General features: G+C 73.3%; 47 protein-coding genes and 2 pseudogenes (2 of these 49 running past the window's edge). 25 read left to right on the top strand and 24 right to left on the bottom strand.

Going from position 1 to position 56618, the window contains the following annotated elements; all coding sequences use genetic code 11:
* The 3 genes from ABEB00_RS21980 to ABEB00_RS21970 all read left to right on the top strand — a co-directional run.
* Positions 1-365: the 3' portion of an STAS domain-containing protein gene (locus ABEB00_RS21980; protein WP_345621707.1), read on the top strand. The gene continues 4 nt to the left of window position 1, outside the view; the window shows 365 of its 369 coding nt (coding positions 5-369); the start codon falls outside the window, past its left edge; its stop codon occupies positions 363-365.
* Between the two features lie 39 nt (positions 366-404).
* Complete coding sequence (locus tag ABEB00_RS21975; protein WP_345621706.1) at positions 405-1130, top strand: ANTAR domain-containing protein; 726 nt, start codon at positions 405-407, stop codon at positions 1128-1130.
* 119 nt (positions 1131-1249) lie between these two features.
* Complete coding sequence (locus ABEB00_RS21970; RefSeq protein ID WP_345621705.1) at positions 1250-1966, top strand: GAF and ANTAR domain-containing protein; 717 nt, start codon at positions 1250-1252, stop codon at positions 1964-1966.
* A 22-nt stretch (positions 1967-1988) separates the two neighbouring features.
* Here ABEB00_RS21970 and ABEB00_RS21965 read toward each other — a convergent pair whose 3' ends face one another.
* A complete protein-coding gene (locus ABEB00_RS21965; RefSeq protein ID WP_345621703.1) occupies positions 1989-2267 on the bottom strand; it encodes a hypothetical protein in 279 nt (92 codons plus the stop codon).
* A gap of 119 nt (positions 2268-2386) precedes the next feature.
* Between ABEB00_RS21965 and ABEB00_RS21960 the strand changes: the two genes are divergently transcribed.
* Positions 2387-2920 carry a glutathione peroxidase gene (locus ABEB00_RS21960; RefSeq protein ID WP_345621702.1) on the top strand — a complete coding sequence of 178 codons (534 nt, stop codon included), beginning with the start codon at positions 2387-2389 and terminating at the stop codon, positions 2918-2920.
* A 144-nt stretch (positions 2921-3064) separates the two neighbouring features.
* On the opposite strand, the gene ABEB00_RS21955 is transcribed toward ABEB00_RS21960, so the two are convergent.
* From ABEB00_RS21955 to ABEB00_RS21945, 3 genes are all read right to left on the bottom strand, one after another.
* On the bottom strand, positions 3065-3256 hold the full coding sequence (locus ABEB00_RS21955) for a DUF397 domain-containing protein (RefSeq protein ID WP_345621701.1): 192 nt from the start codon (positions 3254-3256) through the stop codon (positions 3065-3067).
* Positions 3257-3422: 166 nt separating this feature from the next.
* A complete protein-coding gene (locus ABEB00_RS21950; protein WP_345621700.1) occupies positions 3423-4280 on the bottom strand; it encodes a helix-turn-helix domain-containing protein in 858 nt (285 codons plus the stop codon).
* Between the two features lie 360 nt (positions 4281-4640).
* Positions 4641-5393, bottom strand: a complete 753-nt coding sequence (locus tag ABEB00_RS21945) for a GOLPH3/VPS74 family protein (RefSeq protein WP_345621699.1) — start codon at positions 5391-5393, stop codon at positions 4641-4643.
* A gap of 237 nt (positions 5394-5630) precedes the next feature.
* Here ABEB00_RS21945 and ABEB00_RS21940 point away from each other — a divergent pair, with 237 nt between their 5' ends.
* The 3 genes from ABEB00_RS21940 to ABEB00_RS21930 all read left to right on the top strand — a co-directional run bounded on the left by ABEB00_RS21940 (position 5631) and on the right by ABEB00_RS21930 (position 12027).
* The gene (locus tag ABEB00_RS21940; protein WP_345621698.1) at positions 5631-8114 is read left to right on the top strand and encodes a D-alanyl-D-alanine carboxypeptidase; all 2484 of its coding nucleotides are present in this window, start codon (positions 5631-5633) and stop codon (positions 8112-8114) included.
* 182 nt (positions 8115-8296) lie between these two features.
* A complete protein-coding gene (locus tag ABEB00_RS21935) occupies positions 8297-10204 on the top strand; it encodes an MFS transporter (RefSeq protein ID WP_345621697.1) in 1908 nt (635 codons plus the stop codon).
* Positions 10205-10449: 245 nt separating this feature from the next.
* Entirely contained in the window at positions 10450-12027 is a 1578-nt protein-coding gene (locus tag ABEB00_RS21930) for a sodium:solute symporter family protein (protein WP_345621696.1), read from the top strand.
* Between the two features lie 49 nt (positions 12028-12076).
* On the opposite strand, the gene ABEB00_RS21925 is transcribed toward ABEB00_RS21930, so the two are convergent.
* Entirely contained in the window at positions 12077-13192 is a 1116-nt protein-coding gene (locus ABEB00_RS21925) for an ADP-ribosylglycohydrolase family protein (RefSeq protein WP_345621693.1), read from the bottom strand.
* A gap of 162 nt (positions 13193-13354) precedes the next feature.
* Positions 13355-14079 (bottom strand): annotated as a pseudogene (locus ABEB00_RS21920) (helix-turn-helix domain-containing protein).
* Here ABEB00_RS21920 and ABEB00_RS21915 point away from each other — a divergent pair.
* Positions 14032-14823 carry a Scr1 family TA system antitoxin-like transcriptional regulator gene (locus tag ABEB00_RS21915; RefSeq protein WP_345621692.1) on the top strand — a complete coding sequence of 264 codons (792 nt, stop codon included), beginning with the start codon at positions 14032-14034 and terminating at the stop codon, positions 14821-14823. The pseudogene ABEB00_RS21920 and the gene ABEB00_RS21915 overlap by 48 nt on opposite strands.
* Positions 14824-14831: 8 nt before the next feature.
* Positions 14832-15923, top strand: a complete 1092-nt coding sequence (locus tag ABEB00_RS21910) for a tyrosine-protein phosphatase (RefSeq protein WP_345621691.1) — start codon at positions 14832-14834, stop codon at positions 15921-15923.
* 25 nt (positions 15924-15948) lie between these two features.
* Here ABEB00_RS21910 and ABEB00_RS21905 read toward each other — a convergent pair whose 3' ends face one another.
* Positions 15949-16509, bottom strand: a complete 561-nt coding sequence (locus tag ABEB00_RS21905) for a hypothetical protein (protein WP_345621690.1) — start codon at positions 16507-16509, stop codon at positions 15949-15951.
* A gap of 80 nt (positions 16510-16589) precedes the next feature.
* The gene (locus tag ABEB00_RS21900; protein WP_345621689.1) at positions 16590-19184 is read right to left on the bottom strand and encodes a bifunctional FO biosynthesis protein CofGH; all 2595 of its coding nucleotides are present in this window, start codon (positions 19182-19184) and stop codon (positions 16590-16592) included.
* A 231-nt stretch (positions 19185-19415) separates the two neighbouring features.
* Here ABEB00_RS21900 and ABEB00_RS21895 point away from each other — a divergent pair, with 231 nt between their 5' ends.
* Complete coding sequence (locus ABEB00_RS21895) at positions 19416-20951, top strand: CehA/McbA family metallohydrolase (RefSeq protein WP_345621688.1); 1536 nt, start codon at positions 19416-19418, stop codon at positions 20949-20951.
* A 97-nt stretch (positions 20952-21048) separates the two neighbouring features.
* Here the strand turns inward: ABEB00_RS21895 and ABEB00_RS21890 are convergent, their stop codons facing one another.
* Positions 21049-21861, bottom strand: a complete 813-nt coding sequence (locus ABEB00_RS21890) for an endonuclease/exonuclease/phosphatase family protein (protein WP_345621687.1) — start codon at positions 21859-21861, stop codon at positions 21049-21051.
* Between the two features lie 306 nt (positions 21862-22167).
* On the opposite strand from ABEB00_RS21890, the gene afsR reads away from it, so the two are divergent.
* The 3 genes from afsR to ABEB00_RS21875 all read left to right on the top strand — a co-directional run bounded on the left by afsR (position 22168) and on the right by ABEB00_RS21875 (position 26559).
* On the top strand, positions 22168-25128 hold the full coding sequence (afsR, locus tag ABEB00_RS21885) for an SARP-family global regulator AfsR (protein WP_345621686.1): 2961 nt from the start codon (positions 22168-22170) through the stop codon (positions 25126-25128).
* Positions 25129-25594: 466 nt separating this feature from the next.
* Positions 25595-25786: a regulatory protein AfsS gene (gene afsS / locus ABEB00_RS21880; protein WP_345621685.1), complete on the top strand. Its 192-nt coding sequence runs from the start codon at positions 25595-25597 to the stop codon at positions 25784-25786.
* 320 nt (positions 25787-26106) lie between these two features.
* Positions 26107-26559 carry a phospholipase gene (locus tag ABEB00_RS21875; RefSeq protein WP_345621684.1) on the top strand — a complete coding sequence of 151 codons (453 nt, stop codon included), beginning with the start codon at positions 26107-26109 and terminating at the stop codon, positions 26557-26559.
* Between the two features lie 50 nt (positions 26560-26609).
* On the opposite strand, the gene ABEB00_RS21870 is transcribed toward ABEB00_RS21875, so the two are convergent.
* The 3 genes from ABEB00_RS21870 to kbpA form a co-directional block, all read right to left on the bottom strand.
* A complete protein-coding gene (locus ABEB00_RS21870) occupies positions 26610-27143 on the bottom strand; it encodes a hypothetical protein (protein ID WP_345621683.1) in 534 nt (177 codons plus the stop codon).
* Positions 27144-27258: 115 nt separating this feature from the next.
* Positions 27259-29622 (bottom strand): protein serine/threonine kinase AfsK, encoded by a 2364-nt coding sequence (gene afsK / locus ABEB00_RS21865; RefSeq protein ID WP_345621682.1) that lies wholly within the window; start codon positions 29620-29622, stop codon positions 27259-27261.
* A gap of 214 nt (positions 29623-29836) precedes the next feature.
* On the bottom strand, positions 29837-30646 hold the full coding sequence (kbpA, locus tag ABEB00_RS21860; RefSeq protein ID WP_345621681.1) for an AfsK-binding protein KbpA: 810 nt from the start codon (positions 30644-30646) through the stop codon (positions 29837-29839).
* Between the two features lie 134 nt (positions 30647-30780).
* Between kbpA and ABEB00_RS21855 the strand changes: the two genes are divergently transcribed.
* The 3 genes from ABEB00_RS21855 (at position 30781) to ABEB00_RS21845 (ending at position 32831) form a co-directional block, all read left to right on the top strand.
* Entirely contained in the window at positions 30781-31416 is a 636-nt protein-coding gene (locus ABEB00_RS21855) for a TetR family transcriptional regulator (protein ID WP_345621719.1), read from the top strand.
* Between the two features lie 235 nt (positions 31417-31651).
* Positions 31652-32077: a pyridoxamine 5'-phosphate oxidase family protein gene (locus ABEB00_RS21850; protein WP_345621679.1), complete on the top strand. Its 426-nt coding sequence runs from the start codon at positions 31652-31654 to the stop codon at positions 32075-32077.
* 70 nt (positions 32078-32147) lie between these two features.
* Positions 32148-32831 carry a pyridoxine/pyridoxamine 5'-phosphate oxidase gene (locus tag ABEB00_RS21845; RefSeq protein ID WP_345621677.1) on the top strand — a complete coding sequence of 228 codons (684 nt, stop codon included), beginning with the start codon at positions 32148-32150 and terminating at the stop codon, positions 32829-32831.
* Positions 32832-32835: 4 nt separating this feature from the next.
* Here ABEB00_RS21845 and ABEB00_RS21840 read toward each other — a convergent pair.
* Positions 32836-32970: pseudogene (locus ABEB00_RS21840) on the bottom strand (GNAT family N-acetyltransferase); the annotation flags it as partial.
* 127 nt (positions 32971-33097) lie between these two features.
* Between ABEB00_RS21840 and ABEB00_RS21835 the strand changes: the two are divergent.
* On the top strand, positions 33098-34285 hold the full coding sequence (locus ABEB00_RS21835) for a flavin-containing monooxygenase (RefSeq protein ID WP_345621676.1): 1188 nt from the start codon (positions 33098-33100) through the stop codon (positions 34283-34285).
* A gap of 99 nt (positions 34286-34384) precedes the next feature.
* Here ABEB00_RS21835 and ABEB00_RS21830 read toward each other — a convergent pair whose 3' ends face one another.
* Positions 34385-35824, bottom strand: coding sequence for an MFS transporter (locus ABEB00_RS21830; protein WP_345621675.1), 1440 nt, complete (start codon positions 35822-35824; stop codon positions 34385-34387).
* A 71-nt stretch (positions 35825-35895) separates the two neighbouring features.
* On the opposite strand from ABEB00_RS21830, the gene ABEB00_RS21825 reads away from it, so the two are divergent.
* Positions 35896-36891 carry a GlxA family transcriptional regulator gene (locus ABEB00_RS21825; RefSeq protein WP_345621674.1) on the top strand — a complete coding sequence of 332 codons (996 nt, stop codon included), beginning with the start codon at positions 35896-35898 and terminating at the stop codon, positions 36889-36891.
* A 491-nt stretch (positions 36892-37382) separates the two neighbouring features.
* On the opposite strand, the gene ABEB00_RS21820 is transcribed toward ABEB00_RS21825, so the two are convergent.
* The 3 genes from ABEB00_RS21820 to ABEB00_RS21810 form a co-directional block, all read right to left on the bottom strand.
* Complete coding sequence (locus ABEB00_RS21820; RefSeq protein WP_345621673.1) at positions 37383-37856, bottom strand: ATP-binding protein; 474 nt, start codon at positions 37854-37856, stop codon at positions 37383-37385.
* Positions 37857-38718: 862 nt separating this feature from the next.
* Positions 38719-39231, bottom strand: coding sequence for an EF-hand domain-containing protein (locus ABEB00_RS21815; RefSeq protein WP_345621672.1), 513 nt, complete (start codon positions 39229-39231; stop codon positions 38719-38721).
* Between the two features lie 112 nt (positions 39232-39343).
* Complete coding sequence (locus ABEB00_RS21810; RefSeq protein ID WP_345621717.1) at positions 39344-39724, bottom strand: STAS domain-containing protein; 381 nt, start codon at positions 39722-39724, stop codon at positions 39344-39346.
* Positions 39725-40065: 341 nt separating this feature from the next.
* Here ABEB00_RS21810 and ABEB00_RS21805 point away from each other — a divergent pair, with 341 nt between their 5' ends.
* The gene (locus ABEB00_RS21805) at positions 40066-40638 is read left to right on the top strand and encodes a sigma-70 family RNA polymerase sigma factor (protein ID WP_345621671.1); all 573 of its coding nucleotides are present in this window, start codon (positions 40066-40068) and stop codon (positions 40636-40638) included.
* Positions 40639-40658: 20 nt separating this feature from the next.
* Positions 40659-42284 (top strand): maleylpyruvate isomerase N-terminal domain-containing protein, encoded by a 1626-nt coding sequence (locus ABEB00_RS21800; protein ID WP_425586546.1) that lies wholly within the window; start codon positions 40659-40661, stop codon positions 42282-42284.
* Between the two features lie 124 nt (positions 42285-42408).
* Here ABEB00_RS21800 and purU read toward each other — a convergent pair whose 3' ends face one another.
* Both purU and ABEB00_RS21790 read right to left on the bottom strand, forming a co-directional pair.
* Positions 42409-43290, bottom strand: coding sequence for a formyltetrahydrofolate deformylase (gene purU / locus ABEB00_RS21795; protein ID WP_345621669.1), 882 nt, complete (start codon positions 43288-43290; stop codon positions 42409-42411).
* Between the two features lie 47 nt (positions 43291-43337).
* Positions 43338-43838 (bottom strand): SCO4402 family protein, encoded by a 501-nt coding sequence (locus ABEB00_RS21790; protein WP_345621667.1) that lies wholly within the window; start codon positions 43836-43838, stop codon positions 43338-43340.
* Between the two features lie 117 nt (positions 43839-43955).
* Here ABEB00_RS21790 and ABEB00_RS21785 point away from each other — a divergent pair, with 117 nt between their 5' ends.
* Positions 43956-45263, top strand: coding sequence for an ABC transporter substrate-binding protein (locus ABEB00_RS21785; RefSeq protein ID WP_345621666.1), 1308 nt, complete (start codon positions 43956-43958; stop codon positions 45261-45263).
* Positions 45264-45340: 77 nt separating this feature from the next.
* Here ABEB00_RS21785 and ABEB00_RS21780 read toward each other — a convergent pair whose 3' ends face one another.
* Positions 45341-47122, bottom strand: coding sequence for a hypothetical protein (locus ABEB00_RS21780; RefSeq protein ID WP_345621665.1), 1782 nt, complete (start codon positions 47120-47122; stop codon positions 45341-45343).
* Positions 47123-47288: 166 nt separating this feature from the next.
* Positions 47289-48674: an NsdA family TPR-like regulatory protein gene (locus ABEB00_RS21775; protein ID WP_345621663.1), complete on the bottom strand. Its 1386-nt coding sequence runs from the start codon at positions 48672-48674 to the stop codon at positions 47289-47291.
* Between the two features lie 300 nt (positions 48675-48974).
* Here ABEB00_RS21775 and ABEB00_RS21770 point away from each other — a divergent pair, with 300 nt between their 5' ends.
* The 3 genes from ABEB00_RS21770 to ABEB00_RS21760 all read left to right on the top strand — a co-directional run bounded on the left by ABEB00_RS21770 (position 48975) and on the right by ABEB00_RS21760 (position 52153).
* A complete protein-coding gene (locus tag ABEB00_RS21770) occupies positions 48975-49631 on the top strand; it encodes a bifunctional DNA primase/polymerase (protein ID WP_345621715.1) in 657 nt (218 codons plus the stop codon).
* 147 nt (positions 49632-49778) lie between these two features.
* Positions 49779-50549, top strand: a complete 771-nt coding sequence (locus ABEB00_RS21765; protein WP_345621662.1) for an ABC transporter ATP-binding protein — start codon at positions 49779-49781, stop codon at positions 50547-50549.
* Positions 50546-52153, top strand: coding sequence for a transporter (locus ABEB00_RS21760; RefSeq protein ID WP_345621661.1), 1608 nt, complete (start codon positions 50546-50548; stop codon positions 52151-52153). Before ABEB00_RS21765 ends, ABEB00_RS21760 begins: the two co-directional genes overlap by 4 nt.
* Before the next feature lie 123 nt (positions 52154-52276).
* Here the strand turns inward: ABEB00_RS21760 and ABEB00_RS21755 are convergent, their stop codons facing one another.
* Positions 52277-53173, bottom strand: coding sequence for an alpha/beta fold hydrolase (locus tag ABEB00_RS21755; protein ID WP_345621660.1), 897 nt, complete (start codon positions 53171-53173; stop codon positions 52277-52279).
* 633 nt (positions 53174-53806) lie between these two features.
* Positions 53807-54499, bottom strand: a complete 693-nt coding sequence (locus ABEB00_RS21750) for an iron-dependent transcriptional repressor DtxR (RefSeq protein WP_345621659.1) — start codon at positions 54497-54499, stop codon at positions 53807-53809.
* Between the two features lie 225 nt (positions 54500-54724).
* Between ABEB00_RS21750 and ABEB00_RS21745 the strand changes: the two genes are divergently transcribed.
* Positions 54725-55480, top strand: a complete 756-nt coding sequence (locus ABEB00_RS21745; protein WP_345621658.1) for an SIS domain-containing protein — start codon at positions 54725-54727, stop codon at positions 55478-55480.
* Positions 55481-55508: 28 nt separating this feature from the next.
* Here ABEB00_RS21745 and ABEB00_RS21740 read toward each other — a convergent pair whose 3' ends face one another.
* Positions 55509-56618, bottom strand: partial view of a PAS domain-containing protein gene (locus ABEB00_RS21740; RefSeq protein WP_345621657.1) — the 3' portion only. The gene runs 318 nt beyond the window's last position; 1110 of the gene's 1428 nt are visible here — the last part of the coding sequence; its start codon lies beyond the right edge, outside the window; the stop codon is at positions 55509-55511.

Here is a 56618-nt window from a genome sequence, read left to right as displayed (position 1 = left end):
TCCTGCCACAGCTCTCCGTCCACCGCCACGACCGCGGGTCACGGGCGCTGATCACCCTCGTCGGTGAGATCGACCTCGACTCCGTGTCGTCGCTGCGCACGTCCCTGGAACGGTGCCTGCGGGACGGCATCCGCACCCTCGACGTCGATCTCGCCGCGGTCGCCTTCTGCGACGTCAGCGGACTCGACGCGTTCCTCCACGCCGCCCGGCGCGCCACCGTGGCCGGTGGCGCCCTGCGACTGCACCATCCGCCGACGGGCCTGGTCCGGATGCTCGACATCACCGGGTGCGGACCCCTGCTCCTCGGTCCTCCGTCCGGTCGACCGGCTCCGTCGGCCCCCGCCTACTCGGGCGAGGTGCGGTGAAGGCCGGTCCGGAGCGGCGCCCGGGGAGCGGTGGCCCGGATGCGATCTGACAGCCGGTCGGAGCGGGTGCGGATGCTGGTGGCCGAACAGGCGTCCCGGCACGGCGGCCGGGTCGGGGTGACGGACGTGTGCACCGCCGCCGTGGCCGCGCTGCCGGTCGGCGGGGCCGGGCTGTCGGTGATGTCCCGGACCGCGGTGAGCCACCCGCTGTGCAGCACCGACGACGTCAGCGAGCGGCTGGAGGAGCTCCAGCTCACCCTGGGCGAGGGGCCCTGCGTGGACGCCCACGCGCGGGGCTGCGTCGTCCTGACCGCCGATCTGCGCGCCCGCGAGCTGCAGGACCGCTGGATGGTGTTCGCCGAGGCGGCACTGGAGGCCGGGGCGCGCGCGGTCTTCTCGCTCCCGCTGCGGATCGGGGCGATCAGCCCGGGGGTACTGGATCTGTACGCCCAGGTCCCGGTCCGGTTGGACGCGGAGGAACTGGCGGACGCCCTGGCCTTCGCCGACCTCGCGACGCTGGTGCTGCTCGACGCGCGCATCGGCGAGGCGGGCGGGCCGCCCGGCGACTCCGGCGAGGACCTGGGCGCTTACCGGGCGGAGATCGACCAGGCCACCGGCATTCTGACGGTCCAGCTCGACGTCGGCATCGACGAAGCCTTCGTCCGCCTGCGTGCGTACGCCTACGCGCACGGCCGCCGGCTCGCGGAGACCGCCGCCGACGTGGTGGCCCATCGGCTCCGGCTCCCACCGGACGAGGAGACCTGACGCCCCGGCCGCGCGTCCCGCCCCGCGTCCGGCCCCGCGCCGGCTCTCCGCCGATATGTGCGCCGTACTTCCCGGCCGTTCGGCACGGGACTAGTCTCATCTCAACCGAGGGTGCCGTGATGGATCAGCAGTTCCTGGCCAAGACCTTCGTCGAGCTGGCCGACAACCTGGTCGCCGACTTCGACCTCATCGACTTCCTGCGGCTGCTCACCGACCGCTGCGTCGGCATGCTCGACGCGAGCGCCACCGGAGTGCTCCTCGCCGACCTGGACGGCCGACTCCGCGTGATGGCCGCCTCCGACGAACAGGTGCGCCTGCTGGAGCTCTTCCAGCTCCAGAACGACGAGGGCCCCTGCCTGGAATGCTTCCGCACCGGCGTGCCGGTGATCGTGCACGACCTCGGGACGGTGACCGAACGCTGGCCGCGCTTCGCGGTGGCGGCCCGGCGGGCGGGGTTCGAGTCGGTCCAGGCGCTGCCCATGCGGCTGCGGGACGAGGTGGTCGGCGCGCTGAACCTCTTCTGCACCGCTCCCGGCGGATTCGACCCGGCGCTCACGCCCGTCGCCCAGGCCCTGGCCGACGTCGCCACCATCAGCCTGCTGCAACAGCGCGGCGCCCGGCGCAGCACGGTGCTGAACGAGCAGTTGCAGACGGCGCTGAACAGCCGGGTACTGATCGAACAGGCCAAGGGGAAGCTCGCGGAGCGCGAAGGCATCGACATGGAGCGGGCGTTCAGCGCGCTGCGCGGTTACGCCCGCTCCCACAACCGGCGTCTGTCCGAGGTGGCCCGCGCCTTCATCGACGACTCCGAGCCGCTCGCCGGACTGGGGTCCTGACCCCGCCGGGCGGCCGGAGCGGTCACTTCCGGCCGCCGTGGTCCCGACGGTCCTCGCGCCGCCGGCGCGCCCGGTGGTTACGGCTGTAGCGGCGGTCCCAGCGTTCCGTGCGATCCCGGCGCTGCTGGTAGTCCCGGTACCCCGCGGCGTCGGAACGGCCGCCGCGGCCGATGAAGCCCCCGTGGGTGCGACGGTGGCGGGTGACGCCGTAGAGCATCGCGGCCGCGGCCAGCCACCAGAGCGGTTCGAGGAAGCCAAGGCCGAGGAAGACCACGGCGAGGACGATGAGCAGCACGATCACGGAGAGCCTCCCGGCAGAACACAGCATCGATGCCAGGGGCTGGGGCTCACCGCCAGCGTAGCCCTGTCCGGCGGCTGCGGATACCGTGCCAGGTCACGCCCAGCCCTTAGCATCCGGGCATGGCATCTGACAGCAACAGCATCGGTAATGGCGTCGGTGACGGCGGCGCGTCTCCCCTCGGTGTGGAGATCGGCGCCCTGCGGGGCGGTTCGGCGGAGCTTTCGCGGTATGCGGGGCAGGTCGTGCTCGTGGTGAACGTCGCGTCCAAGTGCGGGCTGACCCCGCAGTACGCGGGGCTGGAGAAGCTGCACGAGCGGTACGCGGAGCGGGGCTTCACCGTGCTCGGTGTGCCGTGCAACCAGTTCATGGGGCAGGAGCCGGGCGGCGCGGACGAGATCGCCGAGTTCTGCTCGGCGACGTACGGCGTGACCTTCCCGATGACCGAGAAGGTGGAGGTGAACGGGGAGGGCCGGCATCCGCTGTACGCGCGGCTGACCGGGTTCGCCGACGCCGAGGGGCACAGCGGGGACATCCGGTGGAACTTCGAGAAGTTCCTGATCGGGCGGGACGGGGAGGTCGTGGCCCGGTTCGGACCGCGGACCGAGCCGGACGCGGCCGAGGTCGTGACGGCGGTCGAGGAGCAGTTGGCCTGAGCCTGAGTACGGGTATTGCCCGGGCACCAGCCGGGCCCTCTCGGCTAGGACGGCGATCTGGTCGAGAGGGCCCGGCGGGTGGTGCCTGTGCGGTGCGTGGTGTCGGGTGTCGGTGGTGGTGTCGGGTCTCGGTGGTGGTGGCGGTTACGACTTGACCGAGGTCACGAAGGCCGCCCACGCGCCGGTGGGGAAGGCCAGCTCGGGGCCCTGACGGACCTTGGAGTCACGGACGAGCAATGCCGTCGTGGCCGGGGACTTGACCTCGACGCACGCGCCGTTCCCCCCGGAATACGAGGACTTCGTCCATCCGTCCGTAGCGCCCTGAAGAATTGCCATGTTCACTCCGGTAGCAAGTTGATCGCGCCAAAGTCTTGTGATCGTTGGCGTGATCGACGCTACTCGCTGCCTTCCTCATTCGGAGCAGCCATTCACCCGACCGGATGGCATATTCCAATTGCGCCTTCCGGTCAATGTCCGTAAGGGCTATTATCCCGCGCCCCGATCAGCGGGCGTACTCCTTGGCCACGTCCTCGATGAGCTGCCGCGACTGCTCCACGTTCAGCGCCTGCGCCCGCAGGTGCTCGTACATCACCGTGTACTTCTGCACATCGTGTGCCTTCTCCAGGTACAGGTCGCTGGTCACGCCCTCGATGTACACCACGCTGGAATCGCCGGCGTCGGCGAACTCCAGGATCGAGTACTGGCCGTTGATGCCCGGGTGCGCCCCGACGTCGAACGGCAGCACCTGCACGGTGATGTGCGGCAACTGCGACATCTCGGCGACGTGCTCCAACTGCTCCCGCATCACCTGCCTGCTGCCGACGAGGCGGCGCAGCGCGGCCTCGTCCAGGACCACCCACAGCCGCAGCGGGTTGGTCTCGGCGGCGATCCGCTCCTGTCGCCGTATCCGCACCTGCACACGTTTCTCGATGTCGGCGACGGACGTCTCCGGCAGCGCGCCCGGGATGAGGGCCTCCGCGTACCCCCGCGTCTGCAACAGGCCGGTGATGATCTGGGGTTCGTAGGTCCGCAGCGACTCCGCGTCGGTCTCCAGGCCGATGTAGACGCTGTACGGGATGTCCCCGAACGCGTGCCACCAGCCCTGCTGCCGGGAGTCCTTGGCCATCTGCATCAGCGAATCGACGATCCGCTGGTCCTCCACCTCGTAGACCCCGCACAGGTCGCGGACGTCACGCTGGCTGATGGAGCGCCGGCCGTTCTCCAAACGGCTGATCTTCGACTGCGAGACCAGCAGCCGCTCCGCCACCTCCTCGGCCGTCATGCCTTTGAGCTCGCGGAGCCGGCGCAGCTCCTGGCCCAGCCGACGCCGCCTGACAGTGGGATTGACACTCGACGCCACGGAACGTGCACCTCCGGCTGCGTGACTCATCCTGGCCACTTTGCGTATCTGCTGTTGAGCAGACTGCCACCAAGGTGGTTTCTACCGCTGGCAAATGGTCGATACGCGCCGCGTACACGCCAGTTCGAGATCGGCACCCGGACGCGGCCGCGCGGGTGGCATGCGGACGCGCGGGGCGGCGGGACCGGGTCGTCGTCCGGACGTCCGGTTCTGTCGCCCCGCGCGTCCGGCGGCTCCCGTACCGGGTCTTGGGGACTGTCGGTGCGGCGGCTCGGTGCGGTCATGCGGGTCGTACGGGCGCTGCGAGGGTGCTACGAGTGCTGCGGGTGGTGCTGGTGGTGCGGTGGGTGTCGCCGTGGGTCAGTGGGCCACGGCGCGCGCCATGGGACCGTGGTGCGGTTGCACGTGGACGCCACGGGCGGGTTCCGGCGCGGCCCTGCCGCCGACGGCCGGGCCGCCGGGTGGGGCGGGACTGCGGCGCGGCTGCGCCCCCGCGCCGTTCTGGACGTCCATCACGGCGTGCGCCACGAGTCCGCCCATGGGGTCGTGCCTGATCAGGTCCCGGAGCCGGGAGCGGGAGGACCGCCCCTCGTTCCCCGGGTAGAGGTGCTTGCCGAGACCGACCGCGTGCGCCAGTGCGGCGAGCGCCGCGGTCCGCGGGTCCGGCGGTACGCCGGTGCGGATCGCGGAGTCCAGCCGGGACCTGATCTCCCGGCTGATCGCCGTGTCCGTCGCCTGGTAGCGAGTCGTCGGCAACACCCCGCACATCTGGCCGGCCACGGCATGCACCATGCCGCACCGCTCCAGATGCGAGAGGTAGGTCTGACGGAGCCCCAGCCGGGGTCCGCCGATCCAGTTCACCGCGCGTACGGGGGCGCCGCGCCTTCGCAGCAACTCCAACGCGCAGTCCAAGGTCGGATCTCCAGTCGGCCGTGGTGCCACCACGGCGATACGATCCCCGTCTGGGGCTATCCGTCCGGCCAGCGCCAGCTCCACGAGCTGTGCTCCGGCCAGACCCAGGTCGAGCGACTGCGGCTGTGCGGTGGTACCCGTCGTCGGGTCCAACGCCAGCAGCAGAAGCTCCTCCGGAAGTGTTCTGCGGCTCCTGCCCATCCATGCCTCCCCGCGTGGATGACAGACAGGGTGACCCCTCTCACATTGGTCTGTCGAGGGTGCGTGACCGCTTCGTGAGGGAACCGGCAGGTATGTCGTTCTCGTCTACCGCGTGGGGCCGGCGCGTACACAGGACACTGGTACATGGTTCGGACAACGCTACGGAGCGGTGTCCCGGGCGTCGGTCCACGGTTCGGTACGCGTACGCAGGACGTGCGGCGCGAGGAGGAGGCATCGGTGGCGGGCGAGTCCCCCGACAGGTCGAAGCAGCGCGAGTCGTCGACAGAACGGACGTCGGGGAGCGCCGGCCCGGTTCCCGAGGCGCGGACGGAGCCGGACGGGGCGCGTGATCCGCGACTGGCGGTCGCGCGGGAGTCCGGGCCCGAGGTGCGGCGCTCCGCGTCGGGCGGCGCCGCCGTCGACACCGCGACCCGCGTGCGGGCTGTCTCCGACGGGGGTACGGAGCCGGCGGCGGCCGGGGACGGGGACGGCTCCGGTACGCCGAGGGACGGCCGGCTCCAGGAGGCCGTGGCCGCGTGGGTGCGGCCGGGGCCCGCCGACGGGGACGTGGGCGCCGAGGGGGACGCCGGGGGCGCCAAGAGCCCCCAGAAGCCCGGGAAGGCCGTGACAGGCGCCCAGGAGGCCCGGGAGGGCCGGGATGCCCAGGGGGGCACGGAGAAGGACGTGGTGGCCTCCGGCGGGAACGGGGACGGCGCGGAGGGCGACGGCGAGGGCGAGGGCGCTGACTCCGAGGCCGCCGCCGGGAGTGCCGCCGACGATGTCGAGCCCAACGGTGACTCCGAGGCCGACGCCGAGGCCGACGTGAAGCCCGACGTCGAGGCCGAGGCCGAGGCCGGGTCCGAGTCCGGCGCCGCCGCCACGACCGACGCCGAGCCGAAGCCCGACGCGAAGCCCGAAGCCGAAGCCGAGCCCGAGCCCGAAGCCGAGCCCGAGTCCGCATCCGAGCCCGGCCCCGACGTTCCCGCCAAGACCGCCAAGCCCGCCACGACCGCCGAGCCCGAGGACGCGCCCCCCACCGACGAACCCGCCGACGACGCCACCTCCGACACCGACATCACCACCGGCGCCACCCCCACCGATCAGCCCACCGCCGTCTTCAAGGCGCCGCGGCCCGCCGCGCCCCCGGTCGACCAGCCGACGACCATGCTCAAGCTGGGCGACGTCCCCGCGAAAGCCGAGAAGACCGGCACGGCCGACGAAGCAGACGCAGCAGACGAGGCCGGCGAAGAAACCGAAGACGTCAAAGACGTCAAGGGCGAAGCCCCCGCCGAGCGCACCAGCAAATTCGTCGCGCTCAAGCCGCTGGACGAGCCGGCGACACGCAAGGCGCCGCCGGCCGCCGACGACACCGCCGCGCTGCCCGCGTCGGCGGCGGCGCCGGCCCACCCCGAGCGCACCTCGCAGCAGCCGCTGCCGCCCAAGCCGCCGCTGGATCTGCTCGCGGAGCTGACCAACACCCCGCCGCCGCCGGAGACCGCGCTGCGCACGGCCGTACGGCGGGTCAAGATCTGGACGCCGTTGGTCCTGCTGATGCTCGTCGTCCTCGGCGTCGTACAGACCGTGCGTCCGCTGCCCGCGCCCACCCTCGACCTCACCGCCGAGGAGAGCTTCACCTTCGACGGCGCCAAGGCCGGCATCGCGTGGCCGGCCGAGGGGCAGGCCGCCCTGGACGTGCAGGGCATCGGTTCGTTCGGCTCCTCCGGTGAGCAGCGGCCCGTGCCGATCGCCAGCGTCGCCAAGGTCATGACGACGTACCTGATCCTCAAGGACCACCCGCTGAAGAGCGGCGCCGAGGGTCCGAAGATCAATATCGACCAGACCGCCGAGGACCAGTCGGACGCGGGCGACGAGTCGACCGTCGAGGTCTTCAAGGGCGACTCGATCACGCAGCGCGAGGCCCTGGAGGGCGTTCTGATCGCGTCCGCGAACAACGTGGCGCGACTCCTCGCCCGCTGGGACGCGGGGTCGGAGAAGGCGTTCGTGGCGAAGATGAACGACGCCGCGAAGGACCTCGGCATGGCCGACACGACGTACACCGACCCCTCGGGGCTGAACAACACGACCGTCTCCACGGCCGTGGACCAGGTGAAGCTGGCCAAGGCGGCGATGAAGCAGCCGGCGTTCCGCGAGGTCGCCGCGATGATGTCGTACGTCGACTACAAGGGCGCCAAGCACAACAACTGGAACCAGCTCGTCGGCTACAACGACGTCGTCGGCATCAAGACCGGCACCACCACCTCCGCCCTCGGCAACCTCGTCTTCGCGGCGAAGAAGGAGGTCGACGGCGAGACGCGGACCATCGTGGGGGCCGTGGTGCGCCAGCCGGCCGGCGGCTCGGACAACACGATCCTCCAGGGCGCGCTCTCGGCCGGCGACAAGCTGGTCCGGGCCGCGCAGGACGCGCTGAAGTCCGCGACGATCCTGAAGAAGGGCGATGTCGTCGGGTACGTGGACGACGGTCTCGGCGGCCGTACGCCGGTCGTCGCGACGCAGAACGTGAAGGCGGTGGGCTGGGCGGGACTGACCGTGAAGCTGACGTTCACGGCGGACGAGGTGCCGCACACCGCGAAGGCCGGCACCAAGGTGGGCGCGCTCACCGTGGGTGACGGCGGCACCAGCGGTGCCGTCAAGGTCCCCGTCGCCCTCCAGCGGGATCTCGTGGAACCCGGCTTCACGGACAAGCTGACCCGTCTCGGCTGACACCGGGCGGTACGGCGTCCTCGCGCACCCCGTCGGCGGGCCCCCACCCGGGAGCCCGGCGGCGGGGTGCGTGCTAGCGTCACGAAACGGGCAAGCCGACCGATGGCGCGGACGCGGGCGTGAACCGCGCGGGAACCGGGCACGGCCGAGAGTTGAAGACGGGACACGGGGAGTGCCTTCAGGTGGCCACTGCGGAGCCGACACACGCCGACGACGCCGATCCCGGGCCGGAGCACGGCCCTCGAATACCGGCGTCCAGGACCGCCCCGGACGGACCGCACGACCGCACTCCTGAACCCGAACCCGAGCCCGATCCCGAGCCCGATCCCGATCCTCGGCCTCGGCCTCGGGCCGAATCCGGGCCCACCGGACCCCTCCAGAAGGTCCGCGCGCTCCTCCTGCGCCACCCCGCCCTCTTCGTCACCGCCGTCTCCGGTGTGCTGCACGTCGTCTGGTTCTTCACGTTCGCGAACAGCGGCGGGGATCTGGCGGCCCAGGACGCGTGGGCCGAGTTCGTCGGACGGCACCCGGACTCCGCGTACAACCTCGCCTGGTACGGCGGGATGCACCCGGTGTCGTACAGCGTGGTGTCGCCGTACCTGATGTCGGTGCTCGGGGTGCGGACCACGATGATGATCGCGGGGACCGTCTCCGCCGGGCTGCTGACCATGGTCCTGATCCGCGGCCGGGCGGTCCGCAACCCGCTGTGGGCGGCGCTGGCGGGTGTCTACGCGCTGCTGTGCAACGCGGCGTCGGGCCGGGTGACGTTCGGCCTCGGCACGCTGTTCGGGCTGGGCGCGGTGGCCGTGGTGTTCTGCTGGCCGTACCGGTGGCGGTACAAGCGGTGGGCGAAGGCGCTGTGCGCGGCGCCGCTGGCCGCGCTGGCGACGATGGCCTCGCCGGTGGCGGGTCTCTTCGTGGGCCTGGTGGCGGTGGCGCTGTTCCTGCAGAAGCGGCGGCCGGGCGCCTGGGCGCTGGGCATCGCGCCGGCCGTGGTGGTGGCGCTGTCGGCGTGGCTGTTCCCGTTCTCCGGAACCCAGCCGATGTCCTTCGGTTCGGCGAGCCTGCCGCTGCTGTACGCGGTGCTCGTCTTCTGGTTCGTGCCGCGCACCTGGACGACGGTGCGGATCACCGCCGCGGTGTACGGGCTCTCCGTGCTGCTGGTCTGGCTGATCAGCTCGCAGATCGGCTCCAACGTCACCCGGCTGTCGATGCTCTTCGCCGGGGTGGCGCTGGTGGCCGCGCTGCCGTTCACCGTCCCGCGGACGCGCAGGTGGTACGCGCTGGTCTTCTGCGTGGTCGGGTTCACCGTGTGGATCGGCTACAAGTCGGTCGACGACGTCGTGCACACCACGCCGGCCGCCTCCTGGGCGCGGGAGCTGGCACCGCTGGTCAACGAGTTGCAGGAGGTCGGCGCGGAGCGCGGCCGGGTGGAGGTCGTGCCGGCCCGCTCGCACCGCGAGGCGTCCGCGCTCGCCCCGTACGTGAACCTCGCGCGCGGCTGGAACCGCCAGGCCGACATGGAGCGCAATCCCCTCTTCTACGACGACACGCTCAACTCGGCCAATTACCACGAGTGGCTGGAGCGGTGGGCGGTGCACTTCGTGGTGGTGCCGAAGGACGACCCGGACGGTGACGGCGGCGAGCGGGAGCGGGAACTGGTCCAGCGGGGGCTGCCGTATCTGAAGCAGATCTGGGGCGACGCCAACTGGCAGCTCTTCCGGGTGAGCGATCCGGCGCCGTTGGCCGGGCCGCACGCCGAGGTGCAGCGGGCCGAGCAGGGCGAGTGGACGATCCAGGTGAAGGAGGCGGGCCGGATCCTGGTCCGCATCCCGTACTCGCCGTGGCTGAGCATCGTCGACGCCGAGGGCAGGAGCCTGCGGGCGCCGCAGGAGACGGAGGCGTCGAAGAACGCGGCGGACGGCGAGGAGAAGACGTACGAGAACGTCGACGGCTGCCTGATGGAGACCGAGGAGGACGCCGACGGCGACAAGTGGACGGTGCTGCTCGCGCCGGAGAAGGGCACCTACCGGCTGGCGGCGCCCTACCAGCTTCCGCGCGGCACCCCGTGCCCGGAGGAGTGGCGCTGAGCCGCCGATCGGCACCCCGCCGGGGCACCGCCCGGCACCTCACCAACTGTTCATGTCCGTGAACTCAGGTCATCGAGGCGAACATCTTTACTTCCTCTTGACCTTCCGCTTCCTTGTCGTGCCCGCGTCGCCCCACCCACGATGAGCGGGCACTTCGCGGCCTTCCTCGCCCCTACCCCGCTCAGGCGAAGTGCCAACAGGATGAGCGGAGTTCACAAGGCGGACCCTGGAAGGGGGGCACGCACATGAACAGTCTCGACTGGGCCGTGCTCATCGGCTACTTCGCGGTGATGGTCGCCATCGGCGTCTGGTCGCACAAGCGCGTGGAGAGCGTCAGCGACTTCTTCACGGCCGGCGGCAAGATGCCATGGTGGCTCTCCGGTATCTCGCACCACATGTCGGGCTACAGCGCGGTGATGTTCACCGGCTACGCGGGCATCGCCTACACGTACGGCGTCACGTCCTTCGTGACCTGGTCCTTCCCCATCGCGCTCGGCATCGCCATCGGGTCGAAGCTGTTCGCGCCCCGCATCAACCGGCTGCGCTCACGGCTGCACGTCGCCTCTCCGCTGGAGTACCTGAAGAACCGGTACAACCTGCCCACCCAGCAGGCGCTGGCCTGGTCCGGCATGCTGCTGAAGATCGTGGACGTCGGCGCGAAGTGGGCGGCCATCGCCACCCTGCTGTCGGTGTTCACCGGGATCTCCCTCAACGAGGGCATCCTCATCACCGGCGTGATCACCGGCATCTACTGCACGATCGGCGGCCTCTGGGCGGACGCGCTGACCGAACTGGGCCAGTTCATCATCCAGTTGCTGGCCGGCGTGGCGATGTTCATCGCGGTGGTCGCGGAGCTGGGCGACCACGGCGGCTTCTTCGGCGTCTGGGACGAGCCGGCCCTCCAGGGCCACGGGAAGCCGCTGGTGGGGCCGTACGGCACGGTGTTCCTGCTCGCGTTCCTCTTCATCAAGCTGTTCGAGTACAACGGCGGCATGCTCAACCAGGCGCAGCGCTACATGGCGACGCGCAACGCCCGCGAGGCGGAGCGCTCCGCGCGGCTGTCGGCGGTGCTGTGGCTGGTCTGGCCGCTGGTGCTGTTCTTCCCGATGTGGATGTCGCCGCTGCTGGTCGAGTCGCAGAAGCCGGACGGCTCCGACTCCTACGCCCTGATGACCGAACAGCTCCTGCCGCACGGCCTGTTGGGCCTGGTCATCGTCGGCTTCTTCTCGCACACGATGGCCATGTGCTCCTCCGACGCCAACGCGATCGCGGCGGTGTTCACGCGGGACGTGGCGCCGGTGCTGTCCTCGCGGGCGCGAGGGTGGGGCGACCGGTCCGGACTGGTGGCGGCCCGGGTGACGACGGTCGTCTTCCTCGGCCTGTCCATGGCGGTGGCCACCCAGGTCAACTCGCCCGCCTTCAAGGACATCATCACCGTCGTGATCAAGTGGGTGGCCGGTCTCATGGGTCCGATCGCCATCCCGATGATGCTCGGCCTGCTGCGGCCCTTCCGCCGCTCGGGCCCGACGGCGGCGCTCACCAGTTGGGGGCTGGGCCTGCTGGCCTTCTGGCTGGTCAACTACCCGATCAACTGGGCCGTCGAGGGCGGCGTACCGCTCCAGTACCAGGTGTCGATCCCGCTCGCGGTCTCCCTCATCCTCTACATCCTGATCGGCTTCCTGAAGCCGGAGGACACACCGGAGCGGCTCGCGATCATCGAACGGGTCAACACCGACGGCGACGACTCCGCGGCGGCGGCCGTTCCGGCGCCGGCCGGCGGGGCGGGCGACGCGCTGGGCAACCGGTCACCGGTGAAGGACTGACCGGCCTCCGGCTCGGGGTTCAGGTTCACGCCCGCGGGCAGCGCCGGGGTCACGCCCTCGGGTAGCGCGCCAGCCAGCCCGGGGAGGAACCGGCCGGCCCGTGCAGGGCGGGACCCTGGGTCATCTCCATCGCGAAGTCGTCGGCCAGCTCCAGGATCGTGGGACGGCCCTCCAGTTCGGCCAGCCAGGCCGGCGGGAGGGCCGTTTCGCCGTGCAGGGCGCCGAGCAGTCCGCCGGTGAGGGCTCCCATGGCGGCCGAGGCCCCGTCGTGGTTGACCGCGAGCCGCAGCCCCTGCCGTACGTCCTCGCCGACCAGGGCGCAGTAGACGGAGGCCGCCACCAGCGCCTCCGCCGTGCCCGCGCCGATCAGCTCGGCCACCCGCGCGGGCGTGGGCAGCCCCTGCCGCACCGCGCCCAGGGCGTGCTGCAACGCGTCGGAGACCGGGTCGTGTCCGGGCCGGGCGGCGAGCAGCGCCAGCGCCTTCTGCACGCCGCCGTCGAGGCTGTCGCCGCGGGCCAGCGCGTGCACGATCACGGCGTACGCGCCCGCCGCGAGGCAGCCGGCCGGGTGGCCGTGGGTCTGCGTCGCGCACTCCATGGCGAGCTGTACGACGAGCTGCGGTTCCCAGCCGACCAGCAGCCCGAACGGCGCGGAGCGGGCGGCGGCCTCGGGCCCGCGGGCGCCGGGGTTCTTCGGGGCGTCCGGCGTCCCCATCGACTCGTCCCCCAGCCCGAGCAGCAGCACGCGGGGCGCGTCGCGCCGGGCGTACAGCCACTCCTCGCGGGCCAGCCAGCCGTCGTCCTTGCGGCGCTCGTCGGGACCCCAGTCACGCTGGGTCGCCAGCCAGCGGCGGTAGGCGCGGTGCAGGTCGGTCGGCGGGTGCCAGGCGCCGGTGTCGCGGCGCACCTGGGCCCGGATCAGCCCGTCCACGGAGAACAGGGTGAGCTGGGTGAGGTGAGTGACGGCACCGCGCCTGCCGTGGGCGGCGGCCAGATCGGCCACGCCGTCCGGTCCGTGCGCCGCCCGGATCTCCGCCAGCCCGAGCCCGTCCACGGGGGCGCCGAGCGCGTCCCCGACCGCGGCCCCGAGCAGCGTCCCGCGCACCCGGCTCCGGAAGTCCTGCTGCTCGGCTCGGCCCCAGAGGGCACCGGAAGTCCCGCCCACCCAGTCCTCCCGGGTCCCCGTCCGTACGTACGACCTACGGCACTGTAATCGAACGGGGACGGTCAGTTCAGGGCGGAGAGTGTGAGGGTGTGTTCACGATCGCCGGTGGGATCGGTACGGGCATCGGGATCAGCGGCTCGTCCTCCGCGCCGCTCGGCACGGCTACGCCGCCCGTGGGGTGGTGGGGCGGCAGTCGCGGCAGCGGCCCGGGGTCGGGGCGCGGAACGCGCGGTCGCAGCCGTCGCAGGTGTGGAGGGGGTACGGGCGGTGGACGGGGGGTGCCGCGGGTGGTGGGGGCGGGAGGCTCGGGGGGAGGTCTTCGGTGAGGCGGTGGTGGAGGAAGGCGGCCGGGTGGCGGATCGGGTCCGCGGGCAGGCCGTTCGTCAGGACGCGTTCCAGCGTCGTGGCGGGGACGCCTCGTTCCAGCCATACCTGTACCGCCGGGGTGAGGCGGCGTACGTCCCGGGCCGTGAGCAGCAGGCGCGGCTCGTCGACGCCGAGGCGGATGAGCAGGCGGGCCGCCTTCGGGTGGTCGGGCCGCGGCTTCTCCGGTTCTGGGTCCGGGTCATGACTCGACCCGATCGAAGACGCTCCTTGGTGCGCCTGAGGTACCCGTGCTCCTCCAGCTCGCGCAGCGCCGCCGCGATCCGGATCTCGCCCTCGGGGAACTTCTTGGCCAGTGCCTTGATGCCGATCGGTGTGCCGGCGGGCAGCGACTGGATGTGGAGCGCCAGGCCGATCGCCGTCAGCGACAGGTCCCGGTGCTGGGCGAGGTGGTTGCCGACCACGGTGAAGTTCTCGGTGTGCGGCACGTTGACGTGCTCGACGCCTCCGGTGAAATGACCGGACGGACGGGGCTCGGGGGCGCTAGGGTTCAACGTAGTCATGGGGAAGCTGTTCTCTTCCTTGATGATCAGGCCCTCGCAGTGGGATGGCAGTCCCGGCGGGGGCCGATTCGTGTCTGCCGGTTGTCGTCGCAGACGCTGCACTACGAACACCCTGTCGCGCCAGTCAGGTACGGTCCGCGTACGCGGCGCCCCCAGTCGTCCAACTGGCGTTCCGCGAGCAGTCGGGCGAGGTGCGCGCCTCGCCGGGTCGCGGACAACTGGGACGCGGTCGGCACGGACAAGGCCCCTCGGGGCGGGCGGCGAACTGTCGGCGACGAAGGTGGCGATCGACCGGTACGTGGCCGCCCGAATGCCCGGAAGTCCGTCTTCGGCCGGACGCCCCGGCCGCTCCTCACCTTTGTCCAGGAAGAGGTGACTCTCCGCGGCCCGCTCGGGGACAGAATGACACTGCGGAGACAGCTCGAACACCCGGCGCAGGAGGGCATGTTGCCGTACGTAGAGGTCCAGGTGATGCCGACCGACCGGGATGGTCACGCGGGTACGGCCGGTTCCATGCGGCTACCGCGCTTGCGGGACGGCAAGATCGTCGGCCACTCGGAAGGGCAGTTGCACAGCCGCCTCATCAATGACATCGAGAAAAGTGCTGGTGCGACTCACACCGCCCGGCCCCACCTCACCGTCACGGACACCTCGTGGGCCGCGTTCACCCGCACAGTCGCTTCGCCCGGTCGACCGGCACAGTTCATGATCCGTTGGTGTCCCGCCCGTCAGGGCACCGAATGATTTCGGCCATGAAGAACATGAAGAACAAGACGCGTGTCAGTGCGGTGTGCGCCCTCTCGGCCGCCGCGCTGCTCACCGGGGTCACCGCCCCGATCGCCTCCGCCGCGCCCTCGCACCACACCGGCGGCGGGCAGTCCGCGCGGGCGATACCGTTCACCGCCGCCGAGGTGACGGCGCAGGACGACGGTTCGTACAAGGTCACCTGGAAGGCGCCCGGCGTGCGCAAGGTCGCCGTCCGGGCGGGCGGGCGTACCGTCGCCACCGGTGGGTCGGCCGGCTCGGTCACCGTCAGGGGACTGCGCGCCGCCGACCGCCAGTGGTTCGACCTGGTGCCCGAGCGCGGCGGCGAGCTGCGCCTGGCCGACCGGCTGATCCAGCTCGACGGCACGGTCAACTTCCGGGACGCCGGCGGCTACCGCACCGCGGCCGGCCAGTGGGTCAAGATGGGCGTCGTCTACCGCTCGGACGCCTGGGACAAGCTCACCGACGCCGACCTGGCGAAGCTGAGGCGGCTGGGCATCGAGGTCGACTACGACCTGCGCATGACCTCCGAGCGGACCGCCGCGCCGGACCGGCTGCCCCGCGGGGTCGCCTACGTCTCGGCGAACGTCAGCGGTGACGCGGGCGGCGGCGGCTGGTCGATGCCGACGACCGCCGAGGGCGCCGTGCAGATGATGATCGACGGCGAGAAGTCGATGGTCAGCAGCGACACCGGCAAGGCCGCCTACACCAAGGTGTTCAACGGCATCGCGGACGACGCCGACGGCTCGGTGTACCACTGCACGGCCGGCAAGGACCGTACCGGCTGGGCGAGCGCCACCCTGCTCACCGCCCTCGGCGTGCCGCGCGCGACGGTCATGAAGGACTACCTCGCCTCCAACGACTACCGCGCCGAGGCCAACGCCGCCGCCCTGGCCGCGATGCCGGCCGCGCAGGCCGCGGTCTACAAGCCGATGCTGGACGTGCGCGCGGAGTACCTGAACTCCGGCTTCGCCGAGGTGGCGGACGCGTACGGCTCCTTCGGCACGTACACGAAGAAGGCGCTCGGCCTGGACGCCAAGGAACTGCGCCACCTGAAGGCCGAACTCCTCGTCGGCTGAGGCTCTGCCGGGCCGGCCGTGAGCGCTACTCGATCACGGTGACCTGCGTGCCCGCCGTCGCGAACTTCCACACGGCCGCGCCGTCCGCCTTGTGCAGCCGGATACCGCCGGTCGTCGCACCCGCGGCGGGCGGCGGGGGCGAGGAGCCGTCGACGGCGTTGGAGAAGCCGACGTTGACGCCGTCCGCGAGGGCGAAGTAGACGATGTTCTCGACCTCGACGCCGTCCGAGCCGGTCGTGGCCTCGGTGCGGCTGCCGATCGTGTAGCTGCCGGGGTCCGGGCTCGCCGTGCCCGGCCACACCGTGAAGGTGCGCCGGCCGGCGTCGCTGGCGTCGACCAGCCAGACCCGCTTCTGGCCGAGGGAGTACACGATCCGCCGTCCGGTGCCGGAACCGTCCGGCACCCGGGCGGGTGGGGGCGTCGAGGGGCTGGGGGACGCGGTCGCCGAGGCCGAGGGGGTCGGCGAGACCGCCGCGGCGGTGGGCTTCGGACCCTGGTCGGCCTGCATGGCCAGCACGGTCACCGCCGCTGTCGCGCCCGCGGTCAGACCGCTGACCCAGGCCCACGAAGGAAGTCGGGCAGGCACGGGCACGCATCTCCTCAGCTACGAAAGACCTCCGATCATCGTACTGCCAGCGTCCCGGTTCCCGGTCCGCGACGGCGTCTTCAGTCCAGTACCGGTAGCAGCTCCGGCAGGTGGCCGTCCGACGCCGCCGCCGCCCGACGCCGTTCCTCCGGGACCTCGCCGTACAGGGTGGTGCGGGGCCTGGCGGGGCGGCCGGCCGCGTCCGCGACCGCGATCAGGTCCTTGACCGACTTGTACGAGCCGTAGGACGAGCCCGCCATGCGGGAGATCGTCTCCTCCATGAGGGTGCCGCCGAGGTCGTTGGCGCCGGAGCGGAGCATCTCCGCCGCACCCTCGGTACCCAGTTTCACCCAGCTTGTCTGGATGTTCGGAATCCAGGGGTGCAGCAGGAGGCGGGCCATCGCCGTCACCGCGCGGTTGTCGCGCATCGTCGGGCCGGGGCGGGCGATGCCGGCCAGGTAGACGGGCGCGTTGGTGTGGATGAAGGGCAGCGTGACGAACTCCGTGAAGCCGCCCGTGCGCTGCTGGATGCCGGCCAGCGTGCGCAGGTGGCCGAGCCAGTGGCGGGGCTGGTCGACGTGGCCGTACATCATCGTGGAGGAGGAGCGGATGCCCAGTTCGTGGGCGGTCTCGATGACCTCGATCCAGGTCGCCGCGGGCAGCTTGCCCTTGGTGAGGATCCAGCGGACCTCGTCGTCGAGGATCTCGGCGGCGGTGCCGGGGACGGAGTCCAGGCCCGCTTCCTTCGCCGCGCTCAGCCACTCGCGGATCGACATGCCCGTGCGGGTCGCGCCGTTGACGACCTCCATCGGCGAGAAGGCGTGCACGTGCATGCCGGGGACGCGCTCCTTGACCGCCTTCGCGATGTCGAAGTACGCCGTCCCGGGCAGGTCCGGGTGGATGCCGCCCTGCATGCAGACCTCGACCGCGCCGACCTCCCACGCCTGCTGGGCGCGGTCGGCGACCTGGTCCAGGGAGAGGGTGTAGGCGTCGGCGTCGGTGCGGCGCTGCGCGAAGGCGCAGAAGCGGCAGCCGGTGTAGCAGACGTTGGTGAAGTTGATGTTCCGGGTGACGATGTACGTGACGTCGTCGCCGACGGCCGCCGCGCGCACGTCGTCCGCGACGCGGGCCAGGGCGTCGAGGGCCGGGCCGTCCGCGTGCAGGAGGGCGAGCGCCTCGTCGTCGGTCAGCTTCGTGGGATCGTCGGCGGCGGTCGCCAGCGCCTGCCGTACGTCGGTGTCGATGCGCTGCGGGACCATGCCGGGGGCCGCCGCCTCGCGCAGGGCGTCCCAGTCGCCGTAGACCTCGTCGAAGTCGTCGCGGCGGTCGGCGGTGCGGCCGTCGGTGTCGATGGTGCGGTGCAGGTCGGTGCGGCCGGACGCCTCGAAGACCTCCTCCGGCTCCTGCCACGGCCGGCCCTCGACCACCGCGTCGGGGACGGCGAGGCCGGTGGCCGGGTCGGCGAGGGCGCGGACGTGCGGGAGCAGGCGCGGGTCCAGCCAGGGTTCGCCGCGCCGGACGAACTCGGGGTAGACGCAGAGACGTTCCCGCAGCGCGAATCCGGCCGCGCGGGACCGCTCGGCCAGTTCCTCGATCCGCGGCCAGGGGCGCTCGGGGTTGACGTGGTCGATGGTGAGCGGGGAGACCCCGCCCCAGTCGTCGATGCCGGCGCCGATCAGCCGCTCGTACTCGGCGTCGACCAGGTTGGGCGGGGCCTGGAGACAGGCGGACGGGCCCATGACGATCCGGGCGACGGCGACCGCGGCGACCAGGTCGTCCAGTTCGGCGTCGGGCATGCCGCGCATCGCGGTGTCCGGCTTGGCGCGGAAGTTCTGGATGATCAGTTCCTGGACGCCGTGGTAGGCGCGGGCGACCTTGCGCAGCGCGAACAGCGACTCGGCGCGCTCCTCGTACGTCTCCCCGATGCCGAGCAGGATGCCGGAGGTGAAGGGGACCGAGGAGCGGCCGGCGTCCTCCAGGACGCGCAGCCGGACGGCCGGTTCCTTGTCCGGGGAGCCGTGGTGCGGGCCGCCCGGCTCGGACCACAGGCGGGTCGCGGTCGTCTCCAGCATCATGCCCATCGACGGGGCCACCGGCTTCAGGCGCTGGAAGTCCGTCCACGACAGCACCCCCGGGTTGAGGTGCGGCAGGAGGCCGGTCTCCTCCAGGATGCGGACGGAGATCGCGCGGACGTAGGCGATCGTGTCGTCGTAACCGTGCGCGTCGAGCCACTCGCGCGCCTCGGGCCAGCGCTCCTCGGGCTTGTCGCCGAGGGTGATCAGGGCTTCCTTGCAGCCGAGGGCGGCACCCTTGCGGGCGATGTCGAGGACCTCGTCCGGGGACATGAACATGCCGTGGCCCTCGCGGCGCAGCCTGCCGGGGACGGTGACGAAGGTGCAGTAGTGGCACTTGTCCCGGCAGAGCCGGGTCAGCGGGATGAAGACGCTCTTGGAGTAGGTGATGACCCCCGGCCGGCCGGCCGCCTGCAGACCCGCGTCCCGGACCCGGGCGGCGGAGGCGGCCAGGTCCTCCAGGTGCGCGCCCCGCGCCTGGAGCAGCACGGCCGCCTCGGTGACGTCGAGGGCGACGCCGTCCCTGGCCCGTTTGAGGGCGCGACGCAGGGAGTTCTCGGTGGGGCCGGCGGGGCCGGTTCCGGCGGGCGCGTCAATCGTCATCCTTCGAGCATACGGTTGGGTTGCGCGGGTTCCGGGGGGCGCCGGGGGCGTGGGGGGCTCGTGGTGCGGGGCGGGCGGGTGCGGGCCGGTCCGGGTGGGTACGGACGGGTACGGGTGGCCTCGACTCTCCGGCGATACCTTCTTCCGTCCATTCCCCTCCCTTACACCGGAGTTCACCGCGCGATACGAAGGTTGCGCGCACCACCCGGCATCACTCTGGGGAGCAGCAGCATGTGCGAGGACGATCACACCGGTATCGGCAGACGCGCCCTGTTCGTGACGGGCACCGCCGCCGCGCTCACACTGGGAACCGTGAGCTTCGCCTCGGCCGAGGGCCGGGAGCAGGAGACCAGAACCGTACGCGGCACCCTGCCGACGGGGTCGCCGGACTTCGTGTACCTGCCCGTGGAAGTACCGCGCGGGGTGCGGGAGATCCGGGTCGCCTACACCTACGAGAGGCCCGCCGTCCCGGCCGGCACCGCGGGCAACGCCCTCGACATCGGCATCTTCGACGAGCGCGGCACCGAGCTGGGCGGCCGGGGTTTCCGGGGCTGGTCGGGCGGGGCGCGCACGGAGTTCTTCCTGCGCGCCGACGAGGCCACCCCGGGGTACCTCCCGGGGCCGGTGCGGGCGGGCACCTGGCATCTCGCGCTGGGCCCCTACACCGTGGCCCCGCAGGGACTGTCGTACGAGATCACCGTCACGCTGAGCTACGGCGAGCCCGGCACCCCGGTGCGGCCGGTGTATCCGCCGGAGCGGGCGAAGGGGCGGGGCCGGGCCTGGTACCGGGGCGACTGCCATCTGCACTCCTGGCACTCCGACGGCCGCCGCACCCCGGCGGAGATCGCGGCGCTCGCGCGGGCGGCCGGGCTGGACTTCATCAACTCCTCCGAGCACAACACGCACTCGGCGCACGCCCACTGGGCGGACTCGGCCGGTGCCGACCTGCTGGTCCTGCTGGGCGAGGAGGTGACCACGCGCAACGGTCACGTCGTCGCCCTCGGCACCGACCCCGGCACGTTCGTCGACTGGCGCTACCGGGCCCGCGACAACCGTTTCGGCCGGTTCGCCCGGCAGATCCGCCGGGCCGGCGGTCTGGTCGTACCGGCCCATCCGCACGCCACCTGCATCGGCTGCAACTGGAAGTTCGGCTTCGGCGAGGCGGACGCGGTCGAGGTGTGGAACGGGCCGTACACGCCCGACGACGAGGTGGCGCTCGCCGACTGGGACGGCATGCTGGTCGCCGCCGTGCGCGAAGGGCGTGAAGGGCGTGAAGGGCGTGAAGGGCGCGCCTGGATTCCGGCGATGGGCAGCAGCGACTCCCACCGCGACCCGGACGTCATCGGGCTGCCGCAGACCGTGGTCCTCGCCGAGGACCTGACCCGGGAGGCGATCCAGGACGGCATCCGCGCGGGCCGGTCCTATGTCGCCGAGTCGGCGCAGGTGACGCTGGCGTTCACGGCGGCCGGCGGGCGCGGGGAGCACGCCGGGATCGGGGAGCGGCTGCGGGTGGACCCGGACACCCCGGTCACCGTCCGCCTGGCGGTCACCGGCGCCCCGCGCTGCACGGTCCGCTTCGTCACCGACCAGGGCGTCCTGCACACCAGTGCCCCGCTGCCGGTGTCGGGCGCGGGCACGGTCGAGTGGCGGACCACCGCGTCGTACGCCGCCTACGTACGGGCCGAGCTGCGGCACGAGACGGCGGCGGGGCCGCTGCCCGGGGCGCTGGCGGCGTTCACGAATCCGGTGTGGCTGGGGCGCGGGTAGGACGCGACGCCGCCCCGGCCGCCGGGGGGCGGGCCTCAGGCCCTCGTCCGGGTCGGGTCGGGCCGGGCCAGGCTCCGGCCGGCCGGCGGTGCGGGCCTCAGGCCCGGTCCGGCAGGTGGCCCCCGTCGCCGTCCAGGTCGGCGACGACCGCCAAGTGGTCGGAGGGCCAGACGCCGTCCACGGGGCCGTCGCCGGCCCGCCGGACCGCCCGGACCCGGCCGAGTCCGCCGGGGCCGGGCGGGCCCACGCGGATGTGGTCTATGCGGAGTCCGGGGCCACCCGACGTGACGTAGGGGTTGGCGGGGTCCACCGTGGCGGAGGGCGCGGCCGGGTCGGCGTACCGCCAGGCGTCCAGGAAGCCCCGTTCGCCCAGGAGGCGCAGCTCGTCGGAGTCGGGCCGGGCGTTGAAGTCCCCGGTGACCACGGGCGGGAAGCCGGTTTCGCGCCGGTGTCCGGCGACGAACTCCGCGAGCGCGGCGACCTGCCCGGCGCGGACCGCCGAGGCGTTTGGCACCGAGGTCAGGTGGGTGGTGAAGAAGGGGACGAGGTGGCCGGGGGTGTCCAGTCCGGCGTACAGGGCGAGCCGGCCGTCGTCCAGTTCCTCGGGGACCGGCAGCCGCAGCACGGCCCGTTCCGCGACCGGCCAGCGGCTGAGCACCGCCGTGCCGATGCCGACCGTGTCGTCGCCGATCCGCCGCTGCCACCGGCCGGGGGCGCCGGACTCCGCCCAGGCGCAGTGCAGGCCCAGCTCCCCGGCGAGCCACTCCGCGAGGTTCCCGCCCTCCGCCGACCAGACCTCCTGGAGTCCCACCACGTCGGGCCGCAGCTCCCGCAGGACGGCGAGGACGGCCTTCTGCCGCTCCGCCCAGGGGCCGAACCGCCACCACAGATTCCAGGTCACGACCCGCACGCCCTTACCACCCGTCTCTCGCCGTTCCCGCCGTCCCATGAGGCTTTCCGTGGAACAGGGAAGAACATGAGACGGACATGAGGCGGACACGAGACGAGGAGCCGAAGAATCGATGTCGGCTCACGACGGGAAGCCGGCTCAGGGCGGAGACGACGATTCGCCCGGAGCCCTGAAGGGAGGGAGGAGAAGGCGTGCAGACCTTGTGAGATGCTGCACGCCCGCTGGTGCCCGGCGTCCCCCGCGGCTGACGGAGTCGGCATCAACAAGGCAAACTGACGGAGTTGTTCAGGATGTCTAGGGGGACCTATGGACGGTGTGCCGCGAGTTCCGGAGCAGCGGCGGTCTGGTTCCCCGGCGGAACCGGCGCCCCTGCGCTTCGCCGTGCTCGGTCCGGTGCGCGCCTGGCGCGGCACGCAGGCGCTGGCCACCGGCTCCCCCCAGCAGCGCGCCCTGCTGGCCGCCCTGCTGCTGCGCGAGGGCCGTACGGCCACGGCGGCGGAGCTGATCGACGCCCTGTGGGGCGAGGACCCGCCGTCGCAGGCACTGGCGGCGGTGCGCACCTACGCCTCCCGGCTGCGCAAGGTGCTCGACGCGGGGGTGCTGGTCAGCGAGTCGGGCGGGTACGCCGTACGGGGCCTCGGCGAAGGGGCGCTCGATCTCGCCGAGGCCCAGGACCTGGCCGCCGAGGCGGAGAAGGCGCGCAGCGAGGGTGATCTGAGCCACGCCCGGGAGCTGCTGCGCGGAGCGCTGGCGCGGTGGGACGGCGAGGCGCTGGCCGGGGTGCCGGGGCCGTACGCGCGGGCCCAGCGGGCGCGGCTGGAGGAGTGGCGGCTGCAACTGCTGGAGCTCTGCCTCGATCTGGACCTGGAGCAGGGCTGCCACGCGGAGGCCGTCTCGGAGCTGACCGCGCTGACGGCGGCCCACCCGCTGCGGGAGCGGCCGCGCGAACTGCTGATGCTCGCCCTGTACCGCAGCGGCCGGCAGGCGGAGGCGCTCGCGGTGTACGCCGACACCCGCCGGCTGCTCGACGAGGAGCTGGCCGTGGAGCCCCGGCCGGGCCTGCGCGAGTTGCAGCGCCGCATCCTCCAGGCCGATCCGGAGCTGGCGGGGCCGTCCGCCCCGCAGGCCGAGGCGCCCGCGCCGCCGGTGCGTCCGGCGCAACTGCCCGCGAGCGTGCCGGACTTCACCGGCCGGTCCGCCCTGGTCACCGAGTTGAGCGCGGTGCTGACCGGGCCGACGGGCGGGGGCTCGGGCCGGGTGATGGCGGTGTCCGCGCTGGCCGGCATCGGGGGCGTGGGCAAGACCACGCTGGCGGTGCACGTCGCCCACCGGGCCCGCGTCGCCTTCCCCGACGGGCAGCTCTACGTCGACCTCCAGGGCGCCGGCGCCCGCGCGGCGGAACCGGAGACGGTACTCGGGTCCTTCCTGCGCGCCCTGGGCACGGCGGACTCGGCGATCCCGGACTCCCTCCAGGAGCGGGCGGCGCTGTACCGGTCGCTGCTGGACGGGCGGCGGGTGCTGGTGCTGCTGGACAACGCCCGGGACGCGGCGCAGGTCCGTCCGCTGCTGCCGGGGACCGAGGGGTGCGCGGCGCTGGTGACCTCCCGGGTGCGGATGGTGGGCCTCGCCGGGGCGCACCTGCTCGACCTGGACGTGATGTCGCCGGAGGAGGCACTCGCCCTGTTCACCCGGATCGTGGGCGGGGAGCGGGTCGGCTCCGAGCGGGAGGCCGCCCTCGACGTGGTCGCCGCCTGCGGTTTCCTGCCGCTGGCGATCCGGATCGCGGCCTCCCGGCTGGCCGCCCGCCGCACCTGGACGGTGTCGGTGCTCGCCGCGAAGCTCGCCGACGAGCGGCGCCGCCTGGACGAACTCCAGGCCGGCGACCTCGCGGTGAAGGCCACCTTCGAGCTGGGCTACGGGCAGTTGGAACCGGCTCAGGCGCGGGCGTTCCGCCTGCTCGGCCTCGCGGACGGGCCGGACATCTCGCTGGCGGCGGCCGGGGCCGTACTGGACCTGCCGGCGGAGGAGACGGAGGACCTGCTGGAGTCCCTCGTCGACACCTCGCTGCTGGAGTCGGCGGCGCCCGGCCGCTACCGCTTCCACGATCTGGTCCGGCTCTACGCGCGGGCGTGCGCGGAGCGGGACGAGTCGCCGGCCGGCGAGCGGGCGGCGGCGCTCTCCCGGCTCCTCGACTTCTACCTGGCCACCACCGCCCGGGTGTACGGCATCGAGCGCCCCGAGGACCGGCTGGTCGACGCGCTGGAGCCGACCCGTTATCCGGGGCTGCCCCTGACCGGCGAGACCGCGGCCCTGGACTGGCTGTACACGGAGGCCGGTTCGCTGCTGGCCGCGGTCCGCCAGGCGGCCGGGACCGAGCGGCTGCGCCGGGCGGTGGACCTGTTGTGGGCGGCGAAGGACCTGACCGAGTCGGGTGCCTTCTCGCACCAGTACGAGGCGGCGGCGCGGGCGTCCTGCGAGGCCACGGCGGCGGCGGGCGACGCGCGGGCGGAGGGCCGGGCGCGTACCGTCCTCAGCGACGTGCTGCTGGTCTCCGGCCGGATCGAGCAGGCGGAGGACGAGGCCCGGGTCGCGATGGAGCTGGCCCAGGAGGCGGGCGACGCCACCGCCGTGAGCTGGGTGGCCAACAACCGGGGCCTGCTCTGTCTGCACCAGGGCCGGTTCGCCGACGGCAAGACCTTCTTCGACCGGGCTCTGGAGGGGCTGCGGGCGGCGGGGAACCGGCCCTTCGAGGCCACCGCCCTGGGCAATCTGTCCCGGGCCTACCTGGGCATGGGCGACACCGCGAAGGCGGTGCTGATCGCCCGGCAGGGACTGGCCGCGCACAGCCGGATCGGCCGGTCGGTACGGCTGGCCAACAGCCACTTCGCGCTCGGCGTGGCGCTGAACCAGGCCGACTGCCGCACCGAGGCGCTCGCCGAGTTCCACCGCGCCCAGCGCATCTTCCACGACCACCGGCAGCGGCTGTGGGAAGGGGTGACCAACTTCCGTATCGCGCAGGTGCATCTGGGCGCCCGGCGCCCCGCGCAGGCCGCCCGGCACGCGGAGGTGGCGCTCACCCTGGGCTGCATCGGCGGCGACCGGATGCGGGGGAACGTCCTCACCCTGCTGGGCCGGGCGCTGGCCGCGCTGGGCCAGGCGGACCGCGCCCGCGCCTGCTGGGCGGAGGCGGTCCACCTCTACGACCTGAGCAGCGCCCCGGAGGCCGACGCCGTACGCGTCCTGCTCGCACCCGCCTCGACGGGGTGAACACGGGCACCGCACCCGCCCGGCCGGCGTCCCGCCCGAGCCCGCGGCGCCGCCCGGTGCCGGCACCAGCCGGGTGGGCGGGTGCCGGGCGCCTCCTGCTGAGCCCGGGTCCGGCAGTGGTGCTTCCGTACCGGGAACGCCCTCCCCTGTGGGCTCCACCGTGCGCCGGGCGCGTGATGGCGTCGAGGGAGTGCGCAAGGGCACGAAGAGCGCGCGCTTCACACGGGGGTGCGCAACGGCGCTGAACGGGGCGCTGGACCCGGGAAGGGCTGAACGGAGGCGTTCAGCGTTTGTTTATCGGTCTCCGGCACTGTGGTCCCTGTCGAACCGTCGCGTCGGGGGGCAGACGGTCCGGCCTGGAGCCCCACCGGTTACTGTGCGGCTCCGAACGCCCGTCCGGCATTCCTCGGGGGAGATACCGGACGGGCGTTCCTCATTGGTCACCCAAGACAGAGGAACGACGCCCATGAACGAGCCGAAGAAGGACGCGACCGTCACCACTCAGGACAACGCCATGCCCGCGCCGCCCGCGGCCGAGAAGCTGGTCACCGCGCGCGACAGCGCGTTGCCCGGCGGGCCCGCGGTCGCCGAGGCGGCGATCACCACGTTCGACAACGCGATGCCGGCCCCGCCGGCGCTGGACCTCGGCGGCAAGTAGCAAGTAGCAAGTAGGCGACAGAGAAACCGGATTCCGGGGAATCCGGAGGAATCCGGGGACATGGTCGGCCGCGGCGGCGTGCAGGGGGGCCGTCGCGGCCGACGTCTGTCCGGCACTCGGTCGGCGCTCCGCGAGACCGGTGGCGCTCCGTCGGGCCGGCGCTCCGTCAGAATGCGGTCGACATCGGCGGGTAACCGTTCGTCTTCCGGAATTCGGTGAACATTCGACCTCAAGAGGTGTGAGACACCGTTCCACTTGGCGATTCTCTTGACATGGACCTGTTGCCCGATCAGCGGGCGGCAGCCTCATGGAGGTGTGCAATGCACCGCAGACTCGCCACCGCTCTCTCCGCCTCGGCCCTCGCCCTCGGCACGGTCGTCGCCACCGCCACCGCCGCGGACGCCGCCCCCGCGGACAAGCCCCAGGTCCTCTCCCGCTGGACCCAGACCAGCGCGTCGAGCTACAGCCAGTGGAACACCGCGCGCGCCCACCAGTCCGCCTGGTCGGCGTACGGCTTCGACTGGACGACCGACTACTGCTCCTCCTCGCCGGACAACCCGCTCGGCTTCCCCTTCGCCACCTCGTGCGCCCGCCACGACTTCGGCTACCGCAACTACAAGGCGGCCGGCGCCTTCGCCGCCAACAAGCCCCGCCTCGACAGCGCCCTGTACGAGGACCTCAAGCGGGTCTGCAACTCCTACAGCGGCGGCACGAAGACGGCCTGCACCAGCACCGCCTGGACGTACTACCAGGCGGTGCGGGCGTTCGGCTGAGCACGCAGGCCGGGCGGCCGGGCCGGTCGAGCAGCCGGTCAGGCGGGCGGTCAGGCGGCGGCGGCCGTCTCGTCCGCCGCGCAGTGGTCGAGCGCGTCGAGGTGGCCCGCGTCGACCGGCACCTTCGCCGTCCTGGTGGCCCCGGCCGGCACCGTGACGTCCACGTACCCGAAGTCCAGCGGAGTGGTGTGGGTGGCGTCCAGGAAGTCGACGGACGCCGAGAAGGTGCCCGAGCGGGAGTTGGGGTTGGTGACCTCGACGGTGGCGTACGGCCGGTCGGCGCTCGCGCAGCTCACCAGCTTCACGGTGGCGTCCTGGAGGACCGACACCGTGCTGCCGCCGGAGCCGGAGCCTGGGGTGGAGGTGTCGTCGTAGTCGCCGTACTCGTCGTCGTCCTTGTAGGCACTGCCGCCCGACGTCGACGAGGAGTTGTCGTGATCCTGGGAGGAGGAACTGCACCCGCCACCGGAGTCGCTCCCGCTACCGCCGCCCCCGTGGCCGCGTCCCGTCGAGAAACCGGTCAGCGCCAGGACCGTCAGCGCCGCGACCGTCGTCCACTTGAGCACTCTCCCCCGTGTCCGCATGTACGCCACACTAATCGGCACGTGTCACGAGCATGTCACTGCACAGCCACGGGCCCGCACCCGGGACGGGCGGGGCGGGGCGGGGCGCGACGGGGTGGGGCCGGCGCGGGTGGACTCAGGCCGTGCGCGCCGTCCCCGTGCCCTTCTCCGCGTCGAGCGCGTACACGCACCTGTCCTTGCTGCACGCGTACACGATGCCGTCCTTCACCACCGGCGTGCCGGTGATCTCGCCGCCGGTCGCCAGTTTCCAGCGCAGCCGGCCGTCGTCGGCCTTGAGCGTGTAGAGGAGGTGGTCGGTGGAGCCGAAGTGGATGCGGCCCTCGGCCACCGCGGGGGCGCCCACGATGTCGCCGCCCGCCTGGAAGCGCCACTTGGGCGTGCCGGTGACGGCGTCCAGGGTGTAGAGGCCCTTGCCGCTGCCGACGTGGACATGGCCCGCGGCGACCAGGACCGGTTCGGTGGAGGCGCGGGACTCGGTCGCGATGCGCCAGCGGTCGCGGCCGTCGGCGGCGTCCAGGGCGTAGACCGTGCCGAGGTAGTCGGCCAGGTAGACGCCGCCGCCGGTGACGGCCGGGCCCGGCACGAAGACCGGCGGGGAGAGGAAGACCGCGGGGGCCTCGAAGTGCCAGCGGACGTGGCCGCCGGTCGCGTCGAGCGCCAGCACGCGGGTGCCGGCGCAGACGTAGACGTAACCGTCCTCCGCGTGGGTCAGGCGGACCGGGACGCCGCCGCAGGAGGCCGCGTCGCCGATCGGGTACGACCAGCGCTCGTCGCCGGTACGGGCGTCCAGGGCGCGCAGCCGGGCGTCCTGCCAGACGTAGACCGTCCCGCCGTGCAGGGCCGCGCCCGCCTCCGGGGACTCGAACTCGGTCTGGCAGCCGGACAGCTCCCACAGTTTCCGGCCGCCGGCCGCCTCGTACGCCTGGACGCCGCCGCCGCGCGTGCCGGCCACGACGGTGCCCCGGTCGGCCTTGAGGGAGTACACCCAGGCATCCGTCTGCAGGCGCCAGAGGTCGCCGCCCTCGCGGGCGTCCAGGGCGAAGAGGGTGGGCCCGTCGGAGGCGTGGATACGGCCGTCCGCGACCGCCATCGACCAGGCCACGTCGCGGGTCTTGAAGCGGCGGCGGCCGGTGGCCACGTCCAGGGCGTGCACCTCGAAGGAGGTGACGTAGACCAGGTCGTCGGCGACCGAGGGGGTGCCCCAGACGTCGTTGGACATCCGGAACCGCCAGGGCCGCCAGCCGGCCGCCGCCGCGTCCGGGGGCGCGGCGGGGGCGGGCGGCGCGGCGGTCACGGCGGGGTCGGCGCCGTTGACGCCGGGGCGCGGTTTGGACCAGGAGGCGGCGAGGGCGGCCTCGGGGGCCGGCGCCTTGACGGCGGTGGCGCGCATGTCGGCGACGCGGGGGCCGGGGCCGATGGCCACCGCCGCGCCCGCCAGTCGCACCGGCCCGGTGTCCGGGCCGCCGGCCGGCGCGGGCACCGCCCGGGCGGGGACGACGGGGTCGTGCGCGGGCGGGGGCGGGACCTGGGCGACACGGCCACCGCCGCCGCGGCCCGCGGCGGGCGCGGCCTTGACGGACGTACGGCCGCCCCGGCGGCCCTCGATCAGGCTCACCGCGCGCTCGGGCAGCCACGCCGACGCCGTACCGCTGTCGTCGGAGCCGGAGCCGAACAGGTGCGGGGCGAGCTGGGACTGGAGGTCGGCGGGGCTGGGCCGGCCGTGCGCCTCCATCTGCATGCAGGACTCGATCAGCGGGCGGAGTTCCTCGGGCAGCCCGTCCAGGTCGGGGCCCTCGCGCAGCAGCATGAAGACCGTCTCCACCGGGTTGGCGCCGTGGAACGGGGCGTGGCCGGTGGCGGCGAAGACGAGGGTCGAGCCCAGGGAGAAGACATCGCTGGCGCCGGTGACGCTGCGTGAGTCCTTGGCCTGCTCGGGCGACATGTAGGCGGGGGTGCCCACGGCGACGTTGGTCATCGTCAGACGGGTGTTCGAGACACCGGAGGCGATGCCGAAGTCGATCACCCGGGGGCCGTCCTCGACGACCAGGACGTTGGAGGGCTTGAGGTCGCGGTGGACCAGTCCGGCACCGTGGATGGACTGGAGCGCCTCGGCGACGCCCGCCGCCAGCCAGCGCACCGCCTGGGCCGGCATCGGCCCGCACTCGTTCACTATCTCTTCCAGCGAGGGTGCCGGCACGTAGGCGGTCGCCAGCCAGGGCACGGCGGCGCGCGGGTCGGCGTCGACCACGGCCGCCGTGTAGAAACCGGAGACCGCGCGGGCCGCCTCGACCTCACGCGTGAAGCGCACCCGGAAGAGCTGGTCCTCGGCCAGTTCCGTGCGCACCGTCTTGATCGCCACGCGCCGTCCGGACGCCGAGCGCGCCAGATAGACCAGCCCCATGCCGCCGGCCCCGAGCCGCCCCAGCACCTCGAACGGCCCGATCCGCCGCGGATCGTGCTGCGTAAGCTGATCCACCACTTGCTTGCCACCTCCCCGTACGAACCGCGCCACCCACATATGTACGCGGCCGAAGTGCAGCGTCTCACCACCGCACCGGCGTGGCGCCACGCACCCCGATTCTTCCTGTCCCGGGCCCCGGTGGCGAACCCGCGGGCAATCAGGGTGTCTCACGTCATTTACGGGCAAAGGGCTGCATCTGCTCACCGGCGCGGCGCGCCCCTGCAGTCGTGGATCACCGTTGCAGCAGGGCGAACGAGGCTCCCTGGTCGTCCCCGGCCACCGCGACCCCGCCGTACGACGTCTCGAAGGGCGGGACCTGGACGCGTCCGCCGAGCCGGGCCACCGTGCCGAGCGCCGCCTCGACGTCCGCCACGAGGAAGTGGACGAGGAAGTGCGGCGGCATCTCGGCGGGGAAGACGGCGGAGACCGGCGCCCGGCCGAAGTCGGGTTCGGCTCCCGGGCCGAAGAGGGCGTCGTGGAACAGGTGGCCGTAGAACGCGTCGGCGGCCTCGGTGTCCCGGGTGTACAGCTCGGCCCAGGTGAAGGTGGACGGCTCGTGCCGCCGGGCGAAACCGGCGTGGCCGGCCGGCTGCCACAGGCCGAAGACGGCGCCCTGCGGGTCGGCGGCGAGCGCCGCCGTGCCCCCGTCGGCCGGGTGCGGTGCGGTGACGAGCTGCCCGCCGCCCGCCCGGATCCGCCCGGCCAGGGCGACGGCGTCGGAGGTGGCGAAGTACACCGTCCAGACGGTCGGCATCCGGCCGTCCCGCTTGGGCGCGAGCGCGGCGACCGGATCACCGCCGAGGCGCGCCAGGGCCCGGGAGTTCCGGGGTCCTGAGTCCCGAGGTCCTGGGTCCCGAGGTCCTGGGTCCCGAGGTCCTGGGTCCGGGGGCTCGGCGTCCGGGGGTCGGTCGCCGCCGGGGGCGTCGAAGGTCCACCCGAAGAGCCCGCCGTAGAAGCGTTTGCCCGCCGCCACGTCGGGGAGCTGCGCGTCCACCCAGCAGGGGACGCCCTCCGGGTACGCGGATGCGCTGTTTTCGGCCATGTCGTCAAAGTAACCGTCCGCCGCGCACCGCGCAGACCAGGCACAGCGCCCTCCGCGCGCCCCCGCACCCCATTTGCAGTCGGCCGAATAGCGCTCCGATCACCCGTCGGTAAGCTGACGACATGACAGGACAAGTGCGTACCGTCGACGGCCGCGTGGCCGGCCGGCGAGGGCAGGCGACCCGCCAGAAGCTGCTCGACTGCCTCAGCGAGATGCTCAGCTCCTCCGCGTACCGGGACGTCAAGGTCATCGATGTCGCCCGGAAGGCAGGCACTTCGCCCGCCACCTTCTACCAGTACTTTCCGGACGTCGAGGGCGCCGTCCTGGAGCTCGCCGAGCAAACGGTCGCCGACAGCGCCGCCTTGACCGGTCTGGTCCAGGGCCGCTCCTGGGTGGGCAAGGCCGGCTGGCAGACGGCGCAGGAACTGGTCGACGGCTTCCTGGAGTTCTGGCGGAAGAACGACGCCATCCTCCGGGTGGTCGACCTCGGGGCCGCCGAGGGCGACAAGCGCTTCTACAAGCTCCGGATGAAGATCCTGAACTCGGTGAACAGCTCGCTGGCGGAGTCGGTCGCCGAGTTGCGGTCCAAGGGCAAGGTCGACAAGGACGTGAACCCGGCGGCGGTGGCCGGCGCGCTGGTGACGATGCTCGCCGCCGCCGCCTCGCACCAGAAGGGCTTCTCCTCCTGGGGCGTCAAGCAGGCCGAACTCAAGCCCAGCCTCTCCCTCCTGGTCCACCTGGGCATCACCGGGAAGAAGCCGACGCGGTGACCGGGCGGGGTCACGCGACCCCGCACTCCCCCTTGGCATCAAGTCCTGTCCAAGTCCTGTCTGCCAGGCGGCGGTTCACCCGAGTGGACCGCCGCCTGTCGCGTCCCGCGGCGGTCCCGCGGCGGTCCCGCGGCGGTCCGGCGGCGGCCCCGCGGTGGGAACACCCGCGCGCCCGCCCGCGTTGTGCCGGAACCGGCACGACGACGCCCCGCGACCGTCCGAGGAGAAGACCACCATGGCCCTGACCCGTGCAGAACGCGAGCAGTTCCTGGCCGAACCGCACATCGCCGCGCTGGCGGTCGACGCGGGCGCGGGCCGCGCCCCGCTGACGGTGCCGATCTGGTACCAGTACGCACCCGGCGGCGACGTCTGGATCATGACCGGCGCGACCTCGCGCAAGTACGAACTGATCAAGGCGGCGGGCCGGTTCTCGCTGATGGTGGAGCGGGTGGAGCCCACCATCAGGTACGTGTCGGTGGAGGGCCCGGTCGTGGAGACGTTCCCGGCCACCTCCGGCCACCTGCGGGAGATCTCCGCCCGCTACCTCCCGGCCGAGAAGGTCGACGGCTACATCGACTTCGCCTCGAAGAACCACGGCGACCAGGTGGTCGTACGGCTGCGGCCGGAGCGGTGGGTCTCCTCCGACCTCGGCTCGGTGTGACCGGGGCCCACGAAGCAAGGACCAGAGACCAGGAACCAGGAAACAAGGACCAAGGACCAAGGACCGGAGCATGGACAGCGATCTTCACGAGCTGCTGAGGTCCCTTCGGGTGTGGGACCCGGAGACCACCGAGCTGCCGCCGTTCGACCCGGACGCCGCGCCCGACGAGCCGCTGCCCCTGTTCACCCGGTGGTTCGCCGAGACGGTGGCGGCCGGGCAGCGCGAGCCGCACACCGTCTCCCTGGCGACGGCCGACGCGGACGGCACGCCGGACGTGCGGATCGTGATGCTGCACGGCGCTGACGCCGGCGGCTGGTCCTTCGCCGGCCACGCGGAAAGCCGCAAGGGCCGCCACCTCGCCGCCCGCCCGTACGCCGCCCTCGCCTTCCACTGGCCGGTGCTGGGCCGTCAGGTGCGGGTGCGCGGCCCGGTCACCGTCGCCCCGGCCGAGCAGGCGCAGGCCGATCTGCACGCCCGTTCGACGGGTGCGCTGGCCGCCGCGCTCACCGGCCGGCAGAGCCGGGCACTCGGCTCCCTCGCGGAACTGGCCGACGCCTCCGCCACGGCCTGGGACCGGGCCGCCGCGCACCCCGGGACCCCGGCCCCGACCTGGACGCTGTACCGCCTGCGCCCGGACGAGGTGGAGTTCTTCCAGGGCGACCCGCACCGCCGTCACGTACGCCTCGCCTACCGGCGCGGGTCCTCGGCGGAGGCCGCCGGGACGGGGTGGGACCGGCGGTTGCTCTGGCCGTGAGCGGTCAGCGCGCCGGCGCCTCGTCCATGGCAAGGCGGGCGTGCAGGTGGACGTCGCGGAAGGCGTCGCGCCGGTTCTCCTCGTACATCGCCCCGCGCAGGACGCCCTCGGCGCGGAACCCGCACCGTTCGGCGACCCGGAGTCACCCTCTCCGAGGGCGGTCGACGGTCGTCTCCCGGCCCCCGGCGGCCAACCGTGATCAATCAGCAACCAATTCCGGTCTCGGCCGAGACCCATCGACGAGTCGCGTCATTACGCTCGCGCTCATGGCTGACTCCTCCCCGCCCGCACCCCCCGCGGACCGCCCCGTCTACGTGGTCGGCGGCGGCCCCGGCGGGCTCGCCGTCGCGTACGCCCTGCGCGCCCGGGGCCTGCGGGCGGTGGTCCTGGAACGCTCCGACCAGGTCGGCGCGTCCTGGCGGCGCCACTACGACCGGCTGCGCCTGCACACCACCCGCCGCCTGTCCGCGCTGCCCGGCCTGCCGATGCCGCGCCGCTTCGGCCGCTGGCCGTCCCGGGACGACGTGGTGCGGTACCTGGAGAAGTACGCCGAACACCACCGCCTGGAGGTGGTCACCGGCGTCGAGGTGCACCGCGTCGAGCGCGCGCCCGACGGCGCCGGCTGGCTGCTGCACGCCAGCGGGGGCCGCGAGCTGACCGGCGCCGCGGTCGTCGTCGCCACCGGGTACAACCACACCCCGCGGCTGCCGCGCTGGCCCGGCCGCGACACCTACACCGGCGAGTTCCTGCACGCCGGCGCCTACCGCGCGGCCGGGCCCTACGCCGGCCGGGACGTCCTGGTCGTCGGCGTCGGCAACACCGGCGCCGAGATAGCCGTCGACCTCGCGGACGGCGGCGCCTCGCGGGTACGGCTCTCCGTGCGCACCGCCCCGCACCTGCTGCGCCGCTCCACCGCGGGCTGGCCCGCCCAGTACACGGGCGTCCTGGTCCGCCGGCTGCCCGTCGCCCTGGTCGACCGGCTGGCCCGGCCGGTGGCCCGGCTGAGCGTGCCCGACCTGTCGGCCCACGGTCTGCCCCGCCCCGGCACCGGGCTCTACAGCCGCGTGAGACAGGGGTCCATACCCGTGCAGGACGCGGGTCTGATCGACGCGGTGCGCGGGGGCCGGGTGGAGGTCGTGGCCGCCGTGGACGGCTTCGAGGACGGCCGGGTGGTCCTCGCCGACGGCGAGCGGGTGGCCCCGGACGCGGTGATCGCGGCGACCGGATACGTCCGCGGCCTGGAGAACCTGGTCGGCCACCTGGACGTGCTCGACGCGAGCGGCCGGCCGGTCGTCCGTGGCGGCCGCTCCCCGAAGAACGCGCCCGGCCTGTACTTCACCGGTTTCACCAACCCCATCAGCGGCATGCTCCGCGAACTCGCCCGCGACGCGGCCCGCATCGCGAAGGCCGTCGCCCGCCGCGACGCCGACGGGGTGTCCCGGCTGCCGGGCTGACCGCAGGAGCCCCGTCCGCAGGAGCCCCGTTCGCGGTATCCGGCGGGTCCCCCCGCCCCGCCGCCTTCCGCACCTCGCGGCGGCGGGCGTACGCACCGGTCAGAGCGGTACCACCGGCAGGTCGGACGGCTGGTGGCGGCGGATCACCAGAGCCATCAGGGCCGCCGCCGCGCACAGCGCCCCGGAGGCGTACCAGACGACGTCGTAGGTGCCGAAGGTGTCGCGGGCGACGCCGCCGAGGAAGGCGACGAGGGCGGCGCCGACCTGGTGCGAGGCGAGGACCCAGCCGAAGACGATCGCGCTGTCGTCGCCGTAGCGCTCGCGGCACAGGGCGAGGGTGGGCGGGACGGTGGCGACCCAGTCCAGGCCGTAGAAGACGATGAAGAAGATCATCGGCGGGTGCACGTTCGGCGCGAGCAGCAGCGGGAGGAAGAGCAGCGAGACGCCGCGCAGTGCGTAGTAGACGGCGAGCAGGCGGCGCGGTTCGAAGCGGTCGGTGAACCAGCCGGAGGCGATCGTGCCGACCACGTCGAAGACACCGATGACGGCGAGCAGCGAGGCGGCGGCCGTGATCGGCATGCCGTGGTCGTGCGCGGCGGGCACGAAGTGGGTCTGCACCAGGCCGTTGGTCGAGGCGCCGCAGATGGCGAAGGTCCCGGCCAGCAGCCAGAACGGGCCGGTGCGCGCGGCGGAGAAGAGCACCCCGAGCGTGCGCCGGGCGGCGCCCCGTACCGGCGCGGGCTTGGGTACGAACTCCCGCGCGCCGTACGGCTTCTGCCCGAGGTCGGCCGGGTGGTCGTGGAGCAGCAGCCAGACGAAGGGGACGACGGCGAGCGCGGCGAGCGCGACCGTGACGGCGGCGGGCCGCCAGTCGTACGTCTCCACGATCCAGCTCAGCAGCGGCAGGAAGATCAACTGCCCGGAGGCCGAGGCCGCGGTGAGGATGCCGCTGACCAGTCCGCGCCGGGTGGTGAACCAGCGGTTGGTGACGGTGGCCGCGAAGGCCAGCGCCATCGAACCGGAGCCGAGCCCGACCAGCAGCCCCCAGCAGAGCATCAGTTGCCAGGCCGACTCCATCCAGTACGTCAGTCCGGAGCCGAACGCGATCACGGTCAGGGCGACGGCGACCACCCGCCGGATGCCGAAGCGGTCCATCAGGGCCGCGGCGAAGGGGGCGGTCAGACCGTAGAGCGCGAGGTTGACGGAGACGGCGGCCCCGATCGTGCCGCGTGACCAGCCGAACTCGGCGTGCAGCGGGTCGATGAGGAGTCCGGGCACAGAACGGAAGGCGGCCGCGCCGATGATCGTCACGAAGGTGACGGCGGCGACGAACCAGGCCCGGTGCACCCGGCCGCGGCGACGCGCCCGGCCGCGGTCCGCTCCGCCCTTGTCCGGTCCGCCCTGCTCCTGGCCGTCCTGGTCCGGTCCGCCCTGGTCCGGTCCGTCCTGGTCCGGTCCGTCCTGGTCCGGTCCGCCCTGGTCCGGGCGGGAGGGTTCGGTCGGCTCCTCGGCGGCCATGGCATCGGTTGTCTGGGTCACGTCATAGAGCTTCGGTCGCCGATGCCGTACGAACGAGTGGCCCGCACGTCAGTGTTCGTTAGGATCGGGCCATGCCGGATGACCGTACGTCCCGCCCGCACCGCGTCGTCGTACTCGCCCTCGACGGCCTGCTCCCCTTCGAACTGGGCATCCCCCAGCGGATCTTCGGTCGGGCCAGGGACGCCCGGCACCGGCTGTTGTACGAGGTCGTCACCTGCTCGGTCCGGCCGCCGGGCCCGGTCGTCACCGATGCCGACTTCTCGATCCTCGTACGGAACGGCCCCGAGGCCCTGGCCACCGCCGACACGGTGGTCGTCCCCGCCTCCTATGAGCTGGGCCCGGTGCACGAGGAGGGCGTGCTCACCGAGGAGTTGGCAGCGGCCCTCGCCCAAGTCCGCCCGGGTACCCGGCTGGTCGCGATCTGCACCGGCGGTTACGTGCTCGCCGCCGCCGGTCTCCTCGACGGCCGCCCGGCCACCACGCACTGGGCCTCCGCCGAGCACTTCCAGCGTCTCTTCCCGAAGGTCGAGGTCGATCCGGACGTCCTGTTCGTGGACGACGGCGACGTGCTGACCTCCGCCGGGGTCGCGGCCGGGATCGACCTGTGCGTGCACATCGTGCGCCGGGACCACGGTACGGCGGTCGCCAACGAGGTGGCCCGGCGCACGGTGGTGCCGCCCCACCGCGACGGCGGTCAGGCCCAGTACATCGAGCGGCCGGTGCCCGATCCGCAGCAGTCGTCCACCATCGCCGCCCGCGCCTGGGCCCTCGCGCGGCTGCACGAGCCGATCCAGTTGCGGGACATGGCGGCCCAGGAGGCCATGTCGGTACGTACCTTCACCCGCCGGTTCCGTGCGGAGGCCGGCCTCAGCCCCGGCCAGTGGCTCACCCGGCAGCGGGTCGAACGCGCCCGGCATCTACTGGAGTCCACCGGCCTCTCGGTCGACCAAGTGGCGCGGGAGGCGGGCTTCGGCACGGCCCAGTCGATGCGCCAGCATCTCCAGGCGGCGCTCGGGGTCACGCCGACCGCCTACCGCCGGACGTTCCGCAGCGGCGCCCTCGCCTGAGACCGGCCTCGCGTCCGGATCACGGGATCACGGGATCACGGGATCTTCAGGTCTCCGGATCTCCGGATGCCCAGATCTCCAGATCTCCGGGTCTTCAGATCCCCAGAAGTTATCCACAGCCTGTGGATGAATGGTGGGGTTCGGTCGGCCGGACGGCGGCGCGGCGCCCGTACCGTGAGGTCGGCGCCGCTCACCGCCACCCGACCCGGCGGGTGTCCGCCCTGGCCCCCTGGACCTCGAAGGGAACGGCCGCCGGATCACGACCCACACTCGCCGAGGGCTTCCGTCACCGAAGCCCTCGCCGTCCCCTCACGGCGAATCGCTGATCTCAAGGGTGAACAAGAGGTGACGGCCGGTCAACCCGCCCAGGGGAATTAGTCGTCAAGGTCCCTTTTGCTCCGGACGCGCACGGAAGCACGGACGGCGCGACGGCGCACAGGCCGACGAGACGATGACAACGGGCGCGGCCGCAACCCCCGCCGCCCCGCGGCCTACACCACCTCGTACGTCAGACCTTCGTACGCCAGCCCTTCGTAGGCCACCGTCGAGCCGTAGGCCGCGGTGGACTCCCGGCGCCGGACACAGCGGTCCAGTTCGCACCAGATGCGCTTCCCGCCGTCCTCGCGGCTCCAGCCCCAGCGGTCGGCGAGGCCGTCGACCAGGGCGAGCCCCCGGCCGCCCGTCGCGTCGCCGTCCACATACCGGGGCACCGGGGCGCGCTCGCTGGCGTCGGCCACCTCCAGCCGGACGGTGGCCCCCTCGGCCACGGCGCGGGGCAGGGAGAGTTGGAGCACGGCCGGCCGGCCGGTGTGCACGACGGCGTTGGTGACCAGCTCCGAGACGAGCAGGACGAGGGTCTCGGCGAGCGGCTCGTCGGCCCGCACCCCGGACCTGGCGAGCCGCGCCCGGGCCCATCTGCGGGCCCGCCCGACCTCTGCGGGGTCGGGCCGGATCTCCAGTCGCACTTGAAGCACCTGCACCGCTCACACCATCCGAACCGGCGGACACTTAGGCTCGCGCCTCACGAGGGCCACGATCGTAGCCATTACCTGCACGGCCGGGACAGCGGCCGGGTGGGGAGTCACGGAACGTGACTCCCGTGAAGAACAGCATGGTTGACGTTCCGTCACCCCAACAAGCGCTTCAGGCATATTCCAGCGCGAAGGAGTACTCGTGGGGGATACTGCGCGGCGCTCGCCGCGGACCGTCGGGCGAGCGGTGACGTAAGGGCCTGAAACCCTTGCCGTACCGGCGCGTACCGGCCTTTCCGGAGCCGCCGCAGGGGCGACGCCGGCACGGCTCGCGCTCCGGATCACTCGCATCGCACCCAAGGTACCGGAGCCCGGCTCCGACTCCGGGCCGTGACGGGTCACACCCCGGACACAACCCGGCAACGACGCTCCGTGATCATGACATTGCCACGATCCGTGACATCCGCACGGCCGTTCACGGTAATGCCCCAGCACACGGGCGTCCGCCGCGATCGGGTCGGCGCGCCACCCGCGACGCGTCGCTCACCCTCCGTGATAATCGCCGGACGACGCGTGTGCGTCCGGCCGACCCGGCCGACCCGAAGGACCCGGTTGAGTCCGGAGCGGGGTGACCGCCGGGTGCCGGGCCGCGGCCCGCGCCGCCGGCCGCGGTGCCGGAAACGGCGGACGGCCGGTCCCCGGCGGCGAACCGCCACGGACCGGCCGAACCGGGTCCCGGCTTCGGGCGTGTTGCGCACGGCGGGGCGAGGCCCCGGCGCCGCCACTCCGGCACGACGAGGCAGCCGCCGCTCCGGCACGGTGCGGCAGCCACTGCTCCGGCACCGTGCGGCAGCCGCTACTCCGGCACGGTGAAGTAACGGGCGAAGGCCGGTACGACGTCCGGCTCGCCGACTCTGCCGTCGCCGTCCGCGTCGAGCAGCGCCACGGCCGGTCCGATGGCCTCGGCGGGCACGCCGAGGGCGGTGAGCACCCGCCCGGCGTCCTCGACCGAGGCGGTCCCCTCGCCGTCGGTGTCGGCCACGGCGAGGGCCGCGTGCAGGAAGGGGCGGGCGATCTCGGCGAACCGGTCCGGGTTGTCCCGCAGGCGCTTGACCGCGCCGGTGACGAACTCCGCACGCGTGATCCGCTGGTCGCCGTCGCGGTCGGCGATACCGGCCATGCCCTGCCAGAGCGCCTCGGCTCCGCCGTACAGCGCCTGGCCCTTGTCGGTCCGGGCCGCGGCACCGAACTCCGCCAGCACGGCCTTGGCCGCCCGGTTGAAGTCCTCGCGGTCGATGTAGCCGTTGCCGTCCTGGTCGAAGAGGGCGAACCGGTCGGCGATCCTGCGTTCGTACTCGCTGCTGACCATCTCTTCTCTGGCCGCCTTACGTCGGAGGGTGCGTCTCGCTCGGAGCGTACGACGCCGGGGAGGGTCCTGCTGGACGGAAAAAGTGGAGCGGGGAAAGGTCCCGGCGAGGGTCTCAGGCGGACAGTGGGCGTGGTTCGTCGCCGGTCGCCGAGTCGAGGTCGGGATGGCAGTCGAAGAGTCTGCGCACGCCCAGCGCGCCGAGCACGCGGTTGACGTGGGAACCGTCGACCGCGCCCTGGGCCGGGAGGATCAGCCGCAGCCTGCCCTGGCAGGAGCACATCAGGCGCCGGGCGGCGACCAGCACACTCACGCCGCTGGAATCGCAGAAGAGCACGTCGGAGAGGTCGAGGACGAGACTGTGCTGTCCCTCCGCCACCACGTCGTGCACCCGCTGGCGCAGCATGGGTGACGTCACCATGTCCAGTTCGCCCGTCACTTCGAGTACGGCCCACCGGCCTCGTTCATCACCGGTCACGTGGAACCCCACCACCATGCCCTTCACTCGCCGGTACACCGGAAAACTCCGGCGTATGCCTTCAACTCGCTCAACTCACTCAAACCAACTCAAAACGGAAGCCTTGCTTACGTTTCTTGGCCGCGCACCTGCCCAGCGGCCGTTCCCGCAAACACTCCGAGGGGAACGGGCAGCGGGGCGAAGCCGCTTATTCCGGCGCGGGGCTTGTACCACTCGGGGGCCCCCGCGGGGCGCGCATTGCCATAAAGGGGCGTGCGCCGTCATACGTGCCGACTACATTCGAGGAGACGACGGCCGCGGGCTGGACACCGACGGTCACGGTCCGGACGTCGCAGCCGAGCAGGGGGTGAGAGTGCCGCATGGCGAGGAAGGACGCGCCGCTGGGCTGGGACCGCAAGACGCAGCAGCGGCTCGCCCGCGGCGAGGCCGCGGCCCTGGGTGAGCTGTACGACCGGTTCGCCTCCCTGGTGCACGGTCTCGCCCACCGCGTGCTGGGCGACGAACAGGCCGCCGACGCGGTCACCCGCGAGGTCTTCACCCACGTCTGGGAACATCCGGACGCCTACGACCCGAAGCGGGGCCCGCTGCGCACCTGGATCGCCGAACTCACCCACCGGCTGGCCGTACGGCGGCTGCGGGCCACCGGGACGGCCGCCCTCGCGCGCGGCGGCCCGGGCACCGCCGCGGACCTGGAGCACAAGGTGCGCCACGCCGCGGTCGCCGCCCGCGCCGACTACATCGTCCAGTCCATGCCCGTACCGCTGCGCGCCGCGCTGGAACGGGCCTACTTCCGGCGCCGCGACTACCGGCAGACCGCCGCGGACCTGGGCATCACCGAGGACGAGGCCCGCCGCAGGCTCCGCCTCGGCCTGCAACTCCTCGCCACGGCCGAGGACGCGGCCGGCCCGCCCGGATACGGCGGTGCGGCATGAGCGGAACCCGGCACACGGGGGTGTACCCGCACCACATCGACGCGGGCGACGCCGGCGAAGCGGGCGACGGGGGCGACCAGGACACCTGGCCCGCCGCGGCGCGAGGCGGCCCGGCGGGCGGCCCGGTCCCGCCGGACGACTCCCCGAACCACCCGGGCACACCGCACGGGTCCGACGGGCCGGACGGGCCGGACAGGCCGGATGATCCCCTCGGGTCGCACGGCCCCCACGCGTCGCACGGCCCCCACGAGCCAGGAGGACCGGACGGCTCCGGCGGCTCGGACGGACCCGGCGGCTCGGACGGCTCCGGCGGCTCGGACGGACCCGGCGGCTCGGACGGCTCCGGCGGCTCGGACGGACCCGGCGGGCCAGGCGGGGCGGGTTCCCGTGGTGGGCGGGGAGCCGGCCGGGAGCCGCGAATCCCGTTGCCGCGCACCCCTGTGGAGGACGGCGGGCTGCCGCAGTCCGCACCATCGCCCGCACCACCGCCCGCACCACCGGCGCCCGCTCGCGGGGCCGCCGTGCAGCACGTACCGCTCGTGCTGGAGCACCAGGTGCTGACCTCGCTGCTGGGTGCCTGGGCGCTGGCCGTCTGCTCGCCCGAGGAGGCGGCGGCCGTCGACGCGCACCTCGGCGCGTGCGCGACCTGCGCCGAGGAGGCCGGACGGCTGCGGCGGGCGGTCGCGCTGCTCCAGCGGCCGGAGAGCCTCGACCTGGACCTGGCGCTGCGCAACCGCGTCCTCGACGGCTGCCTGGCCCGGCGTCCGCCGCGCATCCCGGTGCCCGAGTGGGCCACGCCCTACGACGCCGAGACCGCCCGCCTGGACGCGCTGCTCCAGGACATCGGCGACGCCGACTGGCACACGCCGGTACGGCTGCGCTGGTTCTCGGCCGACGGCACGGCGAGCCGCCGCGCCACCGTCGCCGGGGTCGTCGCGCACCTGCTGGCCGTCGACGGCCTGGTCGCGGTCGCCCTCGGCCTTCCCGACCCGCTCGGCGAGATCCCCGCCCCGAATCCGGCGCCGGCGAGCCGCACCGAGGCGTACTGGCGGGCCTCGCACCTCCCGCCCACCCGCGCGGTGCGGGCACCCTGGCGCGCCCAGAGCCACGACCTCGTGCGCACGGTCTCCTTCACCGGCAGCGGCGCGGGCCGGATGCCGGTCTCGTACGGCGACTTCGAGCTGCCGCTGCACGACGCGATGGTGGACCGGGCCTTCGAGTGCTGGGTGCACGCCGAGGACATCGCCCAGGCGGTGGCCTACCCGTACGGCCCGCCCTCCCCGCGCCACCTCAACCGCATGATCGACCTCGCGGCCCGGATGCTGCCGGCCGCCCTCGCCCAGCGCCGCCGCGCCGGGACGGCCGCACCCGGCGGCCACCGGCACCTGGTGGCGGCCGGGGCGCCCGGCCGCAGTCTGCGCCTGGAGATCGAGGGCTCGGGCGGCGGCGAGTGGCTGATCCCGCTGGACTCCCCCGCGGCGGGCTCCGCCGCGCACGAGGTGGCGCACGTCGCGCTGGACGGGGTCGAGTTCTGCCGGCTCACCGCGGGGCGGGTCCCGCCCGAGGAGGCTGCGGCCGGTCAGGACGGCGACCGGGAGGCGATCAGGGACGTACTGTTCGCGGCGGCGAGCCTGAGCCGGATGTAAGGACGGCTGCCCACAGCCACCCGCGCACCCGAACCCGGACCCGAACCCGACCTCGAACGCCAAACCCGGCCCTGAGCCCGGACCCGGACCCCCGCCCCCGTACGCGCTCCAGCGCTCGCGCGCTCTAGGCGAAGACCACGGTCCGGCGCCCGTTCAGCAGGATCCGGCGCTCCGCGTGCCACTTCACGGCCCGCGCCAGCGCCTGGCACTCCACGTCCCGCCCGATCGCGACGAGCTGGTCGGGGGTGACGTCGTGCCCCACCCGCTCGACCTCCTGCTCGATGATCGGCCCCTCGTCGAGGTCGGCCGTCACGTAGTGCGCGGTCGCGCCGATCAGCTTCACGCCCCGCGCGTGCGCCTGGTGGTACGGCTTCGCGCCCTTGAAGCTCGGCAGGAAGGAGTGGTGGATGTTGATGATCCGCCCGCTGAGCTGCTTGCACAGGTCGTCGGAGAGCACCTGCATGTACCGGGCGAGGACGACCAGTTCGACGTTGCGCTCGCGCACGATCTCCAGCAGCCGCGCCTCGCCCTCGGCCTTGGTGTCCTTGGTCACCGCGATGTGGTGGAAGGGGACGTCGTAGGACCCCACCAGCTCGGCGAAGTCGCCGTGGTTGGAGACCACCGCGGCGATCTCGACCGGCAGCGCGCCGATCCGGGCCCGGAAGAGCAGGTCGTTCAGGCAGTGCCCGAACCTGCTCACCATCAGCACGACGCGCATCTTCTCGTCGGCCCGGTGGATCTGCCAGTCCATCCGGAAGGCGTCGCCGATCGCGGTGAAACTGGCGCGCAGCTTGTCCACGGTCACCGGCTCCTCGGCGGAGAAGTGGACGCGCATGAAGAACAGGCCCGTGTCGTGGTCGCCGAACTGCTGGCTGTCCTCGATGTTGCAACCGGTCATGAACAAGTAGCTCGACACGGCGTGCACGATGCCCTGCTTGTCCGGGCACGAGAGGGTGAGGACGTACTGGTCGGCGGGGGCCGCGGCGCGGGTGGACTGCTCGTTCATGCGGGACAGGGTCCCATATCCGCGTCCCCCGCCGGGGTGCCGTCCCGCTACGCGGACCGCGTCAGGATGCTCAGCAGCTCCAGCGTGCGCGGCGCCGTGTCCGGGTCGTCGCCGTCGCTCGACGCCAGCCGGACGTGCGCGTCCCGGGCCGCCCGCACCGCGTCCGGCCAGGCCGCGTGCGCGAGGTACGTGGAGACCGGCGCGTCCGGCCCCACCTCGTGCATGATCCGCAGCACCCGCAGGACGGCGGTGTCGACCAGCGCGGCCTCCTGGGAGTCCCGGAAGATCGTGCCGACGTACTTCTCCGCGGACCAGTGGTCCAGCCAGGTGTCCTCCACCAGCCGGTAGACCGCGTCGGTGACGTCACCGTAGCCGTCGACGCCGGCCAGCCAGACGCCGCGCTGGAAGGCGGGATCGGAGAGCATGTGCAGCGCCGAGCGCACGTTGCTGCGCCAGCGCCACCACGGCATGTCGTTCAAAGGCATGCCGCCCATGGTGGGGGAGCGACGGCCGCGACGGGAAGAGTTCTCCGAACCTTGCACGGTCATCGATCGTACGTTCCCCTTCATGCCCGTCCCACCGGCCCCCGTATTTCACCTTCGTGTCACTCCACATTGACCGGAGGTCGCTTCCAGGTTATCCGTACCGCGGAATCCTGAGGAACCATGACCGGCAGGCGACGCACCCTCGGCCCCTCCCTCCCCGGCCTCCTGCGGAACCTGGGGAAACGCGCCCGGACCGCGGGCGTGTGGGCGGCGTGCGCGTCCGTCGCCGTCGGCTGCGGGGTCGTCCAGGGGGTCGCGGGCGACGCCGACGAGGACACGATCACCGTCATGACCTGGGCGCCCCAGGACACCAAGGCGACCAACAAGCCCGGCATGCCCGCCTTCGCCCGCGCCTACGCCCGCTGGATCAACGACCGGGGTGGCCTGGGCGGACGGAAGCTCACCGTCCTGACCTGCAACGACCACAACGACAACGGGGGCGCCGCCAAGTGCGCCCGGCGCGCGGTCAAGGAGGGCGCCGTCGCGGTGGTCGGCTCCTACAGCCAGCACTCCGACGCCTTCCTCCCCATCCTGGAGGGCGCCGGCATCCCGTACATCGGCGGGTACGGCACCACCAACGAGGAGTTCACCAGTCCGCTGTCCTACCCGGTCAACGGCGGTCAGCCCGCGCTCCTGGCCGGGCTGGGCAGCGCGCTGGCCGGCACCTGCGGCCCCGTCACCCTGGTCCGCCCCGACACCATCGCGGGCGACCAGCTCCCCGCCCTGATCGACTCCGGCCTGGTGGCGGGCGGGCACGCGCGCGCCCTGGACCAGCGGGCCGCGGAGGACGCCACCGAGTACGACGGCCAGGCCGGCCGCGCGCTGGCGCGGTCGACGACGGACCCGCTGGCCAAGGGGTGCGTGGTGCCGGTGCTCGGCGACCGCACGGGCACCTTCATGGACTCCTTCCGGCGCGCCCGCGAGGACCACTCCGAGGTGCGCACGGCGACCGTGCTGGGCAGCGTCGACCAGGCGACGATCAACGCCACCGGCGGGGCGTCCAGCCCGTACGAGGGGTCGTACGTCACCAGTTGGTACCCGGTGGCGACCGACGCGCGCTGGCAGCCGCTGCAGAAGGTGATCAAGGAGAAGGCGTTCGGCGACAACCGCGTCGACGCGGCGGACGCCGGAGTGCAGACCACCTGGATCGCCTACACCGTGCTCAAGGGGATCGTCGAGGCGCTCGGCGAGGGCGAGGTGAGCGCCGACGTGATCACCCGCGCCCTCGACGACGGCATGAAGGTGGAGACCGGCGGGCTCACGCCGGCGCTCCAGTGGCGGTTCCAGGACAAGCTGGCCTCCGTCGGGTTCCCTCGGCTGGTCAACACCGAGGTCACCCTCCAGGTGGTACGGGACGGGAAGCTGGTGTCGGCCCGCAAGGGCTCCCTCGACACCACCGAGACGCTGGAGAACGCCGACGTGAGCTGAGCAGCCCCCGCCTGCCCCGTTGCCCCTGCTCGCCCCCGTTGCCCCCGTTGCTCCCGCTCACCCCTGCTCGCCCCCGATCAGAGCTGGACGGGCTGGCGCTGGGTGAGTCCGTACGTCTTCGCGATCTGGTTCCACAGCTCGGCGGCCTTGGCCTTCTCGGTGCTGGCCGTCTCGCTCTGGCCGTTGCCCGCCTTGGTCTGGCCGGTGGAGCGGGCCTGGCCCTTCTGGCACCCCTTCTTGCCGGCCGCCTGGTCCGCCCAGGCCGCGTAGTGGTTGTCGGCCGACGCCGACGCCTGCCACGCCTTGGTCAGGGCGGTGGTCAGTTCCTCGTGCCGGGGCAGCTTGTCCACGGAGAGCTGCCCGAGCCGGGTGACGAGGTCGGTGCGCTGCTCGGCCGCGTCCCGCAGGTCGCCCGCCGCCTCGGAGAGGTTGTCGCAGGACCTGACGTCCCCCACGGCACTGATCACCGCGCTGCGGCTGTTGCCGCTGTCGGCGAGCAGCTCGTCCAGCGCGACGGCCTGCTCGCGGACGGGGTCGGCGGAGGCCGGCGCGGAGGCGGAGCCCTCGGTGGCGGGGGCCGTGGCGGAGACGGTCCGGTCGGCGTCGTCCTTCTCCTCACCGTCCCCGCCGGCCAGGAACGCCCCGGCCGCGATACCGACCACGGCGAGGCCGACGCCGACGGCCGCCAGCAGCGGCAGCCGCGAACCGGTCCGGGTGCGCCCGCCCCGGTCGTCGTGGCCGCCGTGGTTTCCGTGGTTGCCCTCAGGTCCGCCGTGCCGCCGGCCGGCGGTGGGGGGCGGGGGCTGCGCGGGGTCGACGCGGGGCATCTGCTGGGTGGCCCCGGCCGGGCCGTCGCCGCCGGAGCCGCGGAAGAGGTTGTCGAACTCGGCGGGCGGCTGCCGGTCGGCGTCCTGGCCGGGCGCGGCACCGAACGGCGCGGCCGCCACCGGCGGTATGTACTGCGTCGCCTCCGCGTCCGAGCCGGCGGCCGGCGGCAGCGGGCCGGGCCCCTGCGGGGCGGGCGGCGTCGGACGCCTCAGCGCCCGCGTGTCCTCGGAGGTGTCCCGCGCGGAGCGCTCGGGCGGCAGCGCGCCCGGTGCGACCGGCGGGATGTACTGCGTGGCGCCCTCGTCGGCGGAGGCCGCCACGGGGGGTATGAACTGCGTGGCCGCCTGGTCGGCGGGGGCCGTCGTCACCTGCGGCAGGTAGTGGGTCGCCCGGTCCTCGGCGGGCGGCAGCGGCGCGGCTCCGCCCTGCGGCCCGTACGACTCCCGGGCCTCCCCGTATCCCTGGGGACCGCCGCCGTATCCCTGCGGACCGCCCCCGTATTCCTGCGGACCGCCGCCGTATCCCTCCGGACCGCCCCCGTATCCCTCCGGACCGCCCCCGTATTCCTGCGGACCGCCGCCGTATCCCTCCGGACCCCCGGGCTGGTACGCCCCGGGCGCGAAATCCTGCTGCGCGCCGGGCTGATGGGCGCCGGACGCCGGAGTCTGCGGGGTGCCGTAGGACGGGGCGTGGCCGCCCTCCGGGGGCAGCGGACCGGGGCCCGGCTGGTACGGCGTCCGCGAGGCGTCCTGGGCGGGCCAGGACTGCTGGTCGGGCTGTCCGTGCGCGTTCCAGGACGCGGACGCGTCCTGGTCCGGGGACGGGCCCTCGGGGCCACCGGGGCCCCAGGGCTGGTTCCACGCCTGACCGCCGGGCGGGGCCGAGGCGGGGGCGGGGGCGGGCCTGCCGGGCTGCGGGGCCCAGACGCCCGCCAGTCCCGGCAGCAGGGGCTCGCCACCGTCGGAGGGCAGCACGATGCCTTCGCGCGCGGGGCGCTGCGAGGGCTCCTCGCCCTGTCCACTCTGCGTCACCGGGACTCCTACGAATGGGGGACCTTCGGAATCGTCGGCTCACGCTACCGGGTCCCCCGAGCCCACGGCCACGCAGCACAGGGCGTGACCTCCCGCCCTGTGACGGCGGTAACAACGCCGGGTCCGCTATGCCGTTGGGACGCCCTCCTTCCGTACGCGCCGCCGGTCACGCCGCCGCCTGGAGTTCCAGCCGCGCTCCGAACTCCTTCACCACCGCCTCGTCCCGGTAGGGCTCCAGCCGCTGCTGGAGGTCCTCCAGGTACTCGGCGCCCCGGTTGGAGCGCAGGGTGCCGAGGAGTTCCACGGCCTTGAGACCGGTGTGGCACGCCTCCTCGACCTCCCGCCGCTGCACCTGCGCGGTGGCGAGCAGCACATAGCCGATGGCCCGCCTGCGCGCCCGGCTCTCCGGGTGCCCGGCGAGCGACTGCTCGGCGCAGCGGGCCGCCGCGTCCGCCTGCCCCAGGTCCCGGTGGCAGTGGGCCAACTCGTCGGCGAGGTACGCCTCGTCGAAGTGGGCGATCCAGGCCGGGTCGTCCCCGGCGGAGTCACCGGCCGACTCCATCGCCGCGACCGCCTGCCCGGCGGCCGTCTGGGCCCCTCGCACGTCGCCGAGGAGCGCGTGCCCGCGGGCCTCGGCGGCGTGGAACATCGCCTCCGCGCGCGGGGTGGCCCGGCCGCGCGCCCCTTCCTGCGCCGCCCGCGCCAACTGGGCGATCTCGCGCGGGTTTCCGAGCTGGGCGGCAAGGTGGCTCATCGACGCGGCGAGCACGTATCCGCCGTAGCCGCGGTCGCCGGCCGCCTGGGCGAGCCGCAGCGCCTGGATGTAGTACCGCTGCGCCAGCCCGGGTTGTCCGGTGTCCACGGCCATGTACCCGGCGAGTTCGGTCAGTCGGGCCACCGCCCCGAACAGGTCCCGGCCGACCGCCTCCCGGTAGGAGCCCGCGAGCAGCCCGGAGACGACGCTGTTGAGGTAGTGCACGACGACCGGGCGCACGTGCCCGCTGCCGTGCTGGTGGTCCAGGTCGACCAGGGCCTGCGTCATCGCCCGCACGGCCGCCACGTCGGACTGCCCCACCCGGGGCCCGGCCGCACGCGCGACCTGCGGGTCGGGGGCGGAGATCAGCCAGTCGCGGCTCGGTTCGACCAGCGCGGACGCGGCGACCGAGGAACCGGAGAGGAAGTCCCGCCGGCCGACGTCGCTGCGCCACAGTTCGCAGACCTGCTCGATGGCGCCCAGCACGGTCGGCGAGAACAGGAGGCCGACGCCGGACGCGAGGTTCTTGCCGTTGGCCATGCCGATCTCGTCGATCGTGACCGTACGGCCGAGTTTGCGGCCGAGCGCCTCGGCGATGACGGCCGGCGCCCGGCCCCGGGGCTGCTGTCCGCGCAGCCAGCGGGCCACGGACGTCTTGTCGTACCTCAGGTCGAGACCGTGCTCGGCGCCGCACATGTTGACCCGGCGGGCGAGGCCCGCGTTGGAGCAGCCCGCTTCCTGGATGAGCGCCTGCAGCCGTTCGTTCGGCTGCCGCGCGACGAGTGGCCTTGCGGCCATGGCGTACCCCCTGCTTCATGGCTCGGGTGCCTGCCCGTGCACCGAGTTGACGTGTCTTTCACCGAAAGAATCCGGCCGTGAAGATCAATGCCCCGACGTAGAGCGGAAAATGCGAGGCTTGCGAGGATTGCCGGGTAACGGCTGCCGCCGTGCCCCCCTGACGTGGCTACCCAACTCGCACCGGGGATCCTCACGCGCGCCCCCGGACGTGCAACCATGCGCCCCGGCTGCGGAATCGATGCTCCTCCCCCGCGCGCGCGGGAGCCGTAACCGAAGATGAGTGCGGGAGTTGAGTTCCACGTGGAAGAAACGGTCCCCGGCACCGAAGCCGCACAGATTCCCCGGCAGCGCGGCGCATCGCTGCTGGAGGCCGCAGTCCGCTACGCCGAGGAGCGTCACTGGGACGTGTTTCCCGGTACCTGGCTGGAAGCCGCCCGCGGGGTGCAGCGCTGCTCCTGCGGGGCCACGGCGTGCGCCGCCCCGGGCGCGCACCCGGCGCGCGCCGACTGGGCGGCCCAGGCGACCGGCAGCGCGACCGTCGCGCGCCGGATGTGGCAGAAGCAGCCGACGGCGTCGGTCCTGCTGCCCACGGGCCGTACGTTCGACGCGATCGACGTGCCGGAGACGGCCGGGTTCCTCGCGCTGGCCCGGATGGAGCGGATGGGGCTGACGCCGGGGCCGGTGACGCAGGCACCGGACCGGCGGATGCGGTTCCTCGTCCTGCCGGGGGCGGCGGCGAAGGTGCCGGACCTGGCCGGCCGGCTCGGCTGGTCCCCGTCGGGGCTCGACCTTCGCGCGTGCGGCGAGGGCGCGTACGTGGCGGCGCCGCCGACGAGGTGCGGGGCCTGGGGGGCGGCGGTGCAGTGGGCCTGCCCGCCGACGTCCGCGAACCGGTGGCTGCCGGACGTGGAGGAGTTGATCCCGGCGCTCGCCTACGCGTGCGGGCGGGAGCGGTAGCAGGAGCGGTTCGGTAGCGGGAGCGGTTCGCTAGCGGGAGCGGTTCGGGAGCGGGAGCGGTTCGGGAGCGATTCGGTAGCGGTAGCGCCCTCCGTCCGCCGGGTTCCGTCGCCCCTCGCGACCTGGTCCCCCCGTAGGGTTCGGGTCATGACGTCAGCCGTACGCGTGCAAGGGCTCTGGAAGCGGTTCGGGCAGCAGGTCGCCGTGGCGGGGATCGATCTGGAGCTGCCCGCCGGGAAGTTCATCGGGCTCGTCGGGCCGAACGGGGCCGGGAAGACCACCACACTGTCGATGGTGACCGGGCTGCTCCGGCCGGACCAGGGGACGGTGGAGGTCGTCGGGCACGACGTGTGGAGCGATCCGGTCGAGGTGAAGGCCCGGATCGGGGTACTGCCCGAGGGGCTACGGCTGTTCGAGCGGCTGTCGGGACGGGAACTGCTCGGCTACACCGGCCGATTGCGCGGACTGCCCGGCGCCGAGGTCGACAAGCGGGCCGCCCAGCTCCTCGACGTCCTGGACCTGGCCGGCGCCCAGCACAAGCTGGTCGTCGACTACTCGACCGGCATGCGCAAGAAGATCGGCCTGGCGAGCGCGCTGCTGCACAACCCCGAGGTGCTGTTCCTGGACGAGCCGTTCGAGGGCGTCGACCCGGTGTCGGCCCAGACCATCCGGGGCGTGCTGGAGCGGTACACCGCCTCCGGCGCCACCGTGGTCTTCTCCTCCCACGTCATGGAACTGGTCGAGTCGCTGTGCGACTGGGTGGCCGTGCTCGCCGCGGGCCGCATCCGCGCCACCGGTCCCCTCGCCGAGGTGCGCGGTGCGGCCCCCTCGCTCCAGGAGGCGTTCCTCACCCTCGTCGGGGCGGGCGCACGCACCGCCGGGTCCGACCTGGAATGGCTGGGCGGCGGTAACCGATGACCGCGGGCGCCTCCTCGCACCCCGCCGTCACCCCGGTCTTCGTGCGGCTGAAGCTGTCGCTGCTGCGCAACGGACTGCGGCAGTCCGGCGGTCGGCGGGCCGCCTACATCGCCTCGGCCGCCCTCGTCCTGCTCTTCGCCCTGCTCCAGCTCGTCGGCCTGATCGCGCTGCGCGGCCACGCGCACGCGGACTCCCTCGTGGTGCTGCTGGCGGCGGTACTGGCCGTGGGCTGGGCGGTGATGCCGCTGTTCTTCCCCGGCGGCGACGAGACGCTGGACCCCACCCGGCTGGTCATGCTGCCGTTGCGGCCCCGCCCGCTGGTACGGGCACTGCTGGTCTCCTCGCTGGTGGGCATCGGCCCGCTCTTCACGCTCTGCCTGTTCGCCGGCTCGGTGGTCGCGCTGGCGCACGGCCCCGCGGCGTACGCCGTCGGTGTCGTCGGCGTCGTCCTCGCGCTGCTGGTCTGCGTGGCCCTCGCGCGGGCCGTCGCCGCCGCCAACGTACGGCTGCTGACCAGCCGCAAGGGGCGGGATCTGGCGGTGCTGAGCGGGCTGGTCATCGCGGTCGGCGCGCAGGTGGTGAACTTCGGCGCGCAGCGGCTCGGCAGCTCCGGGCTGGCGGAACTGGACGCGCCGGCCGAGGTGGTGCGCTGGGTGCCGCCCGCGTCGGCGCTCGGCGCGGTCGCCGCGGCGAGCGAGGGCTCGTACGGGACCGCCCTCGCCCAGCTCGCCCTGTGCGCGGCGCTGCTGACGCTGCTCCTCGCGGTGTGGACCCGGCACCTGACCCGGCTGATGACCTCCCCGGACGGCTCCACGCTGCCGGGGGCCGGCACCGCCGCCCGGCAGCGCGCCTCGACCGGACTCGCCCGGTTGCTGCCGGCCGGCCGCACCGGCACCGCCATGGAACGCACCCTGCGGTACGTGTGGCGCGACCCGAAGACCAAGGCGGCCTGGGTCACCTCGCTGGCGATCGGCCTGATCGTGCCGGTCTTCAACGCCTGGCAGGGCACCGGCTCGGTGTACTTCGCCTGCTTCGCCGCAGGGATGCTCGGCATCCAGATGTACAACCAGTTCGGGCAGGACACCTCGGCGTTCTGGATGGTCGCGATGACGATCTCCTCGGCCCGGCAGGCGTACGTCGAACTGCGCGCGCGGGCGCTGGCCCTGCTGCTGATCACGCTGCCGTACGCCACGCTCGTCACCGTCGTGACGGCGGCGATGCTCGGCGACTGGGAGAAGCTGCCGGAGGCACTGGGGCTCTCCTACGCGCTGCTCGGCGCGATGCTGGCGACCGGCGCCTGGACCTCCGCCCGCTTCCCGTACTCCATCCCGCAGGAGGGGCACAAGAACGCGGCCCCGGGGCAGGTCGGGCTCGCCTGGATCTCGATCTTCGGCGGGATGGTCGCCGCGGCCCTGCTGTGCGCCCCGGTCATCGCGCTGGCGATCTGGCGGAGCGTCAGCGCCGGCGGCGACGGATGGGGGTGGGTGCTGCTGCCGGCCGGCACGGTCTGGGGCGCGGCGCTGACAGTGGTCGGGCTCCGCTTCGCCGCGCCGCAGACGGCCCGGCGGCTGCCGGAGATCCTGACGGCGGTCAGCAAGGGCTGAGACCGGCCGGCCGGCTCACGCGCGTCAGCTCTCGCGGAGGCCCGTCAGCTCTCGCGGAGGCCGTCGGCGCTCGCGGAGGCCCGTCAGCTTTCGCGGAAGCCCGTCGACGCTCGCGGAGGCCCGTCAGCTCTCGCGGAGGCCGTCGAGGAAGGGTTCGACGGCCGCGCGCCACGCCTCGGGCTGGTCGTAGTGGACGAGGTGGCCGGCGTCGGCGACCTCCGCGTACTGGCCGTGCGGGAGCACCCGGACCATCTCCTGGGCCTCCGCGCGGCCGAGCTGGCCGTCGAGGCCGCGGACGACGAGGGTGGGGCAGCGGACCTGGGCCAGTTCCTCCCAGTGCGCGTCGTGCACACAGGTCTCGCGGGTGCGGAGCATCTGCTCCGGGTCGAAGACCGGACGCCAGCCGTCCGGGGACTCGGCCATCACCTCGGCGTAGAACTCGCCGCGGGCCGGATTGGGCCGCTCCACCCAGGGGTCGTCCTCGCCGAACCACTTGCGGACGTCGGCGAGCGTGGCGAAGGGCACCGGCCACGCCTGGAACCACTGCGTCCACTCGCGCTGCGAGGCGCCGCCGATCGCCGAGGCCCGCATGTCGCAGATGATCAGACCGCGGACCAGGTCGGGGCGTTTGGCGGCGAGCTGCCAGGCGGTGAGCGCGCCCATGGCATGGCCGATGAGGACGGCCGGGCCGAGGCCGAGCTGTTCCAGGGCGGCCTCGGCGTCCTCGACGTAGGACTCGCGGGTGAAGGACGCCTCCGACGGCTTCTCGCTGCGGCCGTGGCCGCGCTGGTCGAGCGCGACGGCGCGGTGGCGCTCGGAGAGCCAGCGGGCCGTGGCCGCCCAGTGCGAGGCACGGCCCATCAGGCCGTGCAGGAGCAGCACCCCCGGCGCGCCGCCACCGGACCCGGCGGCCGGATCGGAAGGCGGGTCGGCGGCCGGGTCGTTCTTGGGAGGGTCGCCGAACTCCCAGGCCGCGAGGTGTACTCCGCCCGCTCCGGTCACGTCGATGCGTCGCGCCATGCTCCTGGCACCCCCCAAGCTCCGCCCGGACCGCCCGGCTCCCGTGGGGACCGGCCGCTCCTGTGCACCGTGTTCTGCCTGTCGCGCCTGCCGTACCTGTGGTGTCTGTGGTGTCTGTGGTGTCTGTGGTGTCTGTGGTGTCTGTGGTGTCTGTGGTGCCCGTCGTACTGTCAGTCGTACTGTCAGTCGTGCGGTCCCGCCGGTCCCGCCGGTGGCGATCGCTGCCGCCCGCAGACTATCGAATGCTCATTCGAAACGGCCGTCCTGCCGCATAACACCCCTCATTCGAGTGACACCCTCCGGGGATTGTCCGCCGCGCCTCGGGGGAGATCTTCAGCGGGAGGCGGACCGCTCGGGGAAAAGGGGTCCGCGGGACCGACCCTGGGAGCTCGGGGCTCCGGGTCGGTACAGGGGAGGACAGGCCCCGGCGCCACACGGCGCCGGGGCCCTCTCCGTACGAGTGGCGGCACGTCGTCCCCCTCTCTCCCCGGCGTCATATGCCCGCGCGCCAGCCTTCCACGCCAGGCGCGCGGACGCCGCGCTTCGGCGCGGTGGATCCGGATCGGGCGGGATCGCTACGGTGCCGCGGCCCCGGGCCAGGGGCCACGAGCCACGCCCGCCGGTCCGCCCGGCTCAGCGCTTGGCGACGAAGACGTGGGAGGCGACGTCCGACTCCAGCTCAGCCGCCTCACCACCGCTGCCCACCAGCACCCCGCCCGCGGACTCCGTCACGCTCACCACGGAACCGGGCTGCACCCCGGCGCGCCGCAGCGTGTACATCAACTGGGCGTCCGTCTGGATCGGCTCGCCGATCCGGCGCACGACGACCGTTTTGCCCTCGGCGCCCGGGTCCAGGTCGGCGAGCGAGACCATGCCCGCGTCCAGGAAGGGGTCGGCGCCGTCCTTCTCGCCCAGCTCCTCCAGGCCCGGGATCGGATTGCCGTACGGCGACTCGGTCGGGTGGCGCAGCAGCTCCAGCACGCGGCGCTCCACCGCCTCGCTCATCACGTGCTCCCAGCGGCACGCCTCGGCGTGCACCTGCTCCCACTCCAGACCGATGACGTCGACGAGCAGACATTCCGCGAGCCGGTGCTTGCGCATCACGCGCGTGGCCAGCCGGCGGCCCTCGTCGGTCAGCTCCAGGTGCCGGTCGGTGGCGACGGAGACCAGGCCGTCGCGCTCCATCCGCGCCACCGTCTGGCTCACCGTCGGGCCGCTCTGGTCGAGCCGCTCGGCGATCCGGGCGCGCATGGGGACCACACCTTCCTCCTCCAGCTCGAGGATGGTGCGGAGATACATCTCCGTGGTGTCGATCAGTCCGGACATACGTGCCCCTCGATTAGATCTTCCGGAGGCTCGACGGCGCTCCGGCGCGTGCGGTGGCCCTGGCACCAATTCTGACGCATACCACCGACAACCGTGCCGCGCCGTGGGAACCGGGGCCGGGCAGGGCCCCCGGCGGGGCCGGCCGGCCCGCTTCCGAGGTGTTGACACCGCACTGGTCCAGACCGCACGGTGAGGCGCGACACGGCCACAGCGAAGGGGCACCGCATGAGCGACCGCAAGCCCGCCGACGAGTTCCTCGACGCGGCGATCGAGCTGCTGCACCGCGTCCGGGACGAGGAGGCCGGCTCCGTCGAGGCGGCCGGCACCCTCCTCGCCGACACCGTCGAGCAAGGCGGCCGGCTCTTCGCCTTCGGCGCCGGGCACTCCTCCCTCGCCGCCCAGGACCTCGTCTACCGGGCCGGCGGTCTCGCCCTGATGAACCTGCTCGTCGTGCCCGGCGTCGTCGGCGTCGACGTGATGCCCGCCACCCTGGGCTCCGCCCTGGAACGCGTCGACGGTCTGGCGAGCGCGGTGCTGGACTCCTCGCCGCTGCGGGCGGGCGACGCACTGGTGATCGTCTCCCTGTCGGGCCGCAACGCACTGCCCGTAGAGATGGCCGCCCACGCCCGCGCGCTCGGCGTCAAGGTGATCGGCGTGACCTCGGTCGCGTACGCCGGGCGGACCAGGTCCCGGCACAGTTCGGGGACGTATCTGAAGGACCACTGCGACCTCGTCCTCGACTCCAAGATCGCGGTCGGCGACGCGGAACTGACCCTGGACACCGTGCCGGCCCCCTTCGCCCCCGCCTCCACCGTCGTCACCACGGCCCTCCTGCAAGCCGTGATGGCCACCACGGCCGCCGTCCTGGCCGACCGCGGCACCGAACCCCCGCTGCTGCGCTCGGGCAACGTCGACGGCGGCCACGAGTGGAACGACCGGGTGCTGGACGAGTACCGCGACCGGATCTTCTACCACCACTGAGACCCCTCCGCCGAGACCCCGGGCAGGGTCACGCGCGGGGCCGCTCCTCCCCCACCGCGCCGGAACGGGACGCGGCGTCGGCCAGGTCCAGCGCCGCGGCGATCCGCGCCGCCACGTCCTCCGCGTAGGTCGCGTCCAGCCGCTCGAACGCGCTCCGCCCGGAGGTCCGCAGGAACGTCACCACGCCCAGCGTGCGCCCCCTGCTGCGCAGCACCGCGCACAGGGCGTGCACCGTCTCCGGCGGCCACTGCCGCGCCTTCGCCCACTCGCGGGTGCGTTCGACCGCCATCGCCCCGGCGCTCGCCCGCACCGACCCGGCCCGCTGCGCGCACTGCACCGCGGGATGCCCCTCGGCGTACCGCACCGGCAGCCCGGCCGCGTCCGCCGCCAGGCTCGGGCCCGGCGCCCCGGCCGGCGTCGCCGTGAGCCGCACCAGCCGTACCGGACCCGCCGCGTCCGCGTCGCCGAGCGCACCGCCCGCCACCCGGTCCATCAGCGCGTGGTCGGCGAACCCGGCGAGCGCGAAGTCCAGATGGACGACGGCCGCCTCCGCCGGGTCCTCGCACTCCGCCGCCGCCCGCGCCGCCCGGTGGAGCTGGTTGGTACGGAACCTGAGCAGCGCCGCCTCCTGCTCGGTCTGCCGGGCCTCCGTGACGTCCTGGAACAGCCAGCCCACGCCCAGCGGCACCGGCTCCTCCGCCAGCGGCGACGCCAGCCGCAGGAAACCGCTGCTCCAGCACCGGCGCCGGTCCCCGTCCGGGGTGCGCACCGACACCCAGATCTCCGCGGGCGCGGGCGGCGCGCCCTCCGCGAGCACGTGCGTCAGCGCGCTCTCCAGTTCCTCGACGCCCTGCGCGAGCAACTCCCCCAGCGGCCGGCCCAGTACGGCCGTCCGCCCGGTGCCCAGGGCCCGCGCCGCGTGCGCGTTGACGACCGCCGGGCGCAGGTCGGCGTCGACCAGGACGACACCCCAGCTCGCGTCCTCGAACAGGGCCTCGCTCAGGGCTATGGAACGCTCCAGGTCGATCTGCGTGTGCACCTCGCTGAAGGCGCAGTACAGCCCCGCGGGGTTGCCGTCCGAACCGCGCACGGCCGCGGACTGCGTACGCACCAGCACCCGTCCGCCGTCCTTGGTCAG

This window comes from Streptomyces ziwulingensis, from assembly GCF_039542605.1.
Lineage (GTDB): Bacteria > Actinomycetota > Actinomycetes > Streptomycetales > Streptomycetaceae > Streptomyces > Streptomyces ziwulingensis.
Note: the sequence above shows the minus strand (reverse complement) of the source record. Positions and strands in the feature narration are given on the sequence as shown.

What these genes read in the sequence shown, in the direction of transcription:
- ABEB00_RS21975 (WP_345621706.1), top strand. Translation starts at nt 405, where the DNA reads ATGCGATCTGACAGCCGGTCGGAGCGGGTGCGGATGCTGGTGGCCGAA.
- ABEB00_RS21970 (WP_345621705.1), top strand. Translation starts at nt 1,250, where the DNA reads ATGGATCAGCAGTTCCTGGCCAAGACCTTCGTCGAGCTGGCCGACAAC.
- ABEB00_RS21960 (WP_345621702.1), top strand. Translation starts at nt 2,387, where the DNA reads ATGGCATCTGACAGCAACAGCATCGGTAATGGCGTCGGTGACGGCGGC.
- ABEB00_RS21955 (WP_345621701.1), bottom strand. Translation starts at nt 3,256, where the DNA reads ATGGCAATTCTTCAGGGCGCTACGGACGGATGGACGAAGTCCTCGTAT.
- ABEB00_RS21945 (WP_345621699.1), bottom strand. Translation starts at nt 5,393, where the DNA reads ATGGGCAGGAGCCGCAGAACACTTCCGGAGGAGCTTCTGCTGCTGGCG.
- ABEB00_RS21930 (WP_345621696.1), top strand. Translation starts at nt 10,450, where the DNA reads ATGAACAGTCTCGACTGGGCCGTGCTCATCGGCTACTTCGCGGTGATG.
- ABEB00_RS21915 (WP_345621692.1), top strand. Translation starts at nt 14,032, where the DNA reads ATGACCGGACGGACGGGGCTCGGGGGCGCTAGGGTTCAACGTAGTCAT.
- ABEB00_RS21910 (WP_345621691.1), top strand. Translation starts at nt 14,832, where the DNA reads ATGAAGAACATGAAGAACAAGACGCGTGTCAGTGCGGTGTGCGCCCTC.
- ABEB00_RS21900 (WP_345621689.1), bottom strand. Translation starts at nt 19,184, where the DNA reads ATGACGATTGACGCGCCCGCCGGAACCGGCCCCGCCGGCCCCACCGAG.
- ABEB00_RS21895 (WP_345621688.1), top strand. Translation starts at nt 19,416, where the DNA reads ATGTGCGAGGACGATCACACCGGTATCGGCAGACGCGCCCTGTTCGTG.
- afsR (WP_345621686.1), top strand. Translation starts at nt 22,168, where the DNA reads ATGGACGGTGTGCCGCGAGTTCCGGAGCAGCGGCGGTCTGGTTCCCCG.
- afsS (WP_345621685.1), top strand. Translation starts at nt 25,595, where the DNA reads ATGAACGAGCCGAAGAAGGACGCGACCGTCACCACTCAGGACAACGCC.
- ABEB00_RS21875 (WP_345621684.1), top strand. Translation starts at nt 26,107, where the DNA reads ATGCACCGCAGACTCGCCACCGCTCTCTCCGCCTCGGCCCTCGCCCTC.
- ABEB00_RS21870 (WP_345621683.1), bottom strand. Translation starts at nt 27,143, where the DNA reads ATGCGGACACGGGGGAGAGTGCTCAAGTGGACGACGGTCGCGGCGCTG.
- kbpA (WP_345621681.1), bottom strand. Translation starts at nt 30,646, where the DNA reads ATGGCCGAAAACAGCGCATCCGCGTACCCGGAGGGCGTCCCCTGCTGG.
- ABEB00_RS21850 (WP_345621679.1), top strand. Translation starts at nt 31,652, where the DNA reads ATGGCCCTGACCCGTGCAGAACGCGAGCAGTTCCTGGCCGAACCGCAC.
- ABEB00_RS21845 (WP_345621677.1), top strand. Translation starts at nt 32,148, where the DNA reads ATGGACAGCGATCTTCACGAGCTGCTGAGGTCCCTTCGGGTGTGGGAC.
- ABEB00_RS21835 (WP_345621676.1), top strand. Translation starts at nt 33,098, where the DNA reads ATGGCTGACTCCTCCCCGCCCGCACCCCCCGCGGACCGCCCCGTCTAC.
- ABEB00_RS21825 (WP_345621674.1), top strand. Translation starts at nt 35,896, where the DNA reads ATGCCGGATGACCGTACGTCCCGCCCGCACCGCGTCGTCGTACTCGCC.
- ABEB00_RS21815 (WP_345621672.1), bottom strand. Translation starts at nt 39,231, where the DNA reads ATGGTCAGCAGCGAGTACGAACGCAGGATCGCCGACCGGTTCGCCCTC.
- ABEB00_RS21810 (WP_345621717.1), bottom strand. Translation starts at nt 39,724, where the DNA reads ATGGTGGTGGGGTTCCACGTGACCGGTGATGAACGAGGCCGGTGGGCC.
- ABEB00_RS21805 (WP_345621671.1), top strand. Translation starts at nt 40,066, where the DNA reads ATGGCGAGGAAGGACGCGCCGCTGGGCTGGGACCGCAAGACGCAGCAG.
- purU (WP_345621669.1), bottom strand. Translation starts at nt 43,290, where the DNA reads ATGAACGAGCAGTCCACCCGCGCCGCGGCCCCCGCCGACCAGTACGTC.
- ABEB00_RS21790 (WP_345621667.1), bottom strand. Translation starts at nt 43,838, where the DNA reads ATGACCGTGCAAGGTTCGGAGAACTCTTCCCGTCGCGGCCGTCGCTCC.
- ABEB00_RS21785 (WP_345621666.1), top strand. Translation starts at nt 43,956, where the DNA reads ATGACCGGCAGGCGACGCACCCTCGGCCCCTCCCTCCCCGGCCTCCTG.
- ABEB00_RS21775 (WP_345621663.1), bottom strand. Translation starts at nt 48,674, where the DNA reads ATGGCCGCAAGGCCACTCGTCGCGCGGCAGCCGAACGAACGGCTGCAG.
- ABEB00_RS21765 (WP_345621662.1), top strand. Translation starts at nt 49,779, where the DNA reads ATGACGTCAGCCGTACGCGTGCAAGGGCTCTGGAAGCGGTTCGGGCAG.
- ABEB00_RS21760 (WP_345621661.1), top strand. Translation starts at nt 50,546, where the DNA reads ATGACCGCGGGCGCCTCCTCGCACCCCGCCGTCACCCCGGTCTTCGTG.
- ABEB00_RS21755 (WP_345621660.1), bottom strand. Translation starts at nt 53,173, where the DNA reads ATGGCGCGACGCATCGACGTGACCGGAGCGGGCGGAGTACACCTCGCG.
- ABEB00_RS21750 (WP_345621659.1), bottom strand. Translation starts at nt 54,499, where the DNA reads ATGTCCGGACTGATCGACACCACGGAGATGTATCTCCGCACCATCCTC.
- ABEB00_RS21745 (WP_345621658.1), top strand. Translation starts at nt 54,725, where the DNA reads ATGAGCGACCGCAAGCCCGCCGACGAGTTCCTCGACGCGGCGATCGAG.